The sequence below is a fragment of the Desulfofundulus sp. TPOSR genome, assembly GCF_011393055.1.
Classification (GTDB): domain Bacteria; phylum Bacillota; class Desulfotomaculia; order Desulfotomaculales; family Desulfovirgulaceae; genus Desulfofundulus; species Desulfofundulus kuznetsovii.
Window position 1 is genome coordinate 54871 of the sequence record NZ_JAAOEF010000001.1, and the last position, 56819, is coordinate 111689.

General features: G+C 53.5%; 64 protein-coding genes, 1 tRNA gene and 1 riboswitch (2 of these 66 only partly in view). Of the genes, 59 read left to right on the top strand and 6 right to left on the bottom strand.

Annotated elements, in window-relative coordinates:
• The 9 genes from G7K71_RS19160 to G7K71_RS00400 form a co-directional block, all read left to right on the top strand.
• On the top strand, positions 1–419 hold the 3' portion of the coding sequence (locus G7K71_RS19160) for a hydrogenase iron-sulfur subunit (protein ID WP_013822581.1). The gene continues 34 nt to the left of window position 1, outside the view; 419 of the gene's 453 nt are visible here — the last part of the coding sequence; the start codon falls outside the window, past its left edge; the stop codon is at positions 417–419.
• A gap of 175 nt (positions 420–594) precedes the next feature.
• The gene (locus tag G7K71_RS00365; RefSeq protein WP_041282841.1) at positions 595–1557 is read left to right on the top strand and encodes a Coenzyme F420 hydrogenase/dehydrogenase, beta subunit C-terminal domain; all 963 of its coding nucleotides are present in this window, start codon (positions 595–597) and stop codon (positions 1555–1557) included.
• Between the two features lie 7 nt (positions 1558–1564).
• Positions 1565–2587: a 4Fe-4S dicluster domain-containing protein gene (locus G7K71_RS00370; RefSeq protein WP_013822579.1), complete on the top strand. Its 1023-nt coding sequence runs from the start codon at positions 1565–1567 to the stop codon at positions 2585–2587.
• Complete coding sequence (locus tag G7K71_RS00375; RefSeq protein WP_166342741.1) at positions 2584–3423, top strand: FAD/NAD(P)-binding protein; 840 nt, start codon at positions 2584–2586, stop codon at positions 3421–3423. Before G7K71_RS00370 ends, G7K71_RS00375 begins: the two co-directional genes overlap by 4 nt.
• A gap of 114 nt (positions 3424–3537) precedes the next feature.
• Positions 3538–4761: a (Fe-S)-binding protein gene (locus tag G7K71_RS00380; RefSeq protein ID WP_166342743.1), complete on the top strand. Its 1224-nt coding sequence runs from the start codon at positions 3538–3540 to the stop codon at positions 4759–4761.
• A 107-nt stretch (positions 4762–4868) separates the two neighbouring features.
• On the top strand, positions 4869–7874 hold the full coding sequence (locus G7K71_RS00385) for a CoB--CoM heterodisulfide reductase iron-sulfur subunit A family protein (protein WP_166342745.1): 3006 nt from the start codon (positions 4869–4871) through the stop codon (positions 7872–7874).
• Between the two features lie 3 nt (positions 7875–7877).
• On the top strand, positions 7878–8327 hold the full coding sequence (locus G7K71_RS00390; RefSeq protein ID WP_166342747.1) for a hydrogenase iron-sulfur subunit: 450 nt from the start codon (positions 7878–7880) through the stop codon (positions 8325–8327).
• Entirely contained in the window at positions 8324–8995 is a 672-nt protein-coding gene (locus G7K71_RS00395) for a methylenetetrahydrofolate reductase C-terminal domain-containing protein (RefSeq protein ID WP_166342749.1), read from the top strand. The genes G7K71_RS00390 and G7K71_RS00395 overlap by 4 nt, the downstream gene beginning before the upstream one ends.
• Complete coding sequence (locus G7K71_RS00400; protein ID WP_166342751.1) at positions 8992–9915, top strand: methylenetetrahydrofolate reductase; 924 nt, start codon at positions 8992–8994, stop codon at positions 9913–9915. The genes G7K71_RS00395 and G7K71_RS00400 overlap by 4 nt, the downstream gene beginning before the upstream one ends.
• A gap of 83 nt (positions 9916–9998) precedes the next feature.
• Here the strand turns inward: G7K71_RS00400 and gap are convergent, their stop codons facing one another.
• The gene (gene gap / locus G7K71_RS00405) at positions 9999–11006 is read right to left on the bottom strand and encodes a type I glyceraldehyde-3-phosphate dehydrogenase (RefSeq protein ID WP_166344930.1); all 1008 of its coding nucleotides are present in this window, start codon (positions 11004–11006) and stop codon (positions 9999–10001) included.
• 296 nt (positions 11007–11302) lie between these two features.
• On the opposite strand from gap, the gene G7K71_RS00410 reads away from it, so the two are divergent.
• The 16 genes from G7K71_RS00410 to G7K71_RS00485 all read left to right on the top strand — a co-directional run bounded on the left by G7K71_RS00410 (position 11303) and on the right by G7K71_RS00485 (position 23212).
• On the top strand, positions 11303–11617 hold the full coding sequence (locus tag G7K71_RS00410; protein WP_013822571.1) for a YbjQ family protein: 315 nt from the start codon (positions 11303–11305) through the stop codon (positions 11615–11617).
• Between the two features lie 102 nt (positions 11618–11719).
• Complete coding sequence (locus tag G7K71_RS00415) at positions 11720–12253, top strand: cysteine hydrolase family protein (protein WP_166342753.1); 534 nt, start codon at positions 11720–11722, stop codon at positions 12251–12253.
• The gene (locus tag G7K71_RS00420; protein ID WP_166342755.1) at positions 12253–13104 is read left to right on the top strand and encodes a histidinol-phosphatase; all 852 of its coding nucleotides are present in this window, start codon (positions 12253–12255) and stop codon (positions 13102–13104) included. The genes G7K71_RS00415 and G7K71_RS00420 overlap by 1 nt, the downstream gene beginning before the upstream one ends.
• Before the next feature lie 67 nt (positions 13105–13171).
• Positions 13172–13948 carry a DnaD domain-containing protein gene (locus tag G7K71_RS00425; protein ID WP_166342757.1) on the top strand — a complete coding sequence of 259 codons (777 nt, stop codon included), beginning with the start codon at positions 13172–13174 and terminating at the stop codon, positions 13946–13948.
• 19 nt (positions 13949–13967) lie between these two features.
• Complete coding sequence (locus G7K71_RS00430; RefSeq protein WP_013822567.1) at positions 13968–14711, top strand: ATP-binding protein; 744 nt, start codon at positions 13968–13970, stop codon at positions 14709–14711.
• Between the two features lie 3 nt (positions 14712–14714).
• Positions 14715–14990, top strand: a riboswitch (cobalamin riboswitch).
• 127 nt (positions 14991–15117) lie between these two features.
• A complete protein-coding gene (gene cbiD, locus G7K71_RS00435) occupies positions 15118–16221 on the top strand; it encodes a cobalt-precorrin-5B (C(1))-methyltransferase CbiD (RefSeq protein ID WP_313884848.1) in 1104 nt (367 codons plus the stop codon).
• Positions 16203–16865, top strand: a complete 663-nt coding sequence (gene cbiE / locus G7K71_RS00440; protein ID WP_013822565.1) for a precorrin-6y C5,15-methyltransferase (decarboxylating) subunit CbiE — start codon at positions 16203–16205, stop codon at positions 16863–16865. The genes cbiD and cbiE overlap by 19 nt, the downstream gene beginning before the upstream one ends.
• A gap of 25 nt (positions 16866–16890) precedes the next feature.
• Complete coding sequence (gene cbiT / locus G7K71_RS00445; RefSeq protein WP_243174514.1) at positions 16891–17427, top strand: precorrin-6Y C5,15-methyltransferase (decarboxylating) subunit CbiT; 537 nt, start codon at positions 16891–16893, stop codon at positions 17425–17427.
• Positions 17411–18127 (top strand): precorrin-2 C(20)-methyltransferase, encoded by a 717-nt coding sequence (cobI, locus tag G7K71_RS00450; protein WP_207712557.1) that lies wholly within the window; start codon positions 17411–17413, stop codon positions 18125–18127. The genes cbiT and cobI overlap by 17 nt, the downstream gene beginning before the upstream one ends.
• A 16-nt stretch (positions 18128–18143) precedes the next feature.
• A complete protein-coding gene (cobM, locus tag G7K71_RS00455) occupies positions 18144–18899 on the top strand; it encodes a precorrin-4 C(11)-methyltransferase (RefSeq protein WP_013822562.1) in 756 nt (251 codons plus the stop codon).
• Entirely contained in the window at positions 18896–19978 is a 1083-nt protein-coding gene (locus tag G7K71_RS00460; RefSeq protein WP_013822561.1) for a cobalt-precorrin 5A hydrolase, read from the top strand. The genes cobM and G7K71_RS00460 overlap by 4 nt, the downstream gene beginning before the upstream one ends.
• On the top strand, positions 19951–20673 hold the full coding sequence (gene cobJ, locus G7K71_RS00465; protein WP_013822560.1) for a precorrin-3B C(17)-methyltransferase: 723 nt from the start codon (positions 19951–19953) through the stop codon (positions 20671–20673). The genes G7K71_RS00460 and cobJ overlap by 28 nt, the downstream gene beginning before the upstream one ends.
• The gene (cobK, locus tag G7K71_RS00470; protein ID WP_013822559.1) at positions 20670–21443 is read left to right on the top strand and encodes a precorrin-6A reductase; all 774 of its coding nucleotides are present in this window, start codon (positions 20670–20672) and stop codon (positions 21441–21443) included. The genes cobJ and cobK overlap by 4 nt, the downstream gene beginning before the upstream one ends.
• Entirely contained in the window at positions 21440–21826 is a 387-nt protein-coding gene (locus G7K71_RS00475) for a sirohydrochlorin chelatase (RefSeq protein ID WP_166342759.1), read from the top strand. The genes cobK and G7K71_RS00475 overlap by 4 nt, the downstream gene beginning before the upstream one ends.
• Positions 21810–22430: a precorrin-8X methylmutase gene (locus G7K71_RS00480; protein ID WP_166342761.1), complete on the top strand. Its 621-nt coding sequence runs from the start codon at positions 21810–21812 to the stop codon at positions 22428–22430. The genes G7K71_RS00475 and G7K71_RS00480 overlap by 17 nt, the downstream gene beginning before the upstream one ends.
• Before the next feature lie 92 nt (positions 22431–22522).
• Positions 22523–23212 (top strand): cell wall hydrolase, encoded by a 690-nt coding sequence (locus G7K71_RS00485; protein WP_013822556.1) that lies wholly within the window; start codon positions 22523–22525, stop codon positions 23210–23212.
• Between the two features lie 14 nt (positions 23213–23226).
• Here the strand turns inward: G7K71_RS00485 and G7K71_RS19990 are convergent, their stop codons facing one another.
• A complete protein-coding gene (locus tag G7K71_RS19990; protein ID WP_313884849.1) occupies positions 23227–23541 on the bottom strand; it encodes an Asp23/Gls24 family envelope stress response protein in 315 nt (104 codons plus the stop codon).
• Between the two features lie 56 nt (positions 23542–23597).
• Positions 23598–24107, bottom strand: a complete 510-nt coding sequence (locus G7K71_RS19170) for a hypothetical protein (protein ID WP_243174515.1) — start codon at positions 24105–24107, stop codon at positions 23598–23600.
• Positions 24108–24245: 138 nt separating this feature from the next.
• Between G7K71_RS19170 and G7K71_RS00495 the strand changes: the two genes are divergently transcribed.
• The 19 genes from G7K71_RS00495 (at position 24246) to G7K71_RS00585 (ending at position 40498) form a co-directional block, all read left to right on the top strand.
• On the top strand, positions 24246–26204 hold the full coding sequence (locus G7K71_RS00495; RefSeq protein ID WP_013822554.1) for a transglycosylase domain-containing protein: 1959 nt from the start codon (positions 24246–24248) through the stop codon (positions 26202–26204).
• Between the two features lie 74 nt (positions 26205–26278).
• Positions 26279–26719, top strand: coding sequence for a hypothetical protein (locus G7K71_RS00500; protein WP_395858233.1), 441 nt, complete (start codon positions 26279–26281; stop codon positions 26717–26719).
• Positions 26720–26740: 21 nt separating this feature from the next.
• Entirely contained in the window at positions 26741–27388 is a 648-nt protein-coding gene (locus G7K71_RS00505; RefSeq protein ID WP_013822552.1) for a DUF3786 domain-containing protein, read from the top strand.
• A gap of 37 nt (positions 27389–27425) precedes the next feature.
• Positions 27426–27503: transfer RNA gene (locus G7K71_RS00510), tRNA-Pro, on the top strand.
• Between the two features lie 136 nt (positions 27504–27639).
• Positions 27640–28281 carry an adenylate kinase gene (locus G7K71_RS00515; protein WP_166342763.1) on the top strand — a complete coding sequence of 214 codons (642 nt, stop codon included), beginning with the start codon at positions 27640–27642 and terminating at the stop codon, positions 28279–28281.
• Between the two features lie 75 nt (positions 28282–28356).
• The gene (locus tag G7K71_RS00520) at positions 28357–29097 is read left to right on the top strand and encodes a class I SAM-dependent methyltransferase (protein ID WP_166342765.1); all 741 of its coding nucleotides are present in this window, start codon (positions 28357–28359) and stop codon (positions 29095–29097) included.
• A 4-nt stretch (positions 29098–29101) separates the two neighbouring features.
• Positions 29102–29932: an MTAP family purine nucleoside phosphorylase gene (locus G7K71_RS00525; RefSeq protein WP_166342766.1), complete on the top strand. Its 831-nt coding sequence runs from the start codon at positions 29102–29104 to the stop codon at positions 29930–29932.
• 335 nt (positions 29933–30267) lie between these two features.
• Positions 30268–31437 (top strand): ABC transporter substrate-binding protein, encoded by a 1170-nt coding sequence (locus tag G7K71_RS00530; RefSeq protein ID WP_166342768.1) that lies wholly within the window; start codon positions 30268–30270, stop codon positions 31435–31437.
• 75 nt (positions 31438–31512) lie between these two features.
• A complete protein-coding gene (locus G7K71_RS00535) occupies positions 31513–32397 on the top strand; it encodes a branched-chain amino acid ABC transporter permease (RefSeq protein WP_013822547.1) in 885 nt (294 codons plus the stop codon).
• Between the two features lie 32 nt (positions 32398–32429).
• The gene (locus G7K71_RS00540; RefSeq protein ID WP_013822546.1) at positions 32430–33437 is read left to right on the top strand and encodes a branched-chain amino acid ABC transporter permease; all 1008 of its coding nucleotides are present in this window, start codon (positions 32430–32432) and stop codon (positions 33435–33437) included.
• Positions 33418–34191 (top strand): ABC transporter ATP-binding protein, encoded by a 774-nt coding sequence (locus tag G7K71_RS00545; protein ID WP_013822545.1) that lies wholly within the window; start codon positions 33418–33420, stop codon positions 34189–34191. Before G7K71_RS00540 ends, G7K71_RS00545 begins: the two co-directional genes overlap by 20 nt.
• The gene (locus tag G7K71_RS00550) at positions 34188–34910 is read left to right on the top strand and encodes an ABC transporter ATP-binding protein (protein WP_013822544.1); all 723 of its coding nucleotides are present in this window, start codon (positions 34188–34190) and stop codon (positions 34908–34910) included. Before G7K71_RS00545 ends, G7K71_RS00550 begins: the two co-directional genes overlap by 4 nt.
• A gap of 1 nt (position 34911) precedes the next feature.
• Entirely contained in the window at positions 34912–35826 is a 915-nt protein-coding gene (trxB, locus tag G7K71_RS00555; RefSeq protein ID WP_013822543.1) for a thioredoxin-disulfide reductase, read from the top strand.
• A 385-nt stretch (positions 35827–36211) separates the two neighbouring features.
• Positions 36212–37225: a methylmalonyl Co-A mutase-associated GTPase MeaB gene (meaB, locus tag G7K71_RS00560; protein WP_013822542.1), complete on the top strand. Its 1014-nt coding sequence runs from the start codon at positions 36212–36214 to the stop codon at positions 37223–37225.
• Positions 37226–37264: 39 nt separating this feature from the next.
• Positions 37265–37948, top strand: coding sequence for a metal-dependent hydrolase (locus G7K71_RS00565; RefSeq protein ID WP_013822541.1), 684 nt, complete (start codon positions 37265–37267; stop codon positions 37946–37948).
• Positions 37938–38204: a hypothetical protein gene (locus G7K71_RS00570; protein WP_013822540.1), complete on the top strand. Its 267-nt coding sequence runs from the start codon at positions 37938–37940 to the stop codon at positions 38202–38204. The genes G7K71_RS00565 and G7K71_RS00570 overlap by 11 nt, the downstream gene beginning before the upstream one ends.
• Positions 38205–38394: 190 nt before the next feature.
• Entirely contained in the window at positions 38395–38565 is a 171-nt protein-coding gene (locus G7K71_RS00575) for a hypothetical protein (protein WP_013822539.1), read from the top strand.
• A 102-nt stretch (positions 38566–38667) separates the two neighbouring features.
• Positions 38668–39231 carry a hypothetical protein gene (locus tag G7K71_RS00580; RefSeq protein WP_013822538.1) on the top strand — a complete coding sequence of 188 codons (564 nt, stop codon included), beginning with the start codon at positions 38668–38670 and terminating at the stop codon, positions 39229–39231.
• Positions 39232–39244: 13 nt separating this feature from the next.
• On the top strand, positions 39245–40498 hold the full coding sequence (locus tag G7K71_RS00585; protein WP_052303831.1) for a S8 family peptidase: 1254 nt from the start codon (positions 39245–39247) through the stop codon (positions 40496–40498).
• Positions 40499–40536: 38 nt separating this feature from the next.
• Here the strand turns inward: G7K71_RS00585 and G7K71_RS00590 are convergent, their stop codons facing one another.
• Entirely contained in the window at positions 40537–40776 is a 240-nt protein-coding gene (locus G7K71_RS00590) for a hypothetical protein (protein ID WP_013822536.1), read from the bottom strand.
• A gap of 95 nt (positions 40777–40871) precedes the next feature.
• Here G7K71_RS00590 and G7K71_RS00595 point away from each other — a divergent pair, with 95 nt between their 5' ends.
• From G7K71_RS00595 to G7K71_RS00635, 8 genes are all read left to right on the top strand, one after another.
• On the top strand, positions 40872–43745 hold the full coding sequence (locus G7K71_RS00595; RefSeq protein ID WP_166342770.1) for a helicase C-terminal domain-containing protein: 2874 nt from the start codon (positions 40872–40874) through the stop codon (positions 43743–43745).
• A 351-nt stretch (positions 43746–44096) separates the two neighbouring features.
• Complete coding sequence (locus G7K71_RS00600) at positions 44097–44669, top strand: 4Fe-4S dicluster domain-containing protein (RefSeq protein ID WP_166342772.1); 573 nt, start codon at positions 44097–44099, stop codon at positions 44667–44669.
• Between the two features lie 2 nt (positions 44670–44671).
• Positions 44672–45529, top strand: a complete 858-nt coding sequence (locus G7K71_RS00605) for a CoB--CoM heterodisulfide reductase iron-sulfur subunit B family protein (RefSeq protein ID WP_166342774.1) — start codon at positions 44672–44674, stop codon at positions 45527–45529.
• A 28-nt stretch (positions 45530–45557) separates the two neighbouring features.
• Complete coding sequence (locus G7K71_RS00610) at positions 45558–47540, top strand: CoB--CoM heterodisulfide reductase iron-sulfur subunit A family protein (protein ID WP_166342776.1); 1983 nt, start codon at positions 45558–45560, stop codon at positions 47538–47540.
• The gene (locus G7K71_RS18975; protein WP_313884851.1) at positions 47531–48001 is read left to right on the top strand and encodes a hydrogenase iron-sulfur subunit; all 471 of its coding nucleotides are present in this window, start codon (positions 47531–47533) and stop codon (positions 47999–48001) included. Before G7K71_RS00610 ends, G7K71_RS18975 begins: the two co-directional genes overlap by 10 nt.
• 74 nt (positions 48002–48075) lie before the next feature.
• Positions 48076–48969: a Coenzyme F420 hydrogenase/dehydrogenase, beta subunit C-terminal domain gene (locus tag G7K71_RS00625; RefSeq protein ID WP_313884852.1), complete on the top strand. Its 894-nt coding sequence runs from the start codon at positions 48076–48078 to the stop codon at positions 48967–48969.
• A 13-nt stretch (positions 48970–48982) separates the two neighbouring features.
• Entirely contained in the window at positions 48983–50023 is a 1041-nt protein-coding gene (locus G7K71_RS00630) for a 4Fe-4S dicluster domain-containing protein (protein WP_166342780.1), read from the top strand.
• A complete protein-coding gene (locus tag G7K71_RS00635) occupies positions 50016–50867 on the top strand; it encodes an FAD/NAD(P)-binding protein (RefSeq protein WP_166342782.1) in 852 nt (283 codons plus the stop codon). Before G7K71_RS00630 ends, G7K71_RS00635 begins: the two co-directional genes overlap by 8 nt.
• A gap of 412 nt (positions 50868–51279) precedes the next feature.
• On the opposite strand, the gene G7K71_RS00640 is transcribed toward G7K71_RS00635, so the two are convergent.
• Positions 51280–51675, bottom strand: coding sequence for a TIGR04086 family membrane protein (locus G7K71_RS00640; RefSeq protein WP_166342784.1), 396 nt, complete (start codon positions 51673–51675; stop codon positions 51280–51282).
• Between the two features lie 96 nt (positions 51676–51771).
• On the opposite strand from G7K71_RS00640, the gene G7K71_RS00645 reads away from it, so the two are divergent.
• Positions 51772–52362, top strand: coding sequence for a TatD family nuclease-associated radical SAM protein (locus G7K71_RS00645; RefSeq protein WP_313884853.1), 591 nt, complete (start codon positions 51772–51774; stop codon positions 52360–52362).
• 31 nt (positions 52363–52393) lie between these two features.
• Here G7K71_RS00645 and G7K71_RS18980 read toward each other — a convergent pair whose 3' ends face one another.
• Entirely contained in the window at positions 52394–52606 is a 213-nt protein-coding gene (locus tag G7K71_RS18980) for a hypothetical protein (protein ID WP_207712561.1), read from the bottom strand.
• Between the two features lie 170 nt (positions 52607–52776).
• Between G7K71_RS18980 and G7K71_RS00655 the strand changes: the two genes are divergently transcribed.
• From G7K71_RS00655 to G7K71_RS00680, 6 genes are all read left to right on the top strand, one after another.
• On the top strand, positions 52777–52989 hold the full coding sequence (locus G7K71_RS00655; RefSeq protein ID WP_207712563.1) for a heavy-metal-associated domain-containing protein: 213 nt from the start codon (positions 52777–52779) through the stop codon (positions 52987–52989).
• A 174-nt stretch (positions 52990–53163) separates the two neighbouring features.
• Positions 53164–54324: a tetratricopeptide repeat protein gene (locus G7K71_RS00660; RefSeq protein WP_166342788.1), complete on the top strand. Its 1161-nt coding sequence runs from the start codon at positions 53164–53166 to the stop codon at positions 54322–54324.
• Between the two features lie 197 nt (positions 54325–54521).
• On the top strand, positions 54522–54905 hold the full coding sequence (queD, locus tag G7K71_RS00665) for a 6-carboxytetrahydropterin synthase QueD (protein WP_166342790.1): 384 nt from the start codon (positions 54522–54524) through the stop codon (positions 54903–54905).
• A complete protein-coding gene (gene queC / locus G7K71_RS00670; RefSeq protein ID WP_166342792.1) occupies positions 54902–55576 on the top strand; it encodes a 7-cyano-7-deazaguanine synthase QueC in 675 nt (224 codons plus the stop codon). The genes queD and queC overlap by 4 nt, the downstream gene beginning before the upstream one ends.
• 5 nt (positions 55577–55581) lie before the next feature.
• Entirely contained in the window at positions 55582–56142 is a 561-nt protein-coding gene (locus tag G7K71_RS00675; RefSeq protein ID WP_013822519.1) for a DUF366 family protein, read from the top strand.
• A gap of 1 nt (position 56143) precedes the next feature.
• On the top strand, positions 56144–56819 hold the 5' portion of the coding sequence (locus tag G7K71_RS00680; protein WP_013822518.1) for a 7-carboxy-7-deazaguanine synthase QueE. It continues 65 nt past the right edge of the window; the window shows 676 of its 741 coding nt (coding positions 1–676); it begins with the start codon at positions 56144–56146; its stop codon lies beyond the right edge, outside the window.

Sequence of the window (56819 nt, forward strand, 5' to 3'; positions counted from 1 at the left end):
TTTTATGTAACTGGTGCAGTTACGCAGGTGCAGACCTGGCCGGGTCTCTCAGGTTCCAGTACCCCCCGAATGTGACGATTATCAGGGTGCCCTGCTCTGGAAGGGTTTCCCCGTTATTTATACTGAAAGCCCTTTTTGCCGGCGCTGACGGCGTGCTGGTAGGCGGGTGACACCCCGGAGACTGCCACTATGGTAGTGGCAATTATAATGCTGAACGGCGCACCAAGATTACCCAGCGGCTTTTAGATACACTGGGAATTGAGCGGGAGCGGCTCCGGTTGGCCTGGATTTCCGCTTCGGAAGGGGCCAAGTTTGCCGAGACGGTAAGAGATTTCACTACTCAGCTGCAGGAGCTGGGTCCCAACCCGTTGCGTATCACGAATGGCCAGGAGAAAGGAATTGAGGGAACCGCGGTTTAACGGGACCCCTTGTAAGGGTTAAGGAAAGGCACCTACAAACGAGTTGTCGGTCTTGCCCAAAGCTCCTTAATGCAGGAGGGAAGGTTAAAAATCTAGAGGTAAACGGAGTACTTACCTCGGTGAAGGAACCGAGTCCCAATAAAGGTCGGGTCAAGAAGGCGGGGTGTTTATAATAATGAGCGAATTAACCAGGGCGATTCAAGAAACGGCACAAAAACTCCTGCAAAACAAGGAAGTTGAGCTAGTGGTGGGTTTTGCAGAGGGGAGTCTCCCTTTGCGCAATACCCCCTGTTTTGTTCGCCAACCAGAGGAGGCACAAAGGCTGGTCTGGGGCTATGGCTGCGAAAACAACCTGGCTAACTACCTGCGCCAGAGGCCGGAAAAAGTGGCCGTGGTGGCCAAGGGTTGCGACAGCCGCTCCATAGTAGAGCTTATAAAAGAAAACCAGATCGACCGCAACAAACTGGTGGTTATTGGTGTACCTTGCCGGGGGATGATTGACCGCAAGAAAGTAACCCGTCTGCTGGCAGGAAAGGAGTTGCTGGAAGCAGAAATAAGGGACGGCCAGGTCGTATTAAAAGGAAAAGAATTTAGCGAATCTGTTCCCCTTGAACAACTGCTTCACGATACCTGTTTAACCTGCCAGCACCCAAACCCGGTATTGTTCGACATCATGATGGGCGAGCCGGTTCCGGTGAAGGAAGCCGACAGTTTTGTCGACGTGGCTAATTTTGAAGTCAAGGCACCGGCGGAAAAACGGGCCTATCTTATCCAGGAACTGTCCCGTTGTATTCGCTGTTATGCCTGCCGGCAGGCCTGCCCCATGTGCTTCTGTGAAGAATGCTTTGTCGATTGCTCCATGCCCCAGTGGCTTAGCAAGTCATCCCTGAATGTTCAGGATAACGTCTTTTTCCAGGCCGTAAGGGCACTTCACCTGGCCGGGCGCTGCGTGGACTGTGGAGCATGCGACCGTGCCTGCCCCATGGGCATTGATTTGCGTACCTTAACCCGCAAAATGGTGAAGGATGTTCAGGAGCTGTTTGGTTATACCGCCGGGGTCAGCTTGGATCAAAAACCTCCGTTAGCTGCACCAATTAATACAACAAGCCCGGCCACTTTTAATCAAGACGGGAGGTGAGAGAGTGTTGCTTTTAAATAAAGGCCAGCTTACCGATTGGCTCAATCAGTTGATGCAGGCTTATCAGGTATTTGCCCCGATAAAAGAGGGTGACTATTTCTGCTTCAAGCAAATTAACTCCGGCGACCAGGCAACCTTGAATTATACCAACTCCAAGGTCCCACCCAAAGAGGTTCTCTTTCCACGTTCGGAAAAACTCTTCTGCTATCGCTGTGAAAACGATGGCGTGCAATTAACAGAGCAAATTGATGAAAGCAAAAAAATTATCGTCGGCTTAAGGCCCTGCGACGCCAAAAGCTTTCTCCTTCTGGACGGCGTCTTTAAGAGTGATAAATATCATGATCCTTACTACCTGACCAGAAGGAACAACACCGTACTGGTGGGCTTGGGGTGTAATCAACCGGCATCCACCTGCTTCTGCACTTCGCTGGGCGGGGGTCCTTTTGCCACCGAAGGCCTGGACCTCTTGCTGGTGGACATCGGTGACCGATACGTGGTGGAGGTGCTGACGGACAGAGGTCGAGAATTGCTCGCCGGAATGGAGCTGCCCGCCGCCGACCAGGAGGCGAAGGAAACTGCCCGAAGAGTGAAAGAAGGTGCGGCGCTCTCTACCCAAGTAAATCTGGAAGGGTTAAAGTCCAAGCTGGATGTTATTTTCTATGACCCCATCTGGGACCTGATCCATGAGAAGTGCCTGGGGTGTGCCGCCTGCACTTACACCTGTCCCACGTGCCACTGCTTTGACATTGTAGACGAAGCTGAGGGAAACGAAGGCTGCCGGATACGCAATTGGGATGCCTGCATGTTCCCGCTCTTTACCCTCCACGGTTCCGGCCACAACCCCCGCCCGACGGGTAAGGAACGGTTCCGGCAACGGGTCATGCATAAATTCAAGTACTTCGTGGACAATTTCAACGCCATAGCCTGTGTAGGCTGCGGCAGGTGTATTATAAACTGCCCTGTTAATCTGGACATCCGGGAAGTGTTAGCGGAGATCCAGGGTTCGGAAGTGAGGTCTGATAAGCAATGAAAAACCCCTATCTTCCACTTCCCATGCGGCTGGTTAAAAACTTTGTGGAAACCGAGGATAAGCTTATTCATACCTTTACCCTGGAGTTCCTAAATGAAGAAGACGAGAAGTCATTCCAATATTTACCCGGCCAATTTGCCGAGGTATCCGTATTTGGTGTAGGTGAAGCTCCCTTCGGCATTGCCTCTTCACCCACAGAACCCGGGCACCTGAAGTTTTCGGTGGCCAAAGTAGGTGTGGTGACCACAACCCTGCACCAGCTCCCTGAAGGCACCGTCCTGGGTGTGCGGGGACCACTGGGCAACAACTATCCCATAGAGGAGTTCAAGGGCAAGAACCTGGTAGTAATTGGCGGTGGCTTTGCCTTCACCACATTAAGATCGCTAATTACCTACATTCTCCATCCCGACCACAGGGGAGACTACGGAGAACTGACGGTAATTTATGGCGCCCGCAATCCAGGCCTCTTGCTCTACAAGGACGAGCTGGCCGAATGGGAAAAGCGTTCGGACATCAATCTGATCTGCACCATTGACCGCCCGGTAGAGGGATGGAATGGCCGGGTGGGTTTTGTACCGGCAGTAACCAAGGAAGTAGCTCCCAGCGCGGAAAATGCGTACGCGGTAATTTGCGGCCCACCGGTGATGATTAAGTTCACCATGCCGGTGCTCGAGGAACTGGGCTTTTCCCCCGAGCGGATCATCATGTCCCTGGAAAACCGGATGAAATGCGGCATCGGCATGTGCGGCCGGTGTAACGTGGGCAATAAATACGTCTGTAAAGATGGTCCGGTCTTTACCCGGGCCCAACTTAACCAGTTACCTAACGAATACTAGAAAGATAAAAACAACCCCCGGCTTGCGCCGGCTTAAAGGTAAGACCGGCGCAAGGCCGCAGGGTTGTGTGTGTGGGATGGTCAATCAAAAAGCCCCAGAGGGGAGGTTTCTAATATGAAAGCCATCGTGGCCGCAGAACTGGACCCCACTTTCCGGGATGAGTTAGCGGAAAAGATGAAAAGTTTGGACTTTGCCAACTGTTTAGCCTGCGGTGCGTGTACGGCCGGGTGCGCTTTCTCCGACCTGCACCCCGATAATGATCCCCGCAAAATGCTGCGCAAGGTAATCCTGGGGATGCGGGAAGAAATTTTAAGAGATCCCTTCATCTGGTACTGCACTATGTGTGAACGGTGTACGGTGGAGTGTCCCATGTGCGTGAACATTGCTGCCGTTACCAGGGCTATTCGCGGGAATTTCCGCACCGATTCACCCGGTTTCCTCCAAAAGGTGGTTGACGACACCATCAGGTCCGGCAACCAGATGGATGTACAGCCCGATGAATACATGGAAACACTGGAGTGGCTCCAGGAAGAACTGCAGGCTGAACTGGGTGATCCTGATTATCGCATTCCTGTTGATGTGGAGGGAGCCGACTTCCTCTTTGGCTTCAACGCCCGGGAGGTAAAGTATTACCCCAACGAGTTGCAGAACATCCTGAAGATTTTCTATGCCGCCGGGGCCAATTATACCCTGAGCTCCCAAAAGTGGGATGCCACTAACCTGGCCCTTTTCAGTGGTAAGGACGAAGATTTCTGGAAAATCACTGAACCAATGCTTCAGGAAGTGGTACGGCTAAAGGCCAAGGAATTGGTTGTTACCGAATGCGGCCACGCCTTCCGTTCCGTACGCTGGGGTTACCGCACCTTCTGGAAGGGACCGCAGTTCCCCATCCGCAGCATTCTGGAGGTCCTGGACGAGTGGATCCAGCAAGGGCGGATTAAGCTGGACCCCACCAAGAACCCCGAACCGGTCACTCTCCATGATCCCTGCAACCTGGTGCGCAAAGAAGGGGTAGTAGAACCGCAGCGCCGGGTATTAAAGGCTGCAGTAATGGACTTCCGGGAAATGTTTCCCAACGGGCGGTGGAATTATTGCTGCGGTGCCGGAGGCGGTGCTCTGGCCATGCCTGAATATACGGAACAGCGTTTAATCAAGGGTAAGCGCAAAGTGGACCAGCTTCTGGCCACAGGAGCTAAAATTGTGGCTATTCCCTGCCACAACTGCATGGACCAGTTCAATGACCTCAACAAACATTACAAGCTGGGCATGAAGATGGAACATATCTGCAGCATTGTTGAAAGAGCCCTGATTATACCCGAAAAAGAACCCGAAGCTTAGGCCAGCCGAATACACCCACTTCTGCTCCCAGCAAAGTTAACCCCTGGGACGGCCTGCAGGGGTGGGTATTACCACCTTTATTTTCGAAAGGACGGATGTGATGTTTGATGAGCGCTAAGAAAGCAGGGTCGGTACTGGTGGTGGGAGCGGGTATCGCCGGCATCCAGGCCTCCCTGGATCTTGCCGAATCGGGCTACTTGGTCTACCTGGTGGAAAGTTCTCCGGCCATTGGCGGCACCATGCCCATGCTGGATAAGACCTTTCCCACCAACGACTGTTCCATGTGCATCCTTTCCCCCAAGCTGGTGGAATGCGGCCGTCACCTGAATATCAAAACCTACACCTGCGCCGATGTGGTGGACGTGCAGGGCGAGCCGGGGAATTTTACCGTAACCATCCGTCAACGCCCCCGCTACGTCGATGTGGATAAATGTAAGGGATGTGGCGAATGCGCCGAAGCCTGCCCCATTGATGTCCCTTCGGAGTTCGACCAGGGAATCGGGGAGCGCAAGGCCATTTATAAACCTTACGCCCAGGCCTTTCCCAATGCATATGTCATTGATAAGGAAAACTGTATCGAGTGCGGTGCCTGCGAGGAAGCCTGCCAGGCCGGCGCCATCGACCATTCCATGGAAGAGGAAACCATTGAGCTGAATGTGGGGGCCGTGGTTCTCTGCCCGGGATTTCAGAAGTTTGACCCCTCCCAGCTAACCTATTATGGTTACGGTAAATATCCCAATGTTTTGACCAGCTTGGAATTTGAACGCATTCTAAGCGCTTCCGGTCCCTTCCAGGGACACCTGGTCAGACCCTACGATAAAAAAGAACCCCGGCGCATTGCCTGGATTCAGTGCGTAGGGTCCCGTAACTGCCGGATAGACCACGGTTATTGCTCCTCGGTGTGCTGCATGTATGCCATCAAGGAAGCGGTTATTGCTAAGGAACATAGCAAAGAGCCCCTGGAGACCACCATCTTTTACATGGATATGCGCACCTACGGCAAGGGTTTTGAGAAGTACTACAACCGGGCCAAGGACGAACAAGGGGTCAGGTTTATCCGTTCACGGGTTTATGAAATTACGGAAGTGGAAGATGAAAGCAAAAATTTGCGCATTCGCTATGCCGAGGAAGACGGTACCATCTGTGAAGAGGAATTTGATCTAGTCGTTCTGTCCGTTGGCCTTGAACCCTCCCCGGGCGTAATGGAATTGTGCCGGAAGCTGGGACTTACACTGAACAAGTACGGATTTGCGGAACCCGCCCCCCTTACCGGTGTCGGGACAAATAAACCGGGCATTTTCGTAGCCGGCGCTTTCAGCGCACCCAAAGACATCCCGGAAACGGTCATGCAGGCCAGTGCTGCCGCCGGCGCCTCGGCCAGCCTCCTGGCGGAAGCCCGGGGTACCCTGGTGAAGGAAAAGGAATTCCCGCCGGAGAAAGACGTCAGTGGCCAGCCACCGCGTATTGGCGTGTTTGTCTGTCACTGTGGTGTGAACATTGGCAGTGTGGTCAATGTGCCCGAAGTGGTGGAAATGGCCAGGAATCTGCCCAACGTGGTTTATGCCGGCGAATATCTCTACGCGTGCTCCCAGGACAGCCAGGCGGCCATGAAACAAATCATTGAAGAATACGGCCTGAACAGGGTGGTGGTTGCCTCGTGCAGTCCGCGGACCCACAAACCCCTCTTCCAGGAAACCATCCGGGAAGCCGGATTAAACCGGGCACTGTTTGAAATGGCCAACATCCGCGACCAGTGCTCCTGGGTACACATGCATGAACCGGTAAAGGCCACGGAAAAAGCCAAGGATCTGGTAAAAATGGTGGTGGCTAAAGCTGCCCTGCTGGAACCGATTCCCCAAATCGCAGCCGGTGTAACCAAAGCTGCCCTGGTCATCGGCGGCGGCATATCGGGCATGACCAGTGCCCTTTCACTGGCTGACTTGGGTTACCGGGTACACCTGGTGGAAAAGGAGCAGCAACTGGGCGGAATGGCCCGGCGCATCAGGCACGGGTTAAAGGGTGAGGAAGTACAGCCCTTCCTAAATGATCTTGTGGCCAAAGTAATGTCCCACCCCAATATTGAGGTTTACACAGGCACAGAAGTTCAAACCGTGGCCGGTTATGTGGGTAATTTTGTCACCACTTTGGCAGACGGCAAGGAACTGCAGCATGGCGTGGCTGTTATCGCCACAGGCGGTGAGGAATACAAACCCACGGAATATCTTTATGGCGAAAGTGACCGGGTATTTACCCAGCTGGAGCTGGAAGAAGCCCTGGCAGCGGGAGACCCGCGCATTGAGAACGCCAAGACATTTGTGCTCATCCAGTGCGTCGGTTCCCGGGAACCCGAGCGCCCTTACTGCAGCCGGGTATGCTGCGGCAAGTCCGTCAAGCTGGCCTTAAAGCTCAAAGAAAAAAATCCCTCAGCCAACGTATTCGTGCTCTACCGGGACATTCGTACCTATGGTTTCCTGGAGGACTATTACCAGGAAGCCCGCCGCAAGGGCGTGTTATTCATCCGTTATAACCCTGAAAACAAGCCGCTGGTTGAAAAGAAAAACGGCTCGCTAAAGGTTACCGTGACCGACCACGTCCTGAGTGTACCGGTAGTCATTGAGGCCGATGTAATCGGACTGGCGGCGGCTATCGTGGCTCCTGAAAGCAACCGCCAGCTGAGCCAGCTCTTTAAGGTGCCTTTGAATGAAGACGGCTTCTTCCTGGAGGCCCACATGAAGTTACGCCCGGTGGACTTTACTTCCGAGGGTATTTTCATGGCCGGTTTGGCCCATGGACCGAAAAATCTGGAGGAAAACATTGCCCAGGCCAAAGCGGCAGCGGGCAGGGCATCTACCATTCTCAGCAAGGATCATCTGGAATCCCACGGTGTGGTAGCAGTGGTGCAGCAGGATAAATGTGCCGCCTGCCTCACATGTGTCAGGCTCTGCCCCTACAATGCGCCTAAAATTAGAAATTACGCCGCCGAGATTGAACCACTGCTCTGCCAGGGCTGCGGCACCTGCGCCGGAGAATGTCCCAACAAGGCCATCACCCTCCAGGGTTATAAAGACCATATGCAAATGTCCATGAGCAAAGCTTTATTCAGGGAGGTGTAACCAGTGGGGGAATTTGAGCCTAAAATCGTAGCATTTTGCTGCCACTACTGAGCCTACTCCGCAGCGGACCTGGCAGGTTCGATGCGACTGCAATATTCTCCAAACATTCGCATTGTCGAAATGCCCTGCTCGGGCACTATCGATCACCGGGTGCTCCTGCAGGCCTTTGAAGATGGCGCCGACGGCGTGTTCGTTGCCGGCTGCATGGAAGGCGACTGTCACTTCCAAAAAGGAAACTATCGCGCCAAGAAGCGGGTAAATGCGGTTAAAAAACTGCTCGATGAAATTGGAGTGGGCGGCGAACGCCTGGAAATGTACAACCTTTCGGCGGCCATGGGGCCCCGTTTTGCGGAAATAGCCAACGAGATGACCGAACGTATCCGCCGCCTGGGCCCCAATCCCCTTAAAAAACAAAGTGCGGGGACCACGGAGAAAGAAGGTGACGTGGCATGATCATAGCACAACAAAAGCCAATTAAAGATATTGCCGCAATGATTGCTGACTGCAAAAAGGTCCTCCTGGTTGGCTGTGCCGGTTGTGTTACCGTCTGCCTGTCGGGGGGCGAGAAAGAAACCGAAGTTTTAGCTTCATCCCTGCGCATCATGCGCCGGTTACAGGGCAACCCCCTGGAAACAGTTACCTATACCGCCACCAGGCAGTGCGACCCGGAATACATTGAGGCCCTGGAAAATCTGGTTAAAGACGTCGATGCCGTAGTTTCCCTTGCCTGTGGAGTGGGCGTACAGTACATCGCCGAGCGGTTTCATGACAAGTGGGTGGTACCTGCCCAGAACACCATGTTTGTGGGTGGTTCCACGGCCCACGGCGTGTGGGAAGAGAGGTGCGGTCTTTGCGGCGACTGCATCCTCCACCGCACCGGCGGTATCTGCCCCATTATCCGCTGCTCCAAGAGCATCTTAAACGGTCCCTGTGGCGGTTCCCAGTACGGCAAGTGTGAGATCAGCAAGGATGTGGACTGTGCCTGGCAACTGATCTACGACCGCATGAAAGCTCTGGGCAAGCTGGACAAATTGCTTGAAATTCAGCCGCCCAAGGATTGGTCCAAGTCCCGTGACGGAGGGCCGCGCAAAGCCATCAGGGAGGATGTGATGATCGGGTGAAAACAGAAAGCAAACTGCAAAAGCTCCTTGACAGCGGCCACTTTGCGGTGACTGCAGAAATCGGGCCGCCCAAGCATGCATCCGCCCATGGTATCCGCCACCATGCCCACATGTTGAAGGACTACGTGGATGCAACCAATATTACCGACTGCCAGACGGCCATCGTACGGCTCTCCAGCATTGCTTCTGCCGTGCATATCCTTGATTGCGGCCTGGAGCCAATTGTACAGATGACCTGCCGGGACAGAAACCGCATTGCCATCCAAAGCGATCTGCTGGGTGCCTACAGCCTGGGGGTCCGGAACCTGCTCTGCCTGTCGGGCGACCATCAGAAGTTTGGCAACGAGCCCTCGGCTAAAAACGTTTACGATATTGACTCCATACAACTAATCTATTTGATGCGCCGCATGCGGGATGAAAAGCTGTTCTTCTCCGGCGAACCCATTAAAGAGCATGAACCCCGCTTCTTCATTGGAGCGGTGGCCAACCCCTTTGCGGATCCCTTTGAGTTCCGGGTGGCCCGGTTGGAGAAAAAAGTGGAGGCCGGGGCGGAGTTTATCCAGACCCAATGTATTTTTGATATGGAGCGTTTTGAGCGCTTCATGGAAATGGTCCGGGAGAGGGGCATCCACGAACGGGTACACATCCTGGCCGGGGTCACCCCACTGAAAAGCTGGCGGGCGGCAAAATACCTGCAAACCAGCGTCTCGGGTATGATTGTACCCGATGATATCGTGGAAAGGCTGAAAAAAGCGGAGGATCCCAAGCGAGAAGGAATTGAGATCTGCATCGAGCAAATCAAGCACATTCGCAACATTCCCGGCGTACACGGCGTACACATTATGGCCATTGCCTGGGAAGAAGTGGTGCCGGAAATCGTGGAACGGTCCGGTCTTTTCCCGCGGCCCAAAGTGGAATAAGAGAAAACTAAACCCCCGCGTAATGAGCGGGGGTTTTTATTGTTTTACCGGAAAAGCCTGTCGTTCCAGGGAAAAATACCAACTTATAAACCCTGCCGGGATAAATAGAGAGCAGTATCAACCACCCGGTTGGAATAGCCCCACTCGTTATCATACCAGGCCACCACTTTAACCAGAACACCATCAATGACCATGGTGGAGAGGGCGTCCACAATTGACGAATGGGGGTTGCCATTGAAATCCCGGGAAACCAGGGGCACTTCGCAATAGTCCATGATTCCTTTAAGTTCACCCTGGGCCGCTTCCTTTAAAACGGCATTGATTTCTTCCTTGCTCGTAGACCGGGCAAGCTCGGCCACCAGGTCAACCACGGAGACATTGGGTGTTGGCACACGCATGGCCATGCCGTTAAGCTTGCCCTTTAATTCAGGCAAAACCAGAGCCACTGCTTTGGCGGCACCAGTGGTGGTAGGAATGATGGACAGGGCCGCTGCCCGGGCACGACGCAGGTCCTTATGGGGCAAATCCAGGATCTGCTGGTCGTTGGTATAGGAATGAACGGTGGTCATCAAACCGCGGACAATACCAAACCGCTTGTGCAGTACCTTGACCACGGGAGCCAGGCAGTTGGTGGTGCAGGAAGCACAAGAAATCACCTTGTGCTGGGCGGGGTCATATTTATCCTCGTTTACACCCATGACAATGGTAATATCTTCATTTTTGGCTGGAGCGCTGATCAACACCTTTTTCGCTCCACCTTCCAGGTGCTTGGCGGCATCTTCCCGGGCGGTAAAACGACCGGTGGATTCCACCACAATATCCACCCCCAGCTCTCCCCAGGGCAGTTTACCGGGATCCTTCTCCGCCAGCACTTTTATTTTCTTGCCATTAACCATAAAACCATCATCAGCTGCTTCCACCTCACCCCGGCAGATCCCATGCACGGAATCGTATTTAAGCAAATGGGCCAGTGTACCGGCGTCGGTAAGGTCATTAACCGCTACTACTTCCAGCTCCGGATGGTTCAGAGCAGCCCGGAAAACATTACGCCCGATACGCCCAAAACCGTTAATACCCAATCTTACCGCCACTTTGATCACTCCTTTTTCAGGATGTACACGTTCTATTTTTTCCAGTTCCACAAGATTGCATGCTGTAAAAAACATACCTGGCAAAAATTAAAATAACATAATCAGCCCTTTACGGGCAATAGTTAGTCCAGAATCCAGAATTACCCGTCAATTTTCCTTAAAATTGATATATGGCGTGCACTTTCCAGTTAGGGAAAGGATAAAGAGTATCTTACAGAGAATATTAATGTATAAAAAAAGCAATTTGACACGGGCATTGCTTTATTTGTATGCCCTTAAATGAGGAGGTCTGCCATATGATTTTAACCACCACTCCAAACGTGGAAGGGAAAAAAATTTTAGCTTACTTGGGCATCGTGACCGGAGAGGCAATTATGGGTGCCAACATAGTGCGGGATCTGTTTGCTACCATTACCGATATTGTGGGTGGGCGTTCCGGCGCTTATGAGGCCAAACTCTCCCAGGCCCGCCAGATTGCCCTGGAGGAAATGGCCACCCAGGCCCGCCGTTTAGGGGCCAACGCGGTGGTCGGTATTGACCTCGATTATGAAGTAATCCGCGAAGGCATGCTCATGGTCACCGCCAGTGGCACAGCCGTCCAAGTTGTTTAAAAAAGTTACCGGCGGTTAGTAAGATGTGCTAAAATATTATTAGCTTTGCGGCTTGGCTAAAAAGAATGATCGCTATGGTCTTTTGAAAAAAGGAGTGATCCTATGTCCCGCAACGTTTTAATAGTCATAGACATGCTCAAGGATTTCATCGACACCGACGGCGCCCTGAATTGTGGCGAAAAAGGCAGGGAGATTGTACCCTTTGTAGTGGAAAAGGTAAAAGAGTTTATGGTCCAAAAGGAGCCGGTAATCTTTGTCATGGATGCCCATGACCCCGAAGATCCGGAATTCTCCCGTTTCCCCGTCCACTGCGTTTACGGCACCCCGGGAGCAGGGCTCATCGATGAGCTTGCTTCAATGGTGGAGGAATACCCCTTTGCCATCAAGGTGCCGAAAACCCGTTACAGTGGCTTTTTCCGTACTAATTTAAACAAAATCCTGGAAGATCTCAATCCGGCTGTAGTCCACGTCGTGGGGGTTTGTACCAATATCTGCGTCCTGTATACGGTGGAAGAACTGCGCAACCGGGACTACCGGACAGTGGTGTATACCAAAGGGGTGGCCAGCTTCGATGAAGAAGCTCACCGGTGGGCGCTAAAACAAATGGAAACGGTTCTGGGAGCGGAGATCATTTAATGAAACTCCTTGTGGACTACCACATCCACCCCGGCTATTCTATAGACGCCGAAGATTACAGCATTCTGGATTACTGCCAGCAGGCCATGAAACTGGGGTTGAGGGAGATCTGTTTCACCCCCCACCTGGAAGTGGACCCGGTACGGCGCCGGTTGGACTGGTTCGTGCGGGTAAACGGAAAACTTCACCCCATGGAGGATTTAGGGTGGCTTGATCATTATTTCCGGGACATTGAGGAAGCCCGTAGCCAACTGCATGACCGGAAACTGAAAATAAAGGCTGGTCTAGAAGTTGGCTATGAACGGGGCTGCGAGAAAACCATTGAAAAAATCTTAAACAATTATCCCTTTGATTACGTGCTGGGTTCCATCCATTGCCTTGAACACCAATCCATATCATCCTGGGAGGAAAGCCGGATCTACTTCTCCTCCCACACTGCGGAAGAGGCATGTGGCGAATACTTTCATGTCTTAAAGGAAGCCGTGGAAAGCAACCTTTTTGACTGTATCGGTCACCTGGATCTTTATCGACGCCACGGAGAACGCCTCCTGGGTACAACCCTGGGAAGTGCCCATAAAGGAATGGTCGAACCGATTCTTAAGGAAATGGCACGGCGAAATATGGGTCTGGAAGTAAATACCTCCAGCCTGCGGCGGGGACTGACCGAATTTCATCCCAGCCGGGAAATCCTCTTACAGGCCCGGGAATGTGGCGTCAAAATATTCACCGTGGGCTCCGATGCCCACCGGCTTTCTGATCTGGGAGCGTATACAGACCAGGCGGTATTAATGTTAGAAGAAATGGGGTTTGCGGTGTATACATTTACTTCTCGTCAACCTTGCCCTCTTTAACGGTTTTTTTTGCCTGGACAAACTTCCTCCCTTACCATAAAATATTCACTAGCGGGGGAGGAAGAGCATGATGAATGGCAGAACGGTGAAAAGATACCGGGAGGGGAACATTACCGCTGCCTTTGGTGCCGACCTGTTGCTCCAGGGCACTACCACCATCCCGAATCTTTTACTCCGCTTGTACCGTCACCTTGATATAACCGACGAAGAAATGATCCTTCTCATTCAGCTTCTCCGGTTGCAGGTAGAGGAAAAGAACCTGTTTCCTTCCGCCTCCACCCTGGCCGCGTGCACGGCCCAGGATGTAACCCGGGTGCAACAAAACCTGAACAGGTTAATAGAAAAGGAAGTTCTGGCCGTAACCCAGTATTATGACGAAAGTAAAGATCAGATCCTCAGTGGATATGACTTTGAACCGCTGTTGGAAAAACTCTCGGAGATCTGGGCCAGCATCAGGGTCAAGGAAATTGAACGTACCCGCAGCCTGCTGGAAAAAAGGCCTTTAGAGACAACAGCGCAAGAATTTGCCCTGATCATCCGGGCCTTTGAACAGGAATTTGGTCGACCTGTTTCCCCCATGGAGGTCGAACAAATCCGCCAGTGGGCCGAGGAACTGGACCACACGCTGGTTTTGGAAGCTTTACGCCGGGCCGTCCTGATGGGCAAGCATAATTTTAAGTATATCGATAGTATTATTCTAGAATGGAAAAAGAACAACCTGCGTACCGTCGAGGAAATAAACGCCTATGACGCACAATTTAAGAAACGGCGTTCAGGCAAACACCCCCCTTCAAAGGTGGATGAACGGAAGAAAGCACTTTTAAAAACACTATACCTCAGTTAATTAGAAAGGATGCTGGCCAGTGAAGGCCTGTCCTGTATGTGAGGATCGGGGTGTGGTGATTAAAAATAACGTGGCCGTTCCCTGCCCGTGTAACAAGCAGAGGGCTCTGGTCAACCGTTTTAAAGAAGCAGGATTACCGGAGGGGTTGCGTAACCACACCTTTGACAAATTTAACTTCAAGTATTATTCGCGATTGCGGGTAGATCCGGAACGTAAAATCACTTATTACGAATCGGCCCGGCGCACCTTTCAGGCGGCGCAAGATTTTGTCCGTAATTTTAAGAACGACCGGCATATCGACGGTCTGTTGATTACCGGCCCCGTGGGCAGTGGAAAAACATTCCTGGCCGCCTGTATAGCCAACGCCCTGTTGGAAACCGAAGTGCTGTTATTGTTTGTGGTTGTACCGGACTTGCTGGATCGCCTGCGTTCTACTTATGACCAGAACCGCCAGGGTACAGATTATTATTCGGAAAAGGATCTCCTGGATGCGGCAAGGGAAGTGCCCCTTTTGTTTTTAGACGATCTGGGAGCCCATAATTACACCGAATGGACCAAAAATAAACTTTATTCGATCTTAAATTACCGCGTCAACCACCGCCTCCCCGTAATCATTACCACCAACATCAGCCTGGAGGATTTAGGCGAGTATTTAGGGGAAAGAACCACTTCCCGCATTTGCCAGATGTGCTGGCCTTACCGGTTGCCGGTTGAAGATGACATTCGCATGGTCCAGCGCAGGGAAAGGCTCCGGGAAGGTTAAAAACTAAATATGTGCGGGGCAGGTCCCCAACGGGGGATAATAGGGAAGACCGGGGAGCAGGTGGACCCTGCTTAAGCCGGCGCGGTCCCGCCACTGTAACCGGGGAGGAACCCGCAAGGTGCCACTGGCCCTGCACTCACTGATGAGCTGCTACATCCAATGGGACGCTTGTTCATAACGACACGGTTTAACGATGTCACTGGTGAGTGCTGGACCGGGAAGGCGCGGGCATCCAAAGATCCGGGAGCCAGGAGACCTGCCTGCCCCTTTCACTGGAACATGTCCTTTACCAAAGGGCAAAAAGCCAGTGACAGGCCTTTCTATCTTCGCGCGAAAGATAGCAGGCGTAAAGACTCTCCACACGCCCCTACTTTTGCCGGGCGTGTTTTTTTCAGGGGGAAACAAGGTGGCTAAGCCTTTACGAAACGGGATTACGACAGGAGCCTGTGCCGCTGCGGCTGCCCGGGCTGCCACGGAGTTGCTTTTTCACGGTATAAAACCTGATCAGGTCACTTTGGTCAACCCCATGGGCCAGCCCTTAACAGTGCCCATCCACCAGGTAGAGGCAATACCCGGCGGCACCAGGGCAGTGGTAATTAAAGACGGAGGGGATGATCCCGACGTCACTCACGGTCTGCCCGTCGTGGTCGAGGCCCGCCCCGCCCCAAACGGGATTCGCCTGTACGGGGGGCCTGGAGTAGGGCGGGTAACCAAACCGGGGCTGGCGGTGGCCGTAGGCGAACCGGCCATTAACCCCGTTCCCCGGCAAATGATTAAGGATGCTGTGGCCGGCGTTCTCCCTCCCGAACGGGGAGTGGAACTAATGATCAGCGTACCCGGGGGGGAATTGGTAGCCAGGCGCACCCTGAACCCCCGTCTGGGAATTGTGGGGGGCATATCCATACTGGGAACCACAGGCATAGTCCGGCCCATGTCCGAGGAAGCGTTTAAGGATTCCCTGCTGCCCCTTCTGGACATGGCCAGGGCAGCAGGCTTTGATCAGGTGGTTCTTACCCCGGGACGATTGGGCGCCCGGACAGCGGTGGATGGATACGGATTCCCGGCCGAAGCCGTAGTGGAGATGAGCAATTTCGTGGGTTTTATGCTGGAAAGCTGTGTGGAAAAAGGCTTTTCCGGCGTTTTGCTCTGGGGGCACCACGGAAAGCTTTTAAAGGTGGCCGCCGGCATTTTTCATACCCACAGCCGCGTTGCCGACGCCCGGCGGGAAACCCTGGCCAGCCACGCCGCCCTGATGGGTGCAGACAGGGGGCTCGTCGCACGCATTATGGAAGCCAGCACTATTGAAAGTGTGGTAGAGTTGCTGGCGGAACACAATTTCCTGTCTGTTTACCACCAGCTGGCCTGCCGGGCCAGCCGGAGGGCCATGGAGTACGTCCACCACCGTTTAAAGGTGGGAACAGTCCTTTTGACCCTGGATGGCAAACTCCTTGGTTGGGACCGTCAGGCACGGGAAATCGGGAGGGCGCTGGGATGCCGCGAATTAAGGTGATTGGCGTAGGACCGGGCAACATGGATTATATCACCCCTGCCGCCCAAAGGGCTTTGGCCAGCGCCCGGGTACTGGTAGGCGGCCAGCGCCATCTGTCCTATCTGGCCCGGGAGGAACAGAAAACTTTTGTAATTAAAAATAATCTTGCGGCCATGGTGGATTTCATCCGCTCACACCGGGAGGAAGGGGTAGCCGTTCTAGCTTCAGGTGATCCCGGACTGTACGGAATTTTGAATTACCTGCGTCAATATTTCACCCCGGAGGAGTTGGAGGTTATCCCCGGAATCAGTTCGGTGCAACTGGCCTTTGCCCGCCTGGCCATACCCTGGCATGATGCGCTGATCTTGAGTGCTCACGGAAGGCCCGTCGAGGACCTGGTAAATCTGGTGCGCCACCAGGGGAAGGTAGCCCTCCTCACCGGCCCGGGAGCTCCACCCAACCACATCGCCAGCCTGCTCGTAAAGGCGGAAATAGCTGATCGAAAAGTTTTTTGTTGTTGTAACCTGGGTTATCCAGAGGAGGAAATCCTGGAAACCACACCCGGTGAACTGGCCCGCCGGGACTTTTCCGGGCAAAATAATTGCGTCATGGTGATCATTGATGAAAAAAGCTTGGCCCTATGTAACTCCGGGGATTCCCGATGACCTGTTTATCCGGGGGAGTATCCCCATGACCAAGGAAGAAATTCGTGCCGTTACCCTGGCCAAGGCCCGGCTGGGACCGGGCCAGGTGGTGTGGGATATTGGCAGTGGCACCGGCTCCATTGCCATCGAAGCAGCCCGGCTGATCGGTGACGGCATCGTTTATGCCGTAGAGCAAAAACCTGCGGCAGTAGAGCTGATCCGGGAAAACATGCGTCGCTTTGACCAGAAGAACATCCAGGTGGTGGAAGGCCGTGCCCCCGAAGCACTGCTCCCGCTCCCGCCCCCCCACCGGGTCTTCATCGGCGGCTCGGGCGGCCAGTTAGGGGAGATAGTCCGGTTGCTGGCGGAAAGGCTTGCTCCGGGGGCAAGACTGGTCATCAACGCCCTGACCCTGGAAACATTAACCCGGTCCCTCGCTTTGCTTGGCCCTCCCTGGGAAAAAGAGGTGGTGCAGGTTTCCGTAGCCCGCACGGTATCCCGGGGCCATTATCACCTGATGCATGCTTTAAACCCTGTGTGGATCATCACTGCCCAAAAGGAGGGGGATGAGGGTGGCGGGTAAGTTTTACGGCATCGGCGTTGGTCCCGGGGATCCGGAGTTGCTCACCCTGAAGGCCTACCGTGTTTTACAGGAAGTGGATGTAGTGTGTGTACCCAAATCGGCCGCCGACCGGGAAAGCCTGGCCCTGTCTATCATCAACAGGGTTATCAAGCGCCAGTTTACAACCGTGGAGCTATCTTTCCCCATGTCCCGGGATCGCCAAATACTCGAAGAGCACTGGGCCAGGGCCGGTGAAAGGGTGGCCCAACTGGTACGGGAGGGGCAGAAGGTAGCCTTTGTCACCATCGGTGACCCGATGTTTTACAGCACCTATGGTTACGTACGGGCTTACCTGCAAAAAAATTATCCCGACCTGCCCGTGGAAACCATTCCGGGGATCACCGCCATGAGCGCCTGTGCGGCCGCGCTGGAAGAACCACTGGCCACAGGAGAAGAAAGCCTGGCCGTAATACCAGCGGCCTATAACCTAAAGCGCCTGGAAGAGGTGCTGGACAGGTTTGACAACGTGGTGCTCATGAAGGTAAACCGTTATTTCGATCGGGTGTTGGAACTCTTACGGGAGAAGGGTTTAACCGAACGGGCCGCCCTGGTGAGCCGCTGCGGTCATCCCGATCAAATGGTAAGCCGGGAGGTCACCGATCTGGCCGGACAGAAGCTTGATTACATGTCGATTCTGGTCATCCACAAGGGAGGCCGTTAACAAGGGGGACGTAGAAGTGATTTACTTTATTGGTGCCGGACCGGGAGATCCCGAATTGATTACCGTTAAGGGAGCAAAGTTGCTGCAGCAGGCCGATGTGGTCATTTATGCCGGCTCCCTGGTTAATCCGAAAATACTGGAATATTGCCGCCCCGGAGTAGAGATATACAACAGCGCCACCATGACCCGGGATGAGGTACTGGCCGTGATACGCCGGGCACACCAGGAGCAATTAACTGTAGCCCGGGTACATACCGGTGACCCCGCTTTGTACGGGGCCATCCAGGAGCAAATGGATGCCCTGGCAGCCCTGGGCATACCTTTTGAGGTTGTGCCGGGGGTGAGTTCCTTTCTAGCTGCTGCCGCCGCCATCCCCCACGAACTGACCCTGCCGGGGGTAACCCAGACCGTGATCCTTACCCGGCTGGAAGGGCGTACCCCGGTACCCGAGCGGGAAAAACTAAGGGAACTGGCCCGCCACAAAAGCACCATGTGCATCTTTCTTTCCGTACACCAGATGGATCAGGTGGTTGAAGAACTGCTTGCCGGAGGTTATACCCCCCAAACCCCGGTGCTGGTAGTGGAAAAGGCCTCCTGGCCCGAGGAACGGTTGTTGCGGGGTACGCTGGCCGATATCGCTGATCAAGTCAAGGAAGCAGGCATCACCCGCACCGCCCTAGTGCTGGTGGGAGATGTTTTCAACTCCCCCTACCAGTTGTCGCAGCTCTATGACCCCCAATTCTGCCATGGTTACCGGAGTAGCAGGACATGAACATTGCCGTATTCGCCATTACCAAAAACGGTATTGAACTGGCGGCAAAGGTATCCCGGCATTTACAGCAAGCGGGGCACCAGGTGCGCATGTTCAGGCCCGCCCGTTTTCCGGGGGAGGGAGAACCCTTTACCGGTCCGGTGTCCCGGGTGGTGGCGGAGGAATTCTACCGGTGCCAGGGACTGGTCTTTATCATGGCCCTGGGCATTGTGGTGAGATTGCTTGCTCCCCTGATCAGGGATAAGCGCTCCGATCCGGCTGTAGTGGTCTTGGATGAAAAGGGACAGTTCGTAATCAGCACTCTAAGCGGTCATCTGGGAGGAGCCAATGAGCTGGCCCAACAGCTGGCCGGGGCTCTCCAGGCAGTGCCGGTGATCACCACCGCCACCGATGTACACGGCCTGCCCGCGGTGGACGTCCTGGCCCGCAAATATAACTTGACCATGGAACCATTCACCGCCGTAAAACAGGTGAATGCCGCCCTGGTAAACGGTGAGACGGTCACCCTTTGCAGCGAACGGCCCCTCCCTCTCACCCAAACCCCGGGTCTGCGGTTAATCTCGTGGGAAGACTTGCCCGCCACCCGGCCGCGAGGGTGGCTGGTGGTAATCACCAACCGCGTGATGTCGTTGCCCCATGAAAAGACCCTTTTCCTGAGGCCACGAAACCTGGTAGCCGGCATAGGCTGCCGCAAGGAAATAGCCCCGGAAAGGGTCAGACGAGCTATTTTGCATGCCCTGGATCTTGCCCGGCGCAGCCCCGCCAGCCTGCGGGCACTGGCGACGGTGAACTTGCGGGTACAGGAACGGGGTTTGCAGTTGGTTGCCCGGGAGATGGGTATCCCCCTGTTTAGTTTCACGAGAGAACAAATTCGTTCCATTTTTGCTCAAAAACCCAACCTTCATCATTCATCCTTTGTCCAGGGAAAAATAGGAGTTGGTGGTGTATGCGAACCGGTTGCCCTGCTGGCAGCTGCCCCCCAGGCCAAACTGATTCTCCCCAAAACCAGCTGGGAGGGCGTGACGGTAGCCTTAGCCGAGGAAAGCTATGGGTGGTGGGAACGGGACCGGGAAGTATAGAACATTTAAGTCCAAGGGCATTGAAGGCCCTGCAGGAAGCCGACGTAATTGCCGGGTACAAAACCTATATTGAACTCATTGCCCCTATAGTGGAAGGGAAAGAAATCATCAGTACGGGTATGACCCGGGAAGTTGAGCGCTGCCGCGCGGCCATTCAGCGGGCCAGGGGAGGGCAGAAGGTAGCCCTGGTATCCAGCGGAGATCCTGGGGTTTACGGTATGGCCGGACTGGCTTTAGAAATCTTGCACCGGGAAAACCTGCTTGACCAGGTCGAGGTTGAGATCATCCCCGGCATCACCTCCGCTACCGCTGCAGCAGCTCTTCTGGGCGCACCATTGATGCACGACTTTGTGGTGATGAGTTTAAGCGATCTCCTGACCCCCTGGGAAGTAATTGAAAAAAGGCTGGCCCTGGCCGCCCAGGGGGACTTTGTAGTGGTTTTGTACAACCCGGCCAGCCACAAAAGAACATCCCAAATCCGCCGGGCCAGGGAACTCTTGCTCCAGCATAAAAAGGCCAGCACACCGGTGGGGATTGTTCGCAAAGCTTACCGGGACGGGGAAGAGGTGGTAATTACGGATCTGGAACATATGATCGACCACCCCCTTGATATGTTTAGCATTGTGATCATTGGCAACAACCAGACCCAAAGGATGGGCAACTTTCTGGTTACACCCAGGGGATATGCCTTATGATTCTGGTCTTAAGCGGAACCGCCGACGGACGCCTGATTGTACAGGACCTGGTAGCCAGTGGTTACACCGTGCTGGCCTCGGCAGCCACGCCGTACGGCGGAGAGCTGCTGGCCCGGCACGGCGCCGAGATCATTACCGGCCCCCTGGCCCTGGACGAAATGGTTGCCCTGATCAAAAAACGCCGCATTGAGCTTTTAGTTGATGCAACCCACCCCTACGCCCAGCGGGTCTCTGAAATTGCCCGCCAGGCCTGTGCCCAAACACAAATCCCTTACCTGCGCTACCAGCGGGGGGAAACCAATTTGCCCCGGCACCCCTTGATCCATTGTACCGCCGGATATGAGGAAGCAGCTCAACAAGCCACGCGTTTGGGAAAAGTAATTTTTCTTACCACGGGCAGCAAAACCCTGGATATCTTTTTAACTGCCGCCCGCCGGCATGGATGCCGCCTGGTGGTACGGGTACTCCCCGAACCTGCGGTAATCCAGCGCTGCCGCCAGCTGGGACTGAGCCCCGCCGATATTGTAGCCATGCAGGGCCCCTTTAGCCTGGAACTGAATCGTGCCCTGTTCAAACAATATGGGGCCGAGGTGGTAGTCACCAAAAACAGTGGGGTCGTGGGGGGTACAGATACCAAGATAGCGGCGGCACTGGAACTGGCCCTGCCGGTGGTGGTGATTAACCGGCCCCGGGAGCAGGAAGGGGCAATAACCACTCGTGAAGAACTCCTGGAGAAAATCCGTAAAAGAAAGGATGTTCATGAGGCATGAAGACGGGTATCATTCTTTTGGTCCACGGCAGTCGCCTCCCGGAAGCCCAGGCTACCCTGCATCTTTTAAAGGAGCTGGTGGCCCAGGAAAGCTCCTATGATCTGGTGGAGGGGGCCTCCCTGCAATTCAACCAACCGGACTTGCCCGCAGCTCTGGCTACCATGGCGGCCCGGGGAATGAAAAGGGTTGTGGTTGTACCCCTGTTCCTGTCGCAGGGGGTGCATATGAAAGAGGACATACCGGAAATTCTGGCCAGGGAGAAGGCCCGTTATCCCCAGATGGATATTGTTATGACCGGCAATATCGGTGCCCACCGCAAACTGGCCGAAATAATCATGGAACGGATCCGGGAGGTAAGTGACCAGCATGCAATTAATTACTAACCCCAGGGCCATTGAGGAGCAGAGCATGCGCATTATCGAGGATCATTTGCCCGACCTGGCCAGGCTGCCGGCAGGGGAAAGGGCTATTGTCAAGCGGGTGGTGCACACCACCGGCGATCTTTCTTGCGCCCAGCTCATGCGTTTTCACCCCCGGGCTGTGGAAAGTGGTTTAAGTGCCCTCAGGGCGGGAAAACCCATCCTCACCGATGTCAACATGGTTCGCAGCGGCTTGATTAAAGATCGTCTGGCAGCCCTGGGGGTGGCAGTAGATTGTTTGATTAACCATCCGGAGGTAGTTACCCGCGCCCGGGCCAGGGGAACTACCCGGGCCATGGTAGCCATGGAACTGGGCGCCCCCAAAATAGAAGGGGGTATCATTGCCATTGGCAACGCTCCTACGGCGCTTTTCACCCTGTGCCGGTTGATCTCTACCGGACAGGCCAAACCGGCCCTTGTAGTGGGAACACCCGTGGGCTTCGTGGGCGCGGCCGAATCCAAAGAAGAATTGATATCCCTTGATATTCCTTATATCACCATGACCGGCACCAGAGGGGGCAGCACCATTGCCGCGACAGTGATCAATGCCCTTTTGCTCATGGCTTAAGTTTTGGAAACTTTCAAAGTCAAAAAATGATGCCCGTGTATAATTCCTCCCCGGCCTGTTTAAAATAGTATGTGGCCGGAAAGGAGGACACAATGGGCAGTAAACTAACCAGATATGCTGGCGTGGTTACCTTTTTTGTTGTGTTAACCTGGGTTGCAGCCGGAAAACAGGTAGAAGCCAGCACATCTTGGGGTAGTGGCAGCAACCTGACCCACTACAAATATCTGCTTTGCTATACCGTCAGGTCAGGAGATACCCTGTACGATATAGCCAGAGTTTACGATGTACCTCTGGCAAAACTGATGGACACCAATAAACTAAAGGACACCATCATCAGGCCCGGCGATGTATTGCTGGTACCGGACCGGGTCAGCAACAACGTCCCGGCAGTACTTTCCCGCGGAGGTATTTCCCGGGAGGAGTTGATGCTCCTGGCCAGGCTGATCCACGCCGAAGCCCGGGGGGAAAGCTTCACCGGTCAAGTGGCCGTGGGGGCAGTAATACTCAACCGGGTAGCCAGTCCGGGTTTTCCCAAAACCATCCGGGAAGTAATCTTTCAGAAAGATAAAAACGTCTTCCAGTTTTCCCCGGTGGAGGACGGCTCCATCTACCTGGAACCGGATGAAACGGCCATTAATGCTGCTCTGGAGGCTCTGGCGGGGCGGGATCCGACCAACGGAGCTTTGTTCTTCTATAACCCCCGTACTGCCACGGACCGCTGGATCCGTACCCTGCCGGTGGTCACCCGCATAGGCAACCATGTATTCGCTACCAAAACCTAAAAAAGAGCCGGCCGTTAGACCGGCTCTTTCCCCCGGGGGAAAGACAACTCCCGCACCAGGATGTTTACGGACTTGACCACCAGGCCGGTCATTTCCTCCACCCGCCTTTTCACCGCCACCTGGATTCCCCGGCCCACCTGGTTTAATACGTAACCGTAGTACAAAACCGGATGCACCTCGATAACTACCCCGTCCGCATCCCTCTGTACGATCACCCGCCCGGCACTTTTTACTCCCGGCACTTCTTCTGCCGCCCGGGATACAATAGCCACCAGAGCGCTGGTGGTGATGGTTAGTTTACCGTAATAGGTAAAGGTGGGGCGCACCACCGATTGTTCCAGCCAGCTACGCTTACCCTGCGGACCTTTACGACCCAGAAAAATCCTTAAGGAATCGGCAAATATATCTGGAAATCTTTTTTGACCTCCACCGTAGGAGCGGGAATGACATGTTTGCTGTACCGGGCGCGCGTGGTCAGGGCCTGACGGATTTCGCGGGGAGAAGCTATTTCTTCAATGGAAATGACCCGGGAAACCGGGGGCAGGCCCAACCGGGCGGCAATTTTTTGCACCATCCCCACCGAAGTGCCCAGAATTAGAACCCGGGACGGTTTTACCTTTTCCAGCACCGCCCGGGCCTGCCGGGCGTGCTCTTCGTCCATGAAAAGGGCGGCCTTAATGGCTCCAATACGGGTTGACTGTCGTTTTGCCGATATACCCCCCAGGATTCGATTGCCTTTAATCAAAAGACCGTCGTCAATAATCAATTCTGCGCCACATTCATGAGCGGTAGCAATGGCCCGGAAACTCTTTCCGGTGCCGCTGGGACCTACCAGGGCGTAAACTTCCACGTTGTTCCCTCCAAAATAACGTAAAAAGGACATTTCTACGTACATAAACCACTTTCCTTTTTTAGAGTCAAATTAGTGGTAGATGCGCCCGGTTGAAATGGGATAAAATACTATACCAACCGGAAGTATCTCCATTTTTAAAAAACAAAAGGCCATGAGGCCTTCCCTGGGAGTGCCTTAAGAATGAAAAGAATGCTTCTGCTGCTCCTCATTCTAGTGGGCCTGCTTGCCGGATGTACAAGCCTGGCCCTGCCGCCTGAATTACCCACCCCTTCGAAAGTATTTGATGCCCAGGGGCGGCTGATTGCCACCCTTTCTCCCCAAAAGCGTATACCGGTACCCTTAAAAGACATCTCCCCCTACATGCAGCAGGCCATAGTGGCTATTGAAGATGCCCGCTTTTACCAGCACCACGGTATTGACCTGGTAGGCCTTTTGCGCGCACTATATCATAATATTCGGGCGGGGAAAATAGTGGAAGGGGGGAGCACCATCACCCAGCAACTGGCCAAAAACATGTTCCTGAGCCCGGAACGGACCGCCAGGCGCAAAATAAAGGAATTGTGGTTAACCATCCAGCTGGAAAGGCGTTATAGTAAGCAGGAAATACTGCAGATGTATCTGAACCAGATTTATTTTGGCCAGGGGGCTTACGGCATTGAAATGGCCGCCCGCACATATTTTGATAAGTCAGCCCGGGAACTGGATCTGGGTGAGAGCGCCATGCTGGCTGGAATTGTGCGGGCACCCAGCCTGTATAACCCGGCGATCAATTTGAATGGCGCCAGGGAAAGGCAATCACTGGTTCTCCAGCGTATGGTGGAACTGGGTATGATTACTCCTGAAGAGGCCAGGGAAGCCAGGCAGAAGCCCCTGCACCCCCAAAACCGGCTGGCCGGGCAAACCCGCGCCGCTTACTTTGTAGCTGAAATAGTGAAATACCTGCAGGAAAAATTTTCCGACCAACCGGACCTGGCTTATACGGGCGGGCTGCATATACACACCACACTGGATTTAGATGTGCAAGAGGCGGCAGAAAAAACATTCCAGGAAGGCTTTGCGCAACAGGACCCGGCACTGGAAGGAGCCCTGGTGGCTTATGATCCCAGAACCGGCCATGTCAAAGCCATGATTGGAGGCAAAGACTTCAGCCGGTCCCAGTTTAACCGGGCCCTGGCCAGAAATCAGCCGGGCTCGGCCTTTAAACCTTTTCTTTATGCCGCCGCCATCGACCGGGGCTACACGGCAGCCACCACCGTGGAGTGCAAACCGGTCAGCTACGAAATACCGGGCCAACCACCTTACCAGCCGCGGGATTTTAACGGAGGCTATCATAACCGGCCCTTTACCCTTAAAGAGGCCCTCTACACATCGGATAATGTGGTGGCTGTGGAACTGAACAACCGCCTGAAGCCGCAGACCCTGGTGGCATACGCCCGGCGCATGGGCATTACGAGCCCCCTGAGACCTTACCTTTCCCTGGCCCTGGGCACCTCGGAGGTGACTCCGCTGGAAATGGTCCGCGCCTATGGTCCCCTGGCCAATGGAGGTGTACTGGCCAGACCTTTGTTGATTACCAAAATCCTGGACCAAAAGGGCAGGTTGCTGGAAGAAAACAGCCCTCAACTACAACAGGTGCTTGACCCTAAGACGGCCTATATTGTTACCGACATGCTGAAAGGGGTGCTTGAACCGGGAGGCACGGCGGCAGCGGCCGGCGCCCTCCTGGACCGGCCGGCGGCGGGGAAAACCGGAACCACCGCCCATTTCCGGGATGCCTGGTTTGTCGGTTACACTCCGCAACTGGTAACCGCCGTGTATATTGGTTACGATGATAAATCGAGATCGGTGGGAGCCACCGGAGGCCAGCTGGCTGCCCCGCTCTGGGCCAAGTTCATGGCCACGGCTCTACGGGATGAACCTAAGGATGATTTCCCTGTACCCGAAGACATTGTCTTTGTCGACATTTGCGCCGATGATGGACTGCGGGCCACCCCTTTCAGTTCCCGGGTGATTAAGGCAGCCTTTGTGAAAGGCACGGAACCAGCCCTCCCCAGTTTCTGGGGCAGCACCACCCCCTGGGGTTTAAAACTGCGGGATCTGCTGCAACAGGACGTGAACTTTTCACCGGAAGAATTATGAAAAACCTTAAAGGATCTGGACCCTGGTATGGAGAAAGAAAATCATTGAGGCAATAACGCCGCACAACACAAGGGGTGGGAATCTTGTCCCGGGAATTTGCCGCCGTCATAGGTAAACAGTTCCGTCTCAACGAGCAAGAGGTTGCCCTGTTGGGAAAGAACATCCGGCAGCTCTCCCGCCTGGAACGGCGTACCTATTTCGAGCAACTAAAACCAAGGGAAAGGGAGTTCAAACTCTTCCTGAAGGAAAAGTACGCCCTCCTGGATGAAGGAGGACGGCAGAAATGGATGGACACCACCGTGCAAAGCCTCCTGGAAAAAGGAGGCGACCCGGATCTGGCCGACAGCCTGGTTATGGATGTGATCGGCCGGTTACAGGTCTACAAGAGTTTGCGGGAAAGGGCAGAGAATGAAGGCATTCGTTTAAAGGCTCTAACAAACTTCGGCGGGCTTTCCATGGTTCTTTTCCTGGTAGTAATCATTACGGCCATCGTCCTGTACCTTGCGGGCCGCTAAAAATCCTGATGAGGTGGGAAAATGGTTAATCAGCTTAACGCTTTAAGTGAAGCAGTGCGGAACTTCGCATCCCTGGCCAGCGAACCGGAAGCCGTGGTTTTACGCACCGGTGCCTCCTTTGATGGCCAGAGAAAAATTTTCTTATTATCCTATTTTGGGCAGATTTACGAAATTGATCTCGCTGGCAATGTGCAAAGGCAGGGATCCCCCGGAGTAGTACCCTACAACGACCGCACCCTGATTCTGCAATACCTGTGCTCGGCCAGCGGTTTGCCGCCCCGGGGGCACTGGTTGTCCTTCCTGGAATTACCCGATGGCGCCCACCACAATGCGCCCTTCCACACCGACGCCCTTAACCCCCTGGCGGAAGCCTTTGGTACCAGGTTGGAGGATTTTCGCCGCGCCACCAGGCATCTGGGAGGCGAACCCCTGAACATGGGAGATGCGGGTGCTAAAATCCCGGCCCTGCCCAAACTGCCTCTGGCCGTCACCATCTGGGCCGGCGACGAGGAATTCCCGCCCCGGGCCAATATTCTTTTTGACGCCGTAGCACCCACCCATTTAACCACCGCCGCCCTCTGGGTACTGGGTGTGGAACTGGCCCACAAGCTCATAGCCTTTATCCAGCCGGCGCGGCAGGCAGTGGATTGGCTCGGGAAAAACCCTTGACTTTTCTTAAACCTTATAGGATAATATTCTTTGCGGGCGGGATGTAGCTCAGTTTGGCTAGAGCGCACGGTTCGGGACCGTGAGGTCGCAGGTTCAAATCCTGTCATCCCGACCAGTATTTTTTATAGCGAAGGTGACCCGGGTCAGACCCGGGTTTTGTTTTTGTCGCTTGATAAACCTGTTTCCCTGGTGGGTAATCCATGCTATAATTTATATTAATTGATTACGGTTATTTTCAGGAGGGGATGATTTTGAAACTGCTCATCATGGGGCCGCCAGGGGCCGGTAAGGGTACCCAGGCCGAAATGCTGGTGAAGGAACTGAATATTACCCACATTTCCACGGGAGACATGTTCCGGGCAGCAATTAAAGAAGGCACAGAAATGGGAAAAAAAGCCAAAGAATATATGGATAAGGGCGAATTGGTCCCCGATGACGTGGTCGTGGGCATGGTGCGGGATCGCCTGCAAAAACCCGATTGTGCAAAGGGCTTCCTGTTGGATGGGTTCCCCCGGACCCTGGCCCAGGCCCAGGCACTGGACGACACTCTCCAAACCATGGGTATCCAGCTTGATGCGGTAATTAACATTGCCGTACCCCGGGACAAGCTTATGGCTCGCCTCACCGGCCGCCGGGTTTGCCGCGGTTGCGGCGCCAGCTATCACATTCTGTTTAATCCACCCCGGGTGGAGGGTAAATGCAATAGCTGCGGCGGGGAGCTCTACCAGCGCAGCGATGACAACGAGGAAGCTGTGTCCAACCGCCTGGATGTTTACGAAGCCCAGACCCAACCATTAATTGATTATTACGCCGGCAAGGGACTGCTTAAAAATATTAACGGTGACCAGGAAATAAAAAAGGTGCTGGAAGACATCCTGGCCTGTCTCAAATAAATAAGTAAATAGGATCTCAAAGCCCCCGAATTTCAGCGGGGGCACATTTAACTTAACCCGTGAAAGGGAATGGTCATGCATTGTTATGCCGGTCTGGCACGGATTTACGATTTTTTAGTGGCCGGGGTGGACTTTGAGGGCTGGGCCGATTACCTGGAAGAAATTCTACGGCGATTTAACCATCACCCCCGTACGATCCTTGATCTAGCGTGCGGTACAGGGAATACCACCCTGCCCCTGGCCCGAAGGGGTTACCGGGTCATGGGGTTGGATCTCTCCCCGGCCATGGTGGCCATTGCCAGGGAAAAGGCTGCAAAACAGGGTTTGGCGGTAAATTTCTTTACCGCAGATATGCGTTCTTTCCAGCTTAAGGAACCGGTAGACTTAATTACCTGCTTCCATGATGGATTAAACTATCTAGCAGACTACAGGGATCTGGAAAGAACCTTTCAACAGGTGAAAAACAACCTTACGCCCGGCGGCATGTTCATTTTTGATTTAAATGCCATTCAATGGTTGGCCGGCACCACCCCTGAAGTAACCGTAGTGGACGAACCGGATCTAACCCTAATCTGGCAGAGCTGTTACAGGCCCGCAAATTGCAGTTGGGAAGTTCAGCTCACCGCCTTCGTCCGGGAAGGGGAATACTATTATAAATTTACCGAACAACATCGGGAGTACGGCTACACACCGGAGCAGATACAGCAGGCCTTGCAAGCCGCGGAGCTTAAGCACCTCGCTTCCTACGATGCCTTTTCCTTTAACCCCATTCATACAAAAAGCCGGCGTCATTTTTATGTTGCCCAAAGGAGTTGATTGCGTGTCCGAACCAGACATCCCACGGGTGGAGTTTGCCATCATTGGCGGGTCAAGTACCTTTAGCTTAAATTTCCCTCAAGACCTGGGTGCTCCCGATGTCCAGGTTCTGGCTGAAAACCTGGTTTTCCCCACGCCCTACGGGGACAGTCCTCCCTTAAAGTTGTTTACCATCGGGGAGAAAAAAGTGTTAACCGCAAAAATGCACGGCTGGCGCCGGGGGATAAGCCGGGGCAGGGCCTCCCAACAACTGTTCTGGGTGCTGCGGGAAGCAGGAGTAAAGAGAATTTTAGCCGAGGGCGGGGTAGGATCCATCAACCACCTGCTTAAGCCCCGGGATATTCTGGTTGCCTCGGATTACCTGGATTTTTCCATGCGCAAAGACGTGGGCCTCGATGGCGAATTCCTGCTCACCATGCGCCAGCCCGTTTGCCCCGTACTCCGGGACGCCCTGATCAACGCGGCGGAAAAAAGTACCCCGGGGCAGGGGCGTATTTTCGACCGGGGGATTTACGCCGTTACCGACGGACGTCATTTTGAAAGCCCGGCCGAGATAGCCATGTTGGGACGTTTAGGGGCCGACATAGTGGGGCAGAGCATGTGCCCCGAGGTTTATCTGGCCAGGGAAATTGGTGCCTGCTACGGCCGGGTGGATATAGTGACCAACTACGCCGAGGGTGTGGTCAGGGAATGGGAGCACCGGGAACTGGCCGACATTTTTTATCATGAAGCGCACCGAATGGGGGGCATTCTTCTGGAAGCTATGCGCCAAATCGACGCCCGGCAGGAATGTGGTTGTGCAGATTTACGCCATCCCACCCTGCTTAAGGAATAAATTACCAGACAAAATAGCCGGGTGCATTTAATATAGTTTTAGTGTAATCGGGCTACAAGGAGGTGGATGGCAAGAGAAAAGAATTCCCTACCACAATTGATAAATTGTCCAGAAATCTCCAAAAAACATGGAAAAAGCTATGTGGAGCGCCGATGAAGGCGCTCCAAAATTTTATCCTCCCACAAGGAGTTTTAAAAGGATTTTAGAAGATTTTGTGGAATTAACTTACCGTTTAATGTGACTAACCCAGCCAAAACAAAGGGGAGGTGACGGTGCCCGGGAAGAAGCAAAAGCTTATTTGGCAGCTCGCAGTTTAAAAGAAGGAGGTACGACCCGTGCGTAAGAAATTATGGTCCATCCTTTTAGTTGTAGTGCTCAGTTTGGCCCTGGTGGTTACGGGCTGTGGCGGCCAGGGTAAAACGGGGACCCAAGGCGCCTCGGGGGAAAAGGTAATCAAGATCGGGTTTATTGCCCCCTTGACCGGCGATGTAAAGACCTTTGGCGAATCGGCCCAGAAAGGTTTTGACTTGGCTTTAGAACAGGCCGGTTACAAGGCAGGGGATTTTAAAATTGAACCCGTAAAAGCTGATGATCGTAACGACGCCACAGAAGCTGTCAACGTGGCCACCAAACTGATTACCCAGGATGGCGTCAAGGCCATTGTAGGTTCCCTTACTTCCTTAACCACCATTCCCATTTCCAAGTTTGCCAATGATAACAAGGTGGTCTTGATTACCGGCACGGCCACCAGCCCCAAGGTTACTGTAGACGAGGGTAAGCGCAAAGAATATATCTTCCGGGCCTGTTTCATTGACCCCACCCAGGGTACTGTGGCAGCCAAGTTTGCCCTGGAAGAACTCAAGCTAAAAACTGCCGCCATCCTTTATGACCAGGGTAACGACTATACCATTGGCCTGGCCAACAACTTCAAGGAAGCCTTCACTGCCGGCGGAGGACAGGTACTGGCCATGGAAGCCTATGCCAAGAATGATACCGATTTCTCCGCAGTGCTGACCAACATTGCCAAGAAAAATCCCGACATTCTCTACCTGCCGGACTACTACCAGAAGGTCAGTCTAATTGGTAAACAGGCCAGGGATAAAGGCATCAAGGCCGTATTTATCGGCGGCGATGGTTGGGACTCCAGCGACCTGGATTACAAGACCATGGAGGGCGGTTATTTCACCAACCACTACTCCGCACAAGATCCCAGGCCCGAGGTACAAAATTGGGTCAAGCAGTTTAAGGAAAAATACGGTCAGGAACCCGACGCCTTTGCTACTCTGACCTACGACGCCACCAACCTGCTGCTCAATGCCATTAAAACCGCGAATAGCGATGACCCGGCCAAGATCAAAGAAGCCTTGCAGAACATCAAGGACTTCTCCATCGTAAGCGGCGAGAAAGTTTCCTTTGACGAGAACGGCAACCCGATTAAGCCGGTAACCATACTCAAAATTGAGGGCGGCAAGCAGAAGTTCGTCACGGCCATCAAGCCCAATTAAAACGGCAACAGGAAGCGGGGAGGCGGGAAACCCCTCCCCGCATTCAGATTGGTTGACTGCAGGAGGTTTATTGGAGTGGAGCATTTCCTGGAACAGGTGTTGAACGGCTTACAACTGGGACTCATGTACGCCCTGATTGCCCTGGGCTACACCATGGTTTACGGAGTGGTGCAGCTGATTAACTTCGCCCACGGTGATGTCTTTATGGTGGGGGCTTTTCTCGGCTACTTTGGCTTTGCCGTATGGGGGTTGCCCCTGCCCGTGGCCATACTTACGGCCATGGTGGCCTGTGCCCTGCTTGGGGTGATCATTGAACGGGTAGCTTACCGTCCCTTGCGTTACGCCCCGAAAATTGCCGCCCTGATTAGCGCCATCGGTGTATCGCTCTTTTTAGAGTACTTCAGCAGCCTTAAGTTCGTATTTGGCCCCAATTACCGGGTGGTGCCGCGACCTTTTCCTGAAGTACACTGGAATATTGCAGGCCTCTCCGTCAGCAATATTCAAGTGATTGTTTTTGTGGTTGTTCTGTTCATGCTTATCCTGCTCCAAATACTAATTTACCGTACGAAAACTGGTATGGCCATGCGCACGGTGGCCGTGGATCATAACGCCGCCCGGCTGATGGGCGTAAATGTGGATACCACCATATCCATTACCTTTGCCATCGGGTCGGCCTTTGCCGCCCTGGGAGGCGTTTTATACGCCATTGCCTATCCCCAAATTCACCCCTTCATGGGTATCATGCCCGGTTTAAAGGCCTTTACCGCCGCCGTACTGGGCGGAATCGGGATCATTCCGGGAGCAGTACTGGGCGCGCTTATAATGGGTCAGGTGGAAACCCTGACTTCCGCCTATATATCTTCCCAAATGCGAGACGCCATTGCCTTTGCCATTTTGATTCTGGTTCTCCTATTCCGGCCTACGGGGCTGTTGGGCCGTACGGAAACAGAAAAAGTATAACGTATAACGTCATAAAGCAGGTGAAGGGGCAGATGAAATTATCACGCAATACGTTTTTCTTCTTTGCAGGGGCAGCGGTCTCCTTTGCCCTGGTCAAAGCCATGCAATTTAGTGGAATGCTTACTCCCTACTGGCAACTGGTGCTGGACCAGGCGCTGATTATTGTCATCGGTGCCCTGGGGCTTTCCATCATTTACGGCTTCACCGGGCAGTTTTCCCTAGGCCATGCAGCTTTTTACGGTCTGGGAGCTTATACGGCCGGAGCCCTGGACAAGGTCTATGGAAACGGCAACATGCTGTTTTTCTTTCTATCCCTTCTGGCCGGAGCTACGGTAGCAGGTCTGGTAGCATTGCTGATCGGCCTGCCCATTTTAAGGTTGCGTTCCGACTACCTGGGCATCGCCACCCTCGGGTTTGGTATTATTGTTAGAGTAGGCATGGAAAACGGCAACAAGCTGTTCCCGGTGCTGGGTGGAGCCACGGGGATGAGCGGCACACCCCAGGTAGCCCACTTCGATCTGATCTTTATCTTGACACTGATTGTAATTCTGCTGGTGCGTAATTTCATTTTTTCTACTTACGGTCGTGCCTGCACCTCCATCCGGGAAGATGAAATTGCTGCCGATGTAATGGGCATTGATACCACCCGTTACAAGGTCATGGCCTTTGTCCTGGGCTGTGCCTTAGCGGGCCTGGCCGGAGGCATTTACGCCCACCGTTATCCCTTTTTGCACCCGGCCAGTTTTGATTTCCTGAAATCCTTTGACTTCCTCCTCATTGTGGTGCTGGGCGGGCTGGGAAGCATGACGGGCACTATTGTCACGGCAGTGGGCTGGGTCTTCTTGCTGGAAGTTTTGCGTGTGGTCCTGGGACAAAACTTTATTGACTGGCGCGGAGTTATTTACGCCCTCATTCTAGTCGTTTCGATTATCGTTAGACCCCAGGGTCTTTTCAGCGGCAAGGAATTGCGGTTATTAGTCCCTGATCATCTGAAAATGGTGACCGGAAAGGAGCACACCCATGCCGGTTCTGGAAATTAGTAACCTGTCCAAAGCCTTTGGCGGCCTCAAAGCAGTGAACAATTTTAGCTTAAGTCTGGATGAGGGAGAGATTGTCGGCCTCATTGGCCCCAACGGTGCGGGCAAAACCACAATTTTCAATTTGATCACCGGCCTTTACAAACCAACCGCTGGTACCATACATTTTTGTGGAGAAGATATTACAGGCTTACCACCTTTTAAAATTTCCCAGCGGGGCATAGCTAGGACATTTCAAAATATTCGCCTTTTCAAGGGAAACACGGTGCTGGACAATGTGCGGGCAGTGTTTCATCCCCGCATTAAATATAACTTTTTTGATGCCCTTTTACGAACGCCCCGGTATAACGCTGAAGAAGCAAGGGTTACCCGGGAAGCAATGGAACTGCTGGAGGCATTGAACCTGGCTCACCGGGCAAATGAAAAAGCAGCCAACCTGGCTTACGGGGATCAACGGCGGTTGGAAATTGCCCGGGCGCTGGCCACGCACCCCACACTGCTGCTCCTGGACGAACCGGCGGCGGGAATGAACCCGGCGGAAGTGAAGCGCATGGTGGAATTAGTCCGCTACATCAAGGAGAGATTCAAACTGACGGTATTACTAATTGAACACCAGATGGGTATGGTTATGAACCTGTGCGAGCGGCTTGTGGTCATGGACTTTGGACAAATTATTGCAACAGGTACGCCCCTGGAAATCCGAAACAACCCGGTGGTTTTGGAGGCCTACCTGGGCAAGGGGGCGACGGTGGCTTGATCCTGCAAGTAAAAGATCTGGAAGTTTATTACGGTTCCATCCGGGCATTACAGGGGATTTCCTTTTACGTCGAGAAGGGGGAAATAGTTACCCTTATCGGAGCCAATGGCGCAGGGAAATCCACCACCCTGCGTACCATCTCGGGGTTGTTAATTCCCCGCCAGGGAGAAATATATTTCCAGGGCCAAAAAATAAATCGCACCCCGGCCCACCAGATAGTGAGAATGGGTATTTCCCACGTGCCGGAAGGGCGGCAAATATTCCCCAATCTCACCGTCATGGAAAACCTCTTGATGGGAGCCTACACCCGCCGCAACCGGTCCGAGGTACAGGAAAGCCTGGAAGAAGTACTGAACCGTTTTCCCCGTTTACGGGAACGGGCCAAACAGCTGGCAGGCACCCTGTCCGGCGGGGAGCAACAAATGCTGGCCATGGGCCGGGGATTGATGAGCAAACCCACTTTGCTTATTCTGGACGAACCGTCCATGGGCCTGTCGCCCCTGCTGGTAGAAGAGATCTTTGAAATTATCAAGAATATCAACCAGCAGGGAACTACTGTACTCCTGGTGGAACAAAATGCCTATATGGCCTTGCAGATAGCTCACCGGGCGTACGTGCTGGAAACAGGCCGCATTGTCTTAAGCGGTACCTCAGCAGAAATACAGGCCAATCCACAAATTCGCAGCGCCTATCTGGGCGAAGTGGAGGAGGGGGCATAAAATGTACGATGTAGCCATTATCGGAGGTGGCCCGGCAGGCTTAACGGCCGGGATTTATGCTGCACGAGCAAAACTCAAAAGCCTGTTAATTGAACGGGGTATGACTGGTGGCCTGGCAGCCACCACGGAATTTATCGAAAATTATCCGGGTTTTAGCGAAGGCATTGGGGGCCCGGAACTGATGAGCCGGATGGAAGCCCAGGCCAGGCGTTTTGGCCTGGAATTCCTTAATTCCAATGTTGAGGCCCTCAAAAAAGAAAACCTGAACTTCATAGTAAAGACAGAGGACACTGAGATCGCGGCCCGTACGGTCATTGTAGCCACCGGGGCGCAACCCCAAAGGTTAAACGTCAGAGGTGAAGAAACTTTTTATGGCCGGGGTGTCTCTTATTGTGCCACCTGTGACGGGGCCTTTTTTAAAGACAAACACGTGGCGGTAGTGGGCGGTGGAGACGCGGCAGTAGAGGAGGCCATGTTTTTAACCAAATTTGCCACCCGGGTGTTTATCATTCACCGGCGCGGTGAATTAAGAGCCACCAAAATCGTACAAGAGCGGGCCCGGCAAAACCCGCGCATAGAATTTATCTGGCACAACGTAGTGGAAGAAATCACAGGCAAGGAAACCGTAACCGGTGTACGCATTAAAGACGTCCGCACCGGCCAAACCAGCGAATTGCCCGTTGATGGGGTGTTCATTTACATTGGATACAACCCCAATTCTTATATAGTGAAAGAACTTGTTAAGCTGGATGAACGGGGCTATATCCTCACCGACGCAAATATGCAGACTAGCTGTCCCGGCCTGTTTGCCGCGGGCGACGTTCGGCAAAAGTCCCTGCGCCAGGTAGTTACCGCCGTAGCCGATGGCGCCATTGCGGCAGTCAGTGCGGAAAAGTACCTGGAACAAAACCGGTAACAAGACCAAAAAAGAAGCTGTATCGGTTGATACAGCGGAGAAAGGGAGAGGAGATTAGGTTGTTGTCAGCCTTTGCCCTTATTGTACCCATTACCCCGGAAGCGGAAAAGTTTTGCCGGCCAAACGGTTATATTTACTTCCTTAGCGGAAAATAACAGCTCTTACAGTTCAGCGACCCCTTCGTTTCATGGTGGACCATATTTTTTTTCCTCGCGGTTACCATTCGGCAGTTTATAAAAACCATCTGACTGATACCTGCAGCATTCCAGCTGCCCCGGTTAGCAAAAGTTTTTATAATAGTTTTTATAATTTCTTTTCTTCACATAACAATAGATGCCGTGGGGGTGGTTTTTTCAGTTATAATAAAAAGGGGGAGGGGTACGAATTGAAGGATGTAGCAAGCCTTATGGAAAGATTTCGGGGCGGCGACCCCAGAGCACTGGCCCGGGTAATCAGTTACCTGGAAAATGAAGAGCCTGTGGTTGAACATATTATGGAACAGATTTATCCTCTAACGGGCCAGGCGTATATTGTGGGTATTACCGGTTCCCCGGGTGCAGGCAAAAGCTCCCTGGTGGACCGTCTCACAACCCTGTTGCGCCAGAAAGGGGAAACCGTAGGTATTGTGGCAGTGGATCCTACCAGTCCCTTTACTGGAGGGGCACTGCTGGGAGACCGTATAAGAATGCAAAACCACGCCACTGACCGGGGCGTATTCATACGGAGCATGGGTACCCGGGGGAGCCTCGGTGGACTGGCCCATACCACCGGGGAAGTGGTTAAAGCTATGGATGCTTTTGGCTTTTCCTGGATTATAGTGGAAACAGTGGGGGTGGGTCAGGCCGAACTGGATATTATGCACCTGGCCGATACCACTGTGGTGGTGTTAACCCCGGGGACAGGGGACGCCATTCAAACCATTAAGGCCGGTATTATGGAAATAGCCGATGTCTTTGCCATCAACAAGTGCGATTTACCGGGGGCAAACAAAATTGCCGCCGAAGTGGAAATGATGCTGGATATGCAGGGGGACCGTTTAAACTGGCGACCCCCGGTGGTAAAGACTTCTACCCTGGATGGACGGGGAGTAGCCGAACTGCTTGCGGCCATTGAAAGCCACCGGAAGTACCTGCTCCAGGATAAAGCCCTCGGGGAAAGACGCTGGTTCCGGGCGCGAAACGAGACCCTGGAAGTGGCGCAATACCTCTGGCAGCGCATTATCACCCAGGAGCTTGAGTATATCAGTCCCATTCTGGATGCGGTTGCCAGGAGGGAAAAAGATCCTTACCGGGGGGCACGGGAGATAACCAGATACCTGCTGGAGAAATATAACCAAAAACTGGGATCAGGGTTTAAAATAGATACCAAAGAAGGAAAGGTTGGGTATAATAACTTATAATCAAAATATTCTTGAGCTGAAAGGAGTGGGTGTTACCAGATGAAGGTTACCTTTTTGGGCCACGCAGCCTTTTTCCTGGAGGGAGAGGCCAAGGTATTAATCGATCCCTTTATTACCGGCAACCCGGTAGCCACCGTTCGGGTTGAAGATCTGCACCCGAACCTGATCCTGGTCAGCCACGGCCATGGCGATCACCTGGGGGATGCAATTGAAATTGCTAAAAGGTCCGGCGCAACGGTAGTTTCAGTTTTTGAACTGGCCAGTTATTGCAGCCGTCAAGGTGCACAGGCCCACGGCATGCACATCGGAGGGAGCCATCAATTTGGTCCGGTAAAAGTAAAATTAACGCCCGCCTGGCACGGCAGCGGACTGATTACCAACGGACCGGCTGAATATCTCGGCACTCCCTGCGGTTTTGTTTTTACCCTGGACGGAAAGACCATTTATCATGCCGGAGACACCGGGCTATTTGGGGACATGGCCATGGTGGGACGCCTGCATCCCATTGACCTGGCCCTGTTGCCCATCGGGGATAACTTTACCATGGGCCCCGAAGACGCCCTGGAAGCAGTACACCTGATTAAGCCAAACCTGGTCATTCCGATGCACTACAATACCTGGCCCCTGATTGAACAGGATCCCCAGGAATTCAAGCAGGCGGTGGAAGCACAAACACCGGCGCGGGTAATCATTCTCGCCCCGGGAGAGAGCTATGAAGTCTAATCACCAACCGGACCCGGTCTGGATGCGGGAACAGGGACAAAAGCTCCTAACATTGTTTAACCAGGCCCTGAACCAGCTGCAGGCGCTCCCACCTGACCCGCAACTGGCCAATTACGCAGCCTTCCTTCACGGGCAGATTTACGGCCTGGCCATTGCTTTACATTTTCTCTTCCCGGGGTCCGGTAATCTGGGGGAAAAGGCCGCTTTAATGGTAAGACCCGTTCTTACCGAACACCGGTGTGAATGTGAAGGTTAAAGAGGAAGGTTAAAGAGGAGGCTTACCTGAACGGTAGCCTCCTCTTTTTGTTTCTCTTTTTTCCTTCCCTTCTAAAAATTGCCTGACCAGCGTCACACCACCCGAGTTTCCCTCATATTATAAACCAGAACGATGCACCCGGGTGTCGTTCAAAAACGAAAAATCTAATACCATATAAAAGGAGGAATTTATGATGCCCGATGTGGTGGAAAAACCGGAAGTGGGGACCAAGGCTACTAGCGTCACTGAAGTTTTTGCGGGTATTTTCTTGATTCTAATCGGCCTTTTGTTGATCAGGTTCGGGTTCTTCTTCGCCGGTGCTCTGGTTGCCGTGGTAGGACTGGTTGTCCTGGCCTTTTAGAGCCGGTATGCTACCGGTGCCCGTGAGGAACCTTTTCCTAACCAGGAGGGCTACACCAGTGTAGCCCTCCACCCGCATCTTAGATGAAAGGATGTGCAGAGCGTGAGCTACGAAAAGCCCATCCACGAAGCTCTCGATGACCTGGTGGAAAAACTGGAAAGCCTGCAGGCAGAAAAAAGCGGTCAGATTGAAGACACTGGAAAAGTGTCGGCCAGCCTGGACCGCCTGGCGGAATTAATTGCCGATCTTGAAGTACAGCGTTCACGGGAAAATAAACTGACCCAGAAGCTGGAAGTAGTCATTAATCAACTGGAGCGTCTGACCAAGGAACCTCTTTTTCGTTCCGAAGCCCAAAAAAAGGATCTGGAGCTCACACTGCGCAAGATTATCGCCGGCACCAGAACAGTCGGTCAGGTAATTGAAATCATCGCCAACAGCGTACAGATCATGTTTGATTCCATACTGAAAACCTTCAATGACTTTAAGGTAACCGCCAATCAAAACACCCGCAGCAGCAAGATCAATTCCCTGGATCTGGCCAGGGTTCTAGAACCTATGAACACCTTTTTAAGGAGCCTGGCCACAAACATAGAAAAAAAAAGTAACGCTGAATCAACGGCAAGTTCGGAAGATACCCCGGGTGTTAGCGGTAGCAAGCAGGCATAGGGAGATGGGGCCGATGAAGCTTTTTGCCCGCCATGAAAAACTCTCCAGCATAGTACTCTTTAAAAAACCCGCTTTTGACGGGAAGGAGTTGCGCAGGGAATACCAGGACCTTCTCCAAAAACACGGCGCCACCCGCATTGAACCTCTGCCTTTGGTAAACGGCGTAGTTTGCAATTTTTCCTTAGGGATTCAGTTGCAGGCCTTGAGAGAAGAGGAAGAAGTGGCTGTCCTGGAAGAAAATCTTCAGGTAAAACTGCATCCGTTCGAGGTGCAATCAAAAAACATCTTTTTGGAACAGGAGAGTTACCAGATCATCCCCTGGGGTATTCACCGCATTGGAGCCGACCAGCTCTGGTCCCAGGCCACGGGAGAAGGCATGAAAGTAGCCGTTTTGGATACGGGAATTGACCTGCACCACCCCGACTTACAGGAAAATATTGCCGGGGGCGTAAATTTTGTGGAACCCCACCTTCCCCCCCAGGATGATAACGGCCACGGCAGCCACGTGAGCGGTACAATTGCGGCCGTAAAAAACAACTATGGTGTGGTCGGTGCCGCTCCCGAAGCCAAACTTTACGCCGTAAAGGTTCTCAACCACAAGGGCGAAGGGTATTTCGCCGATGTAATCCGGTCTCTTGCGTGGTGCCTGGAACAGGGCATCCAGGTGGTTAACCTGAGCTTCGGCTCCAACACACCCAGCCAGGCCCTCCATGAGATCATCCGCCAGGTAACCGGCAAGGGAATGATTGTGGTAGCTGCAGCCGGCAATGACGGCACAACCCGTTCGGTGGACTATCCCGCAGCTTATCCGGAAGTAGTGGCGGTAGGTGCAGTGGATGAAAAGAACCGCCTGGCCTCCTTTAGCAGCCAGGGGCCGGAAATTAATCTGGTCGCCCCGGGAACCCGCGTACTTTCCACCGGAAACGGAGGGTTGTTCTGGCGATTAAGCGGTACCTCCATGGCTACTGCTCACGTCAGCGGGACAGTGGCCTTAATATGGTCCATGGCACCCCAGCTAAATGCCGGTCAAATCCTGCGTAACCTTTATTCATCGGCGGAAAGGCTGCCCGACCTGTCCCGTGAACAACAGGGAGCGGGGCTGGTACGGGCGGATCTGGCCAGCAAAAAACTAAGCCGGAGGAAAGGAGAAGAACTGGAAACCTCAGCAATGGAAACAACTGGTGCCGATCAGGTACATGAACCAGGCCACCGCTTTCCACCCCTGCACTTTGGCCCTTTGTTTCGGGGACCAGTGAGGGAAGAATAAAAAGAGGGGGTAGCTTCGAAAGCTACCCCCAATTTATTTTAGCTTTTACCCTGCTGGTTCATTAACTGCATCACATTGGCCAGCAATTGGTTCAATGCCTGATTATCCTGCTCACTGAGGGACTGGCGCATAAATTCTATGGCACTACTAAAAAAACCCATCAAAGCTGCCGGATCAACACCGGCCTTTATCTGTTCCAGTGTGGCCGGATCGATGTTCTGGAGCAGATTACGCAGGGGTTCGGGCAACATGCCCAAATCCAAAGGCGTTTTTTCCATCTACTCTTCCCCTCCTTTAATTTGATACTATATATATGTGTGTGCTTATTTTTTTGCCCCCACTACCAGAATTCGAAAAGGGGAGAGTGTGCGCGGTGCCATATTCGGTGGTAGTTTGTGACGTGGAAACTACGGGTTTAAATCCTCAACATAATGAAATCATCGAAATAGCTCTCCTCCGGCTGGAAGAAGGAGAAATAACCGGGCAATTCCACAGCCTTGTCCGCCCGCGGCAACGGGTCCCAGCGACCATCCACCGTCTAACCGGCTTAAGTGATGAACTTCTGGCCACCGCCCCGCCACTGGACGAGGTTTTGCCATCAGTAATGGATTTCCTTGGAAACAACTCTTTAATGGGTCATAACGTATCCTTTGACCGGGATTTCCTGCAAGCCGCGGCGGGCACCCCGATCGCAGCTCAGCTTTTTGATACCCGGGAACTGGCCCGCATCCTTTTACCCAACGCCCCTGGCTTTCGACTGGCCGACCTTTGCCGTTTTTTGGGGATAGAACAAAGGCGCGTCCACCGGGCACTGGATGACGCTCTGGCCACGGTCTCCCTTTATCGCCGGCTGCTCGATAAGGCCGCGGAAATGGAGGGGCAGGTGTTGTTATACCTGGCCGCCTTTTTGCAGCGGGCCGGATCGGCCTGGGCAGACGAAATAGGCCAGCTGGCCTGGCAATCCCGCTCAAGGAAGATTACCCGTCCCGCCTTCTTTTTGCCCCCTGAACCGGAAGAAACACAGGAACCGGTTTGCCCGCGAAACCTTCCTCAATCCTCCCGGGAACTGGCCGCTTTGCTGGAGCCCGGCGGTCCCCTGGCTCTCCACCTGGAGAGTTACGAATACCGCCCGCAACAGGCACGTATGGTAGATGCGGTAACCCGGGCCCTGGAGGAAGAAAAATTTTTGCTTATGGAAGCCGGCACGGGAACGGGAAAATCCATGGCCTACTTGATCCCGGCATTTTACTGGTCCCTCTCCCGGGGGCAGCGTGTCCTTATTGCTACGCGAACCATTAACCTGCAGGAACAGCTATGGCAAAGGGATATCCCCCTGGTGAAAGCGGCCCTCGGTTGGTCCTGCCGCACGGCACTGGTTAAAGGCAGGCAAAATTACCTGTGCCTGCGGCGCTGGTTAAATACCCTGCAGACCCGTGACTGGACTGCTGCGGAAGCAGCTTTCTATGCCCGCATACTGGTCTGGACACAAGAAACCACCACCGGGGACAGGAGCGAACTCAATCTTTCCAGTTTAGAGCAGGAACTCTGGCAGGAACTGTGTGCCGATAGTGAAGCCTGCCTGGGCTCCCGTTGCCGGTGGTTCGCCCGGGCCTGTTATGTTTCCCGGGTCCGGGGCCAGGCTGAGAGGGCTAATCTGATCATTGTCAATCATTCTCTCCTCTTTTCCGATGTGCGGGCTGAAAACCGCGTACTTCCAGAATATGCCGCTCTGGTGGTGGACGAAGCGCATCATCTGGAAGACGCGGCCACTGAACAACTGGGGCGCGCAATTTCGCGCACCGTGCTCTTCCGCTGGTTAAACAAGCTCAACCGGCTCCTGATCCGCTTGAGCGAACTGGCACCACCCCGGGGCGATTCTTCCTGGCTTTCCAGCCTCCAAAAGGTCCGGGATACCAGCCACAGGGCATTCCAGGGGGCGGAGTCGTTCTTTAACGCCTTGCAGCAGCTGGTAATCCAGCAAGCTTCCATTCAACAAAAAGAAAATACACGCAGGCACGTCCTTCGCTTACAACCGGGCTTAGAGGGAGATATCACTGCCGAGCTGCAATCGGAACAGGCAAACCTCCTTTTCTGTCTCAAGGACTTGTTGACCGGCTTGAAAAAGCTTATAGATCACCTGGAATCCAGCCAGATAGAAGATGAGAGCTGGGCCGGCCCGACCTGGGAGCTATCATTCCATACCACAGAGGGTACCAGGATGGTGGCGGACCTGGAATCCATTCTTCAGGGTACCCTGGAGAAAAACGTTTACTGGGTCGAAGTACACGAAGGAGGGGAAAAGACCAGCTGCAGCCTGCGGGCCGCGCCAATTCAGGTAAATAAAATACTTTACGAGCACTTGTATCAAAGTAAAAAATCAATCATTTTCACCTCAGCAACCTTAACGGTCGAAGAATCGTTTGATCATTTTATGGAACGTACCGGTTTGGACCTTATTCCTCCCGAACGTGTAGTAACCATGCAGGTGGACTCACCATTTCGGTATGAATCCCAATCCCTGCTATGCATTGTGAGAGGGCTGCCTACTCCCGGAGAAGGGTCCGAAGATATATACTTCGCCACCGTGGCAAGTACGCTCCTGGACCTGGCTGAAATTACGGGCGGTCGCATGCTGGTCCTATATACCTCCCACCGGGCACTGCAGGAAACCTATCGCCGGTTAAAGCCCGTATGTGAAGAAAGGGATATCTGTCTCCTCGGCCATAATCTTGACGGCAACCACTGGCAACTCGTGGAGGAATTTCGCACTTCTCAAAGGGCTATCCTAATGGGAGCGTCCAGCTTCTGGGAAGGTGTGGACATTCCCGGACCGGCTTTAAGCTGTGTGGTCATGGTCAAACTCCCCTTTTGGGCTCCCCAGGTTCCAGTAGTGGAAGCACGCCTGGAAGAGCTGGCCTCCCAGGGGAAGGATGGTTTCCGCCATTTCAGCCTCCCCCAGGCCATTATTCGCTTTAAACAGGGCTTTGGCCGGCTAATCCGGACAGCCCAGGACCGGGGTGTTGTGGTGGTTTTAGATGGACGCCTGCTGGACAAAAAATACGGCCGCCATTTTTTGCATTCTCTTCCTTTAAAAAGCCACATCCAGGGAAACCGCCACCTGATTATGAAGCGGATTGCTCACTGGTTTGCCCACCCCGGCAGCCAGCCCAACTGGCCTGCAATCAACCAACCCCAAGAGGTAGAGCGATTTGCCTCTTCCAGTCAACAAAAGAAATTTAATCTCTAAAACTGTCACATTTCGGCCAGCGGCACATACTATATTAAGGACCAACATAGTAAAGGGGTGAGTTGTCTTGCGCGTGTATTTCGTGCGGCTGCCATCCTTCATAAGAGCCCTTTTGCTGAGGGTTTGGAAATAGGATCGGGGACAGGCCAGAAACCTGTCCTTTTTTTTGTTCCCTTGTAATATTGTGATCTCCGTCATTTTCCCAGCGGAGATTTTTTTATACTTTAAAGAGGATTTACCATTGAGGCGTCGAAAGTATATCTTAAAAATTACATAGCATTTATTGTTTTAGCGAAATTGACCCCTATCATATTCGAAAAGGGGCAAGTTCTTTACAAAAGAGGGATTGAAATGAAAACTATCAGACTCAACGAAAGTGAAGACAGGGATTTTATCGAACGTGTATCCCGGGAAAGCGGACAGGCAGTGGAAAATTGTTACCAGTGCGGGAAGTGTACCGCCGGTTGCCCGGTGGCCTTTGCCTACGACTTAATGCCCCACCAGGTAATGCGCATGGTACAAATGGGATTAAAGGAAGAGGTACTCCGTTGCCAGAGCATCTGGCTCTGCGCTTCCTGCGTTACCTGTACGGTCCGTTGCCCCCGGAAAATTGATGTGGCGATGGTAATGGATACCTTGCGGATTATGGCCCGGCGCAAGGGCATGGTACCTCCGGGCAGGGGACGCAACGTAGCCCTGTTCAACAACAATTTCCTGGGGTCCATTCAAAAGTACGGGCGGTTGTTTGAATTTGCCACCATGGTCATGTTCAATCTTAAAACCGGCCAGCCTTTCCGGGAAGCCAATACGGGGCTAACCATGTTAAGGCGGGGCAAGTTAAAGTTATCGGTAACAAAACCACGGGGACTGGAAGAAATTAACCGTATTTTTGAAAAAGTACGCCAGGCGGAAAAGGAGGTTTAAGCGTGAAGTTTGCCTATTATCCCGGTTGCAGTTTGGAAACCAGCGGGAAGGAATACGATCTTTCCACCCGGGCGGTAAGTAAACACCTGGGTATTGAACTTAAGGAGGTCCCCGACTGGAGTTGCTGCGGGGCTACGGCCGGACACAGTACGAGCCACCTTCTGGCCCTGGCCTTGCCTGCCCGCAATCTGGCCCTGGCCGAAAAAACAGGTCTCGACGTAACCGCACCCTGTGCTGCCTGTTACCAGCGCCTGGCCCTGGCCTGCCACGAATTGAACCAGAACCCCCAGTTGCGGGAAAAAGTCAATGAAATTACAGAGCGGCCTTTTCACGGCAAGATTAAGGTGTTATCCATCCTGGAAGTGATCAGTTCCGTTGGTTTGGAGCAAATTCGGGCCCAGGTAGTGAAACCCTTAAAAGGGCTGAAAATCGCCGCCTATTACGGCTGTCTTTTAGTGCGGCCCCGGGCCATCCAGATCGATGATCCCGAAAACCCGCAAATTATAGAGCAAATCATGCAGGCCGCCGGGGCGGATACGGTGGACTGGCCGCATAAGACCGAATGCTGTGGGGCTTCCCTGGCGATAAGCAATGAAGAAGTAGCCATTCCCATGGTTTCCCGTATCCTGAAGGCGGCGGCACTCTCCGGTGCCAATTGCCTGGTGTGCGCCTGCCCCCTGTGCCACTTCAACCTTGACATGCGCCAGTTGAAAGTTAATCGATTGCAGGGAACCAATTACCACTTGCCGGTATTTTACTTTACCCAGCTTTTGGGAGTGGCCATGGGTTTGAATCCGCAGGACTTGAGCCTGCATACCCATTTTGTAGATACCGGCCAGGTACTTAAACTGGTTGGTTAGACTATCACCGACAAGGAGCGATAGAAGTATGCAGCGTATCGGCATCTTTGTCTGCTGGTGTGGTTTAAACATCGGCGCGGTGGTAGACATGTCCCGGGTAGTGGAAGCAGTTTCCAAATTTCCGGGAGTGGTGTACGCCACCGACTACAAGTATATGTGCTCTGAACCCGGGCAGGAAACCATTATCCAGGCAGTGCGGGAACACCGCCTGGACCGGGTGGTGGTAGCCTCCTGCTCTCCCCGCCTCCACGAAGCTACCTTCCGCAAAACCCTTGCCCGGGCTGGATTGAACCCCTATCTTTTAGAAATGGCCAATATCCGGGAACAGTGCGCCTGGGTACATCAACGGGAACCAGAAAAAGCCACCCAGAAAGCCATCGAATTAATCCGCCGAGCCGTATCCAAGGTAAGCAAGCTGGAACCCCTTTTTGAATCCACCATTCCCGTCACCAAGCGGGCGCTGGTCATCGGCGGCGGCATTGCTGGTATGCAGACCGCCCTGGACATTGCCGACGCCGGTTACCAGGTCATCCTGGTGGAAAGGGAGCCTACCATTGGCGGGAAAATGGCCATGCTGGATAAAACTTTTCCCACCCTGGATTGTTCGGCCTGAATTATCACGCCCAAGATGGTTGCTGCGGCGCAGCACCCTAATATAACCCTGTTTACTTACGCCGAAGTAGAAAAGGTAGAAGGTTATATCGGCAATTTCGAAGTGACCATCAGGCAAAAAGCCCGCTCCGTCGACCATAGCAAATGCACCGGATGCGGCACCTGCTGGGAGAAATGTCCCACGAAGGTGGTAAGCGAATACAATCTGGGAATGGGAATGCGCAAGGCCATTTACATCAGCTTTCCCCAGGCTGTACCCAACAAACCCGTTATCGACCGGCAACACTGCAGGCAGTTTACCATGGGTAAATGCGGCGTTTGCCAGAAGGTTTGCCCGGCACAGGCAATCGATTACCAGCAGGAAGACCAGTTAATTAAGGAACAGGTGGGGGCCATTGTTGTGGCCACCGGTTATGACCTGTTCGAATGGGAGCAGGCCTACGGCGAATACGGTTACGGGCGCTATCCCGATGTAATCAGCGGGCTGCAATTTGAAAGGCTGAACAACGCTTCCGGGCCAACGGGAGGCAAGATTTTAAGGCCCTCCGATGGGAAGGAACCGAAAAACGTGGTTTTCATCAAGTGCGTAGGTTCCCGGGATGCAGCCAAAGGGAAGGAATACTGCTCCCGGACATGCTGCATGTACACGGCCAAACACGCTCACCAGGTGCTGGAAAAAATCCCGGGTTCAAAGGTCTACGTCTTTTACATGGATGTCCGGACCCCCGGTAAGGCCTACGAGGAATTTTACCTGCGCACGGTCCATGAAGGTGCCCGGTATATCCGCGGCCGGGTATCCAAAATTTACCCCGAAGGTGACCACCTGGTGGTCATGGGTGTGGATACCCTTTTGGGCCGGCCGGTAGAAATAGCCGCGGATCTGGTGGTGATGGCCACGGCCATGGTACCCAGCAAAGGATCGGCCGAAATTGCCCGCATTGTGGGCTTTTCCACTGACCAGGACGGATTCTTTATGGAAAGCCACCCCAAACTGCGGCCGGTGGAAACCAATACCGCGGGAGTCTTCCTGGCCGGAGCCTGCCAGGGACCTAAAGATATCCCAGATACCGTTGCCCAGGCCAGCGCGGCCGCGGCAAAGGTATGTGCATTGTTCTCCCGCAGCGAGATGGCCGTGGACCCCATGATTGCCCAAGTCAACCAGGCCCTTTGTTCCGGTTGCCTGGAATGCAAAAACGTCTGTCCCTACCGGGCCATTGAAACGGCAACGGTCACCGAACGGGTGGGCGGTAAAACGGTGGAACGCACGGTGGCCAGTGTTAACACCGGACTGTGCCAGGGATGCGGCGCCTGTACCGTAGCCTGCCGGGCCGGGGCAATCAACGTCAAAGGCTTTACCAATGAACAGGTACTGGCGGAGGTGGACGCACTGTGTCTGTAACAGAACAATGGGAACCTAAAATCATCGGCTTTTGTTGTAACTGGTGCAGTTATGCCGGCGCCGATCTGGCGGGCGTTAGCCGTTTGAACTATCCCACATCAATCCGGGTGATCCGGGTGCCCTGTTCGGGAAGGGTTAATCCTGTTTTCATCTTGCGCGCCTTCCAGAGGGGGGCTGACGGTGTGCTGGTGAGCGGGTGACACCCGGGGGACTGCCACTATGTTAGTGGCAACTACCATACTCGACGGCGCTACCTTATTTTCAAGCGCCTGCTGGAATACGTTGGCTTTGAACCGGGGCGCTTCCAGGCCCGCTGGATCAGCGGCTCCGAAGGGGCTAAGTTTGCCCAAACAGTGGAGGATATTACGGCACAAATTAAAGCCCTGGGACCGAATACCAAGATGAGACAGAAAACAGTGCCGAAACCTGCTGATGTTTCCACCGGGGTGAGGGTGGAATGAGTGAACTAATGAAAATCCAAGAAAATTTGAGGGAGACAGCCCGGAAATTGTTAGCAGGTGGGGAGGCCAACCTGGTGATCGGTTATGCCCCGGGCAGTGAAGTAAGCCGGGTAGTTCCCGCCTTCATCAGCCGGGAAGATGAGGTGGACCGGCTGGTCTGGAATCCCCTCTGTATCAATAATCTGGCTAAATACCTGCTGGATTACCGTCATGAACCGGGGAAAGTGGCGGTGGTAGTCAAAGGCTGTGATTCCAGGGCCATCATTCGCCTGCTGCAGGATAACCAGATCACCCGGGAAAAGGTGATCATCCTGGGCATACCCTGCCCGGGTCTGATCAACCCGGATCTGGTGGCAGCCCGCCTTGACCCGGGAGCACAAATTACGGCTGCAGCCGTCAGTGAGCAAGACTTTTCTTTGCAGACAGGGGAGGGAACTTTCACTTTTACCCGGGACGAGGCCCTGCTCGGGAAGTGCCGGGACTGCGAACAACACACCCCGGTAATTGCCGATTTTATGCTCGGGGAAGAAATACCGCCTAACGATCCGGGGGATCCCTTTGTCGCAGTAAAAACGCTGGAAGAACTACCGGTAGAAGAAAGAAGCGCATACTGGGATAAGCAGTTCAGCCGGTGCCTGCGGTGTTATGCCTGCCGCAATGTTTGCCCGGCTTGCACCTGCCGGGAATGTGTCTTTGACCAGGCGGAACCCTGCTGGGTGGCTAAAGCCAATAACCTCTCGGAGAATACTGCTTTTCACATCATCCGGGCCTTTCACGTGGCCGGACGATGCGTGGATTGTGGTGAGTGCGACCGGGTATGCCCGGTAAATATACCCCTTTCGCTCCTCAACCGGAAGATATTAAAAGACATTAAGGACCTGTTCAACGTCCCCACTCCGGGTACCAGTCTGGAAGAACTGCCGCCCTTAGGGGCATTTACCAATTCCGATCCCGATGAATTTATGTAGAGGGGGACACCCGATGGAAGCATACACCATTAGCAGGGATAATTTAAGGGCCTGGCTCGATACCCTGGCCAGGGATTATACCTTAATCGCTCCCGTCAGGGAAGAAGAGACCGTTTCTTTATTTAAACCCGTAAGGGGCTTTGCCGAGATAAACCTGGGTTATACCAACAGCACGGTATCCCCAAAGGGCTGGCTTTTCCCCCAGACGGAAGAAATGTTTTTCTTTTCCACCGGCGATGGTCAGATTACCCTCGCGGACGCGCAAACTCCCGGACCGGCCGTACTGTTTGGCCTTCGCCCCTGCGATATTAAAGGGATCCTGGCTCTAGATCCGGTTTTTAATGGTGCCTACCAGGACTGCTATTACCAGAAGCGCCGCCAGGATACCATTCTGGTAGGCCTATCCTGTACCCGGGTGGAACGCCACTGCTTTTGTACTTCCATGGGAGGAGGTCCCACCGACGGGGAAGGAGCCGACCTTTTATTAACAGACATGGACGATGGTTACGGCATCGAGGTGCTAACCCCCCGGGGAGAGGAACTGGTCAATAGGTACCAACAGTACTTTGACGCTGACCGGGAAAACCGGGTAATTCCGGCTCGCGAGGAACTGGGCAAAAAATTAGCGCAGCAGTTTACCCGTAATGTGGACACTACCGGCGTAAAAGAATTCCTGGATCAACACTTTGAATTACCTTACTGGGGCGAGCTTGCCCGCCGCTGCCTGGGCTGTGGTATCTGTACCTATATCTGCCCGACCTGTCACTGCTTCGATATCTTCGACCAAAGTACGGATGGGGAGTCGGGAGTACGGTCGCGCTGCTGGGATTCCTGCATGTTCAGCCACTTTACCCGTATGGCCGGCGGACACAACCCCCGGCCCACCCAAAAGGAACGGGTACGCAACCGTTTTCTGCACAAACTGAAATACCACCGGGACCGTTACAACCTGGACGGATGTGTTGGTTGTGGCCGCTGCGTCACCAGGTGTCCGGTAAATATTGACGTCCGCCAGATCATTGCCGACCTGCAGGAGGTGGCCCGGCATGAGTAACTGCCACTGTCGCAACCCTTTAAAGCCTTATCCAGCCACCATCGTGAAAATTATCGATGAAACCCCGGACGTGAAAACCTTCCAGATGGTGTTCGATGACCCGGAGGTAATGGAAAGCTTCCGGCAAAAGCCGGGCCAGGTGGCCCAGCTTTCAGTGTTTGGTGTGGGGGAGGCTACCATTTCCATTACTTCCTCACCCACCAGGAAGGGCATCCTGGAGTTTAGCGTGAAAAAGGTGGGCATGCTGACCAGTGCCCTGCATCGCCTGGAACCGGGCAACAAGGTGGGTATCCGCGGTCCTTACGGCAACCACTTTCCGTACGAGGTAATGAAGGGCAAGGATCTTTTGTTCATTGGCGGTGGTATTGGCCTGGCTCCCCTGAGGGCACTCATTGATTTCGTGCTGGCCGAGGAAAACAGGGGGGACTACGGAAAGGTAGATATTATCTACGGTGCCCGGTCTATGGACGACCTTTGTTTTAAATACGACATCCTGGATCGCTGGCCCCAAATGCCGGGCACTACCGTCTACACCACCATTGACCGGACCGAGCCGGGCTGGGAGGGGCATGTAGGGTTTGTCCCGGCCTACCTTGAGGAAATCAATCCCTCCCCGGAAAACAAGTATGCCATTACCTGTGGCCCGCCCATCATGATCAAGTTCGTGCTGCAGGCCCTGGAAAAGATGGGTTTTTCCGACGACCAGGTGATCACCACCCTGGAACTGAAGATGAAGTGCGGCATTGGTAAATGCGGCCGTTGCAACATCGGCAGCAAGTACGTGTGCCTGGACGGGCCCGTATTTTACTTGAGCCAGCTAAAACAGTTACCGCCGGAATTTTAACATGCGCTAACAAGGCCCCAGCCCCTGAACAGCCAACGAAATGGCCTCTTCAAAGCGGGCAGCCAATGGCCTGGTACACCGGGGAAAATTGGCCCTTTACTGTAAAAACCCCGTTATGGCTAAGGGCGGGCGGTCGTCCGGCTCCCTGCAAGAACGGGGTGAAGTGCCGCTCAAGGTATTGAGTGGCAGTCTTCGGAAGAATGAAAAGACACCGTCTTTCAAAGACCGGTGTCTTTTTCACCACATATAATATTGCAGGTCCTTTTCCCGGGGTGATCAGGATGACAAAGACGTCACGTTGGCGCATTTATGTGGGGCTGTTTCTTTTAAGTGCGGGAGGGATATTGCTGGGCATAACCCTGTTGCTGCGCTAGAAAAGGATTTCGTACTAATCCCGTAGAAGTTAAAAGAGTTAACCTTGATCGCTGAAGCCTACCCCCAGTATGCCTCCCAGGGCACCAGCCACGAGGGCCAGGATCAATTTTTGGAGCAGGGAAACGGGCATGACCTGGGAGGGGAGTACGGTGGTGGCAAGCAGCCAGGAAACGAGGAAAAATAATACGGCCACCCCTAAACCGTGAAACAAACCCCGGTTCCCGGCCCGGCTCGCAGCGGAGCAGGCTCCCACCAGCACACTGAAGAAAAATAGACCTGCGGCAAACCAGGGCAGGCTGCTTTCAGAGAGGCTGGTAAAATAATAACCCGCACCTATTAAAGCGCTACCAAGAAAGGATATTGCCAGTCCTAAAAGAGTCCCCCGCAACACTTCCCAGAGGCTAAAGGAACCGGGAGTTTCCTGGTTGAGCAAGGTTGATCACCTCCGTTTTTTATTTTCCATCTATAGTAGGTGACCGTGGATAATATGACTAATTTTGGTCGGGAGAGGAAAATGGCAGGACAAGTTGTGGCTTATCCACTGGGGCAAAATTTATATCTCAATATCACCAACCGGTGTACAAACAACTGCCTCTTTTGCATCCGCCGCACCTCCGAGGGTATTGGCTATGATCTCTGGCTCAAACAGGAACCATCCCCGGAAGAGGTGCTTGCCGCCGTGCAAGACCCCACCTGCTACCGGGAAATAGTTTTTTGTGGTTATGGGGAACCGCTAATGCGTTTGGAAGTGGTCAGGGAAGTGGCAGAGCAGCTAAAAAAAAGGGGGGCGCAAATCAGAATTAACACTAACGGGCAGGCGAATCTAGTCTATAAAAGAAACGTGGTCCTGGAATTAAAAGACCTGGTAGATGCCATTTGTATCAGCTTAAACGCGCAGTCAGCCGACCGCTACCTGGAAATTTGCCAGCCTATATATGGGGAGAAAGCCTACCAGGCCGTGTTAGATTTTGCCCGCTGTTGCGTTGGACAAATTCCCAGGGTGGTCCTTTCGGTTGTGGAATGGCCAGGCGTGGACGTGGAAAAGTGCCGGGAAATTGCCCGCAAGCTGGGAACAGAATTCCGGTTGCGGCGGTTTTCCGGTACGCTCAAACAGGCATGAGCCAAAGCATCCCAGCGCCCCTGGCTTTAGGTCAGACGCCCGTACGAGGGTCTTTTTTTGCCTGGCGTATCACCACCCGCCCTTTCTGCAGGCTTTCCTTCGGAAGAAGAACCGGGGGAGTGGGATCATCAACAAAATTGTGTTCCCACTGACCATCGAGGTTAACCATAGTGGCCGAACCGGTGGCCTCCGGGATAAAGGCATCGCCTTTAGTAAAAGGTTGCTTTTTTTCCTTTTCCGTCACCACTTGTTCCTCCTTTAAAAAAAGCGGTCGTTTCCCGTCGTCTCAATCCTTAAGTCCCGACGCATAGTACCGATTTTATATATCACCGGCTGTTCCTGTTCTTATACGAATACAATCCGGGGGATAATAAAAAAACGGCTATCTGGTAAAGGAAGGGGGTGCAAAATCCTTTGACGACACAAACGACATGGCTAAAGATTGAAGGGATGTCCTGCAACCATTGCAAGGCTGCAGTGGAAAGGGCTTTAAAGCAAATTGACGGAGTAAGGGACGTTTTAGTTGATCTGAACAACAAAATGGCCACAGTTACCCACAATCCCAAGGTAACCATGGAGGAACTGACCAGGGCAGTTGAAAGGGCGGGCTATCAGGTACTTCCATAGCTTTAATTTTGCCAGTATCCGGAGGCAACACATTGTTACCTCCGGTTTTTCTGTTTGAACATCCTGTCGTAAGAAGAGAATATTTGATGGAATAAAGTTACAATTATTAGCAGGAAAAACCAGGGGCCAGAAAGAAATGGGAGTTAACAGATATCGGAAGAAGGAGCGATTCAGATGTGGAACCCGCTACCTGCACTGAAGCGCCAGAGTACCTTGGCCGTTTTGTGGCAAGTAGGGGCCCGCATCCTGGAAGCCCTGGGGGCCAACGAACAGGCCCTGCGCTGGATTGATCGGGCCATGCGGCTTGAACCCAGACAAGTAACGCTCCACCTGCATGCAACCAGGCTGTGCCTGAAACGGGGCCGCCTGGACCGGGCAATCCTTCACTGGAAAAAAGTGACCGGCGAACAGGGTAAAACCAGCCTCTTGTACTGGCTTAAACGGACCAACCAACGGGCTTTTAATGCTTCCCGGTTGATACAAAAGACCGGTACTTACTCCCTGGAAGAAAAGGAGAAAAATCCTGTTCCTCCCGTCAAAGAGAGAAAGAATTACCTGCCCCGTTTTTTAGGCCGATTTGGATGTATTTTCCAGAGACAACCCGACACACCGCCACTGGATGAAATAGGCGTGCAACTACTGGAAATAGGGAGGGCCGAACAGGCTCTGGCCGTGTTCCGGCAGGTTCAGCTTTGTCAGGGAGCCAGTCCTGAACTATACCTGAATATGGGGCTGGCGGCCAGCAAGCTGGGCCGGCACGAAGAGGCCCTGGAATATTACCAGCGGGCGCAAGCCGGGGGATTGAATAACGTAGAAGTAATGAACAACAAGGGATACAGCCTGTCCCATTTAGGGCGATATGAGGAGGCTATTGCCTGTTATGAACTGGCCAAAGAAATGTGTCCTGGAGATGCGGCCATCCTGTCAAATCTGGCCTCCTGCTACCACCGGGCCCAGTTATATCAAAAAGCCCTTTCCTGTTATGAAAACGCCCTCCGTTGTAGTTCCCATGACACCACAACCTTGAACAACTATGCCTTGTGCCTGGATGAAATGGGCAGGTACGGGGAAGCCCTCCAGTTCTACGACCGGGCTCTAGCCGTGGATCCGGATAACCAAACGATCCTTCTGAACAAGGCTGCATGTCTGGTAAAGTTGAAACGCTATGACGAAGCCATAGCCATATGTGACCAGATACTGGCCAGAAAACCCGGCTGTCTGGAAACATGGGGTATGCGGGGAAACGTGCTCAACGAGATGGGTCGCACCTCGGAAGCCGTGGAATGTTACAACCGGGCTTTGAGCCTGTCGAGCAAAAAATTTGCAGGCAGTTGAATATAATTAAATATAACTTCCTTTGCTGTTACGGCGGCTTTCCTGCATCGTCCAGGGATGACCGCCGTCTTTGTTTTCGCTGCTGCGTTTCTTTTTTGTCATCGTCCCGTCGGAACTAGAAGGACGTTCGGGAAGGGTGGCGAAATAGTTAAAATCCAGGTGGTTGAGTTATACTACTCGGTGGAGGAATTAAACATATGTACCGGTTAACTGTAATTAAGCGCTTTGCAGCCGCCCACCGCCTGGTCAATTACCAGGGTCAATGTGCCCGACTGCACGGACACACCTGGACCATAGAGGTTTCGGTGGGGGGAGAGAAACTGGACTCCTGCGGTATGCTCATTGACTTTCGAGCTTTAAAGGAACTGGTAGGCCAGATCGTAGGAGAACTGGATCATAGCTATTTAAATGATTTGCGCCCGTTTAGTGAGCCTAATTTTAACCCCACCGCGGAAAACCTGGCCAGATACATTTATTATAAACTGAAGTCGCTGCTGCCCTCCGATTTAACCATGGGCGAGGTACGGGTTTGGGAATCCCCCGATGTCTGTGCCAGCTACCGGGAGGATATCAGACCGTGAAAAGTATCGTTTTGCTTTCCGGTGGCCTGGATTCCACCGTTTCCATGGCCCAGGCCTTACGCGAAGGCCAGGTAGAGCTCTGCCTGACCATGGATTACGGCCAGCGGGCGGCCGTAAGGGAAATTGCGGCTGCCAGCGCCCTGGCTGCCTATTATAAACTAGCCCACCGGGTGATCCAGTTGCCCTTCCTGGGTGAGGTTACCACTACCTCCCTGGTGAACAGGAAGGAAACCATACCGGAACCTGCGGAAGAATTTTTAGACGACCCCCAACAGGCTACAGCTACGGCGGCCGCAGTATGGGTACCCAATCGCAACGGCCTGTTCATTAATATTGCCGCGTGCTTTGCGGAAGCTCTGGGCTGTGAGCAGGTAGTAACCGGTTTTAACCGCGAAGAAGCAGCTACTTTTCCTGATAACAGCTTTGATTTTTTAGAGGCCATCAACAGCTCCCTGGCCTATTCCACGGCCAGCGGTGTGCGCGTGGTCAGCTACACCGCCAGACTAAATAAAGCGGAAATAGTGCGCCTGGGGCAACGCCTGGGAGTACCGTGGCACCTGATTTGGAGCTGTTACTATGGTGGACAGACCATGTGCGGGCGCTGTGAAAGTTGCCGGCGACTCTGCCGGGCCATGGCCGCCGCAGGGCTTGAGGATTGGATCCGGAGGTGAAATCCATGCACGTTTATTTTGCCCCCCAGACCATCCTGTACGACGGTACACAACTTTCATCCCTTTGGGCCTACCGTTCCTTTGGCCTGTTAGGGGACAGCATTGTGGCCTTCAGGGGGCCCTGCCGCGTTCAATTCGAGCACATGGTTGATCTGGAGGATGTACGGGCACAGTCACCCATTTACGGCGATGATATGTTGCATTTCATCGTGGAACACTTTGATCACGATTTAGAAAGAACAGTCCTACGACAGCGCCTCCTGGTAGCCATCATCAGGGAAATACTGGAGCAAAAGGGGCACGGGTTACAACGATGCGGAGATGATTTATATTACCAGGACCGTAAACTTTCTATTTCCATTGCCACTACCACACCCGTATCCACCATGATCCATACGGCCTTAAATATAACGGCGGAAAATACACCGGTACCGGCAGCCGGCTTGGTGGAACTGGGTTGGCCGGTGGCACAAATCCCGGATCTGGCCGGGGAAATTGGCCGGGCCTACGCAGACGAAATGCAGAGCGTGCAACGCTCCAGATGTAAAGTAAGGGGGGTGGGTTAGGGTGTCCCCCCCGGTTGCCCCCCTGGTGGAAATTTTCTCCTCCATCCAGGGCGAGGGTATCTGGGTGGGTTGCCGGCAAATTTTTTTGCGCTTCGCCGGCTGTAACCTGGCCTGTAGCTATTGCGACACGCCCCGGGGTATACCCCACTACTGCCGCTGGGAAGCCCGGCCGGGCAGCCGAGAATTTCTTCTGTTGCCCAACCCCCTCACCGCCCAAGAGGTAGCCTTGATGATCAGGAAACTAGAGCCGGCCGCCCATCACTCCATCAGTCTGACGGGGGGAGAACCGCTACTCCACACATCCTTTCTTTTGGAGCTCATTCCCCTCCTTAAGGGAACCCGGCAGGGTATTTATCTGGAAACCAACGGCACTTTACCGGATAGTTTGGAAAGGATACTTCCCCTGGTGGACATTATCGCCATGGATATCAAATTACCGGGAACTGCCAACATAAACCCCTGCTGGCAGGAACACAGGGCATTTCTAAAGCTGGCCCGCGGGAAACATGTATTCGTGAAGCTGGTAGTGGATGAAGACAGCAAACCGGAAGAAATAGAAAGGGCCCTGGACTTGATCTGCAGCGTGGGGGATATCCCCCTGGTGATCCAGCCGGTGACAACCCCTGAAGGTAAAACCAGGGTAAACCCGGAAAAAGTAATCACCTGGCAATCCCGGG

Bases quoted from the DNA above. Each gene is read 5' to 3' on its own strand.
- G7K71_RS00540 (WP_013822546.1), top strand. From the start codon at position 32,430: ATGAAATTATCACGCAATACGTTTTTCTTCTTTGCAGGGGCAGCGGTC.
- cobI (WP_207712557.1), top strand. From the start codon at position 17,411: ATGAGGGTGGCGGGTAAGTTTTACGGCATCGGCGTTGGTCCCGGGGAT.
- G7K71_RS00375 (WP_166342741.1), top strand. From the start codon at position 2,584: ATGAAAAACCCCTATCTTCCACTTCCCATGCGGCTGGTTAAAAACTTT.
- G7K71_RS00410 (WP_013822571.1), top strand. From the start codon at position 11,303: ATGATTTTAACCACCACTCCAAACGTGGAAGGGAAAAAAATTTTAGCT.
- queD (WP_166342790.1), top strand. From the start codon at position 54,522: ATGTACCGGTTAACTGTAATTAAGCGCTTTGCAGCCGCCCACCGCCTG.
- G7K71_RS00395 (WP_166342749.1), top strand. From the start codon at position 8,324: ATGATCATAGCACAACAAAAGCCAATTAAAGATATTGCCGCAATGATT.
- G7K71_RS00570 (WP_013822540.1), top strand. From the start codon at position 37,938: ATGAAGTCTAATCACCAACCGGACCCGGTCTGGATGCGGGAACAGGGA.
- G7K71_RS00505 (WP_013822552.1), top strand. From the start codon at position 26,741: ATGGTTAATCAGCTTAACGCTTTAAGTGAAGCAGTGCGGAACTTCGCA.
- G7K71_RS00590 (WP_013822536.1), bottom strand. From the start codon at position 40,776: ATGGAAAAAACGCCTTTGGATTTGGGCATGTTGCCCGAACCCCTGCGT.
- G7K71_RS00600 (WP_166342772.1), top strand. From the start codon at position 44,097: ATGAAAACTATCAGACTCAACGAAAGTGAAGACAGGGATTTTATCGAA.
- G7K71_RS00635 (WP_166342782.1), top strand. From the start codon at position 50,016: ATGAGTAACTGCCACTGTCGCAACCCTTTAAAGCCTTATCCAGCCACC.
- G7K71_RS00660 (WP_166342788.1), top strand. From the start codon at position 53,164: ATGTGGAACCCGCTACCTGCACTGAAGCGCCAGAGTACCTTGGCCGTT.
- G7K71_RS00485 (WP_013822556.1), top strand. From the start codon at position 22,523: ATGGGCAGTAAACTAACCAGATATGCTGGCGTGGTTACCTTTTTTGTT.
- G7K71_RS00480 (WP_166342761.1), top strand. From the start codon at position 21,810: ATGCAATTAATTACTAACCCCAGGGCCATTGAGGAGCAGAGCATGCGC.
- cobK (WP_013822559.1), top strand. From the start codon at position 20,670: ATGATTCTGGTCTTAAGCGGAACCGCCGACGGACGCCTGATTGTACAG.
- G7K71_RS00565 (WP_013822541.1), top strand. From the start codon at position 37,265: ATGAAGGTTACCTTTTTGGGCCACGCAGCCTTTTTCCTGGAGGGAGAG.
- G7K71_RS00630 (WP_166342780.1), top strand. From the start codon at position 48,983: ATGGAAGCATACACCATTAGCAGGGATAATTTAAGGGCCTGGCTCGAT.
- trxB (WP_013822543.1), top strand. From the start codon at position 34,912: ATGTACGATGTAGCCATTATCGGAGGTGGCCCGGCAGGCTTAACGGCC.
- G7K71_RS00460 (WP_013822561.1), top strand. From the start codon at position 18,896: ATGAACATTGCCGTATTCGCCATTACCAAAAACGGTATTGAACTGGCG.
- G7K71_RS00575 (WP_013822539.1), top strand. From the start codon at position 38,395: ATGATGCCCGATGTGGTGGAAAAACCGGAAGTGGGGACCAAGGCTACT.
- G7K71_RS00365 (WP_041282841.1), top strand. From the start codon at position 595: ATGAGCGAATTAACCAGGGCGATTCAAGAAACGGCACAAAAACTCCTG.
- G7K71_RS00520 (WP_166342765.1), top strand. From the start codon at position 28,357: ATGCATTGTTATGCCGGTCTGGCACGGATTTACGATTTTTTAGTGGCC.
- G7K71_RS19170 (WP_243174515.1), bottom strand. From the start codon at position 24,107: ATGTACGTAGAAATGTCCTTTTTACGTTATTTTGGAGGGAACAACGTG.
- G7K71_RS00675 (WP_013822519.1), top strand. From the start codon at position 55,582: ATGCACGTTTATTTTGCCCCCCAGACCATCCTGTACGACGGTACACAA.
- G7K71_RS00385 (WP_166342745.1), top strand. From the start codon at position 4,869: ATGAGCGCTAAGAAAGCAGGGTCGGTACTGGTGGTGGGAGCGGGTATC.
- G7K71_RS00545 (WP_013822545.1), top strand. From the start codon at position 33,418: ATGCCGGTTCTGGAAATTAGTAACCTGTCCAAAGCCTTTGGCGGCCTC.
- G7K71_RS00475 (WP_166342759.1), top strand. From the start codon at position 21,440: ATGAAGACGGGTATCATTCTTTTGGTCCACGGCAGTCGCCTCCCGGAA.
- G7K71_RS00495 (WP_013822554.1), top strand. From the start codon at position 24,246: ATGAAAAGAATGCTTCTGCTGCTCCTCATTCTAGTGGGCCTGCTTGCC.
- G7K71_RS00585 (WP_052303831.1), top strand. From the start codon at position 39,245: ATGAAGCTTTTTGCCCGCCATGAAAAACTCTCCAGCATAGTACTCTTT.
- G7K71_RS00420 (WP_166342755.1), top strand. From the start codon at position 12,253: ATGAAACTCCTTGTGGACTACCACATCCACCCCGGCTATTCTATAGAC.
- G7K71_RS00380 (WP_166342743.1), top strand. From the start codon at position 3,538: ATGAAAGCCATCGTGGCCGCAGAACTGGACCCCACTTTCCGGGATGAG.
- G7K71_RS00415 (WP_166342753.1), top strand. From the start codon at position 11,720: ATGTCCCGCAACGTTTTAATAGTCATAGACATGCTCAAGGATTTCATC.
- cbiE (WP_013822565.1), top strand. From the start codon at position 16,203: ATGCCGCGAATTAAGGTGATTGGCGTAGGACCGGGCAACATGGATTAT.
- cbiT (WP_243174514.1), top strand. From the start codon at position 16,891: ATGACCAAGGAAGAAATTCGTGCCGTTACCCTGGCCAAGGCCCGGCTG.
- G7K71_RS00425 (WP_166342757.1), top strand. From the start codon at position 13,172: ATGATGAATGGCAGAACGGTGAAAAGATACCGGGAGGGGAACATTACC.